Annotated in this window: 52 protein-coding genes and 1 riboswitch (2 of these 53 running past the window's edge); of the genes, 12 read left to right on the top strand and 40 right to left on the bottom strand. The window is 43.9% G+C overall.

Going from position 1 to position 57,671, the window contains the following annotated elements; genetic code table 11:
- From MHH60_RS07605 to MHH60_RS07545, 13 genes are all read right to left on the bottom strand, one after another.
- A protein-coding gene (locus MHH60_RS07605; RefSeq protein ID WP_341161126.1) for a potassium channel protein crosses the window boundary here: on the bottom strand, positions 1 to 296 show its 5' end (the start). It extends 688 nt beyond the left edge of the window; 296 of the gene's 984 nt are visible here — the first part of the coding sequence; it begins with the start codon at positions 294 to 296; its stop codon lies beyond the left edge, outside the window.
- Positions 297 to 413: 117 nt separating this feature from the next.
- On the bottom strand, positions 414 to 806 hold the full coding sequence (locus MHH60_RS07600; RefSeq protein WP_038573772.1) for a DUF350 domain-containing protein: 393 nt from the start codon (positions 804 to 806) through the stop codon (positions 414 to 416).
- Positions 803 to 1,396 (bottom strand): hypothetical protein, encoded by a 594-nt coding sequence (locus tag MHH60_RS07595; RefSeq protein WP_232061559.1) that lies wholly within the window; start codon positions 1,394 to 1,396, stop codon positions 803 to 805. Before MHH60_RS07595 ends, MHH60_RS07600 begins: the two co-directional genes overlap by 4 nt.
- Positions 1,397 to 1,465: 69 nt before the next feature.
- A complete protein-coding gene (locus tag MHH60_RS07590) occupies positions 1,466 to 2,668 on the bottom strand; it encodes a glutathionylspermidine synthase family protein (protein ID WP_076132733.1) in 1,203 nt (400 codons plus the stop codon).
- Positions 2,665 to 3,354 (bottom strand): hypothetical protein, encoded by a 690-nt coding sequence (locus tag MHH60_RS07585; RefSeq protein ID WP_076124098.1) that lies wholly within the window; start codon positions 3,352 to 3,354, stop codon positions 2,665 to 2,667. Before MHH60_RS07585 ends, MHH60_RS07590 begins: the two co-directional genes overlap by 4 nt.
- A 28-nt stretch (positions 3,355 to 3,382) precedes the next feature.
- On the bottom strand, positions 3,383 to 3,589 hold the full coding sequence (locus tag MHH60_RS07580; protein ID WP_232061479.1) for a hypothetical protein: 207 nt from the start codon (positions 3,587 to 3,589) through the stop codon (positions 3,383 to 3,385).
- 79 nt (positions 3,590 to 3,668) lie between these two features.
- Positions 3,669 to 5,024, bottom strand: a complete 1,356-nt coding sequence (locus MHH60_RS07575) for an MFS transporter (protein WP_232061480.1) — start codon at positions 5,022 to 5,024, stop codon at positions 3,669 to 3,671.
- 92 nt (positions 5,025 to 5,116) lie between these two features.
- Positions 5,117 to 6,151 carry a CdaR family transcriptional regulator gene (locus MHH60_RS07570; RefSeq protein ID WP_076132735.1) on the bottom strand — a complete coding sequence of 345 codons (1,035 nt, stop codon included), beginning with the start codon at positions 6,149 to 6,151 and terminating at the stop codon, positions 5,117 to 5,119.
- Between the two features lie 109 nt (positions 6,152 to 6,260).
- The gene (locus MHH60_RS07565) at positions 6,261 to 7,412 is read right to left on the bottom strand and encodes a glycerate kinase family protein (RefSeq protein ID WP_076132736.1); all 1,152 of its coding nucleotides are present in this window, start codon (positions 7,410 to 7,412) and stop codon (positions 6,261 to 6,263) included.
- A 33-nt stretch (positions 7,413 to 7,445) separates the two neighbouring features.
- A complete protein-coding gene (locus MHH60_RS07560) occupies positions 7,446 to 8,744 on the bottom strand; it encodes a GntP family permease (protein WP_038573777.1) in 1,299 nt (432 codons plus the stop codon).
- A 211-nt stretch (positions 8,745 to 8,955) separates the two neighbouring features.
- Positions 8,956 to 10,275, bottom strand: a complete 1,320-nt coding sequence (locus MHH60_RS07555; RefSeq protein WP_036682206.1) for a nucleobase:cation symporter-2 family protein — start codon at positions 10,273 to 10,275, stop codon at positions 8,956 to 8,958.
- Positions 10,269 to 10,883, bottom strand: a complete 615-nt coding sequence (locus tag MHH60_RS07550) for a xanthine phosphoribosyltransferase (RefSeq protein ID WP_036682464.1) — start codon at positions 10,881 to 10,883, stop codon at positions 10,269 to 10,271. Before MHH60_RS07550 ends, MHH60_RS07555 begins: the two co-directional genes overlap by 7 nt.
- Positions 10,884 to 11,051: 168 nt before the next feature.
- Positions 11,052 to 11,155: riboswitch (purine riboswitch) on the bottom strand.
- Between the two features lie 160 nt (positions 11,156 to 11,315).
- Complete coding sequence (locus tag MHH60_RS07545; RefSeq protein WP_076132737.1) at positions 11,316 to 12,263, bottom strand: sugar-binding transcriptional regulator; 948 nt, start codon at positions 12,261 to 12,263, stop codon at positions 11,316 to 11,318.
- A 199-nt stretch (positions 12,264 to 12,462) separates the two neighbouring features.
- Between MHH60_RS07545 and MHH60_RS07540 the strand changes: the two genes are divergently transcribed.
- From MHH60_RS07540 to MHH60_RS07525, 4 genes are all read left to right on the top strand, one after another.
- Positions 12,463 to 13,431, top strand: coding sequence for a Gfo/Idh/MocA family protein (locus MHH60_RS07540; RefSeq protein WP_076132738.1), 969 nt, complete (start codon positions 12,463 to 12,465; stop codon positions 13,429 to 13,431).
- Positions 13,432 to 13,561: 130 nt separating this feature from the next.
- Positions 13,562 to 14,104 (top strand): hypothetical protein, encoded by a 543-nt coding sequence (locus MHH60_RS07535; protein WP_081388811.1) that lies wholly within the window; start codon positions 13,562 to 13,564, stop codon positions 14,102 to 14,104.
- Positions 14,105 to 14,315: 211 nt separating this feature from the next.
- Positions 14,316 to 15,524, top strand: a complete 1,209-nt coding sequence (locus MHH60_RS07530) for an MFS transporter (protein WP_076132741.1) — start codon at positions 14,316 to 14,318, stop codon at positions 15,522 to 15,524.
- Between the two features lie 58 nt (positions 15,525 to 15,582).
- A complete protein-coding gene (locus MHH60_RS07525; RefSeq protein ID WP_076132743.1) occupies positions 15,583 to 16,425 on the top strand; it encodes an aldo/keto reductase in 843 nt (280 codons plus the stop codon).
- 4 nt (positions 16,426 to 16,429) lie between these two features.
- Here the strand turns inward: MHH60_RS07525 and MHH60_RS07520 are convergent, their stop codons facing one another.
- From MHH60_RS07520 to rlmN, 4 genes are all read right to left on the bottom strand, one after another.
- Positions 16,430 to 17,359 carry an AEC family transporter gene (locus tag MHH60_RS07520; protein WP_076132744.1) on the bottom strand — a complete coding sequence of 310 codons (930 nt, stop codon included), beginning with the start codon at positions 17,357 to 17,359 and terminating at the stop codon, positions 16,430 to 16,432.
- A 160-nt stretch (positions 17,360 to 17,519) separates the two neighbouring features.
- Complete coding sequence (gene greA, locus MHH60_RS07515) at positions 17,520 to 17,999, bottom strand: transcription elongation factor GreA (protein WP_036682220.1); 480 nt, start codon at positions 17,997 to 17,999, stop codon at positions 17,520 to 17,522.
- Between the two features lie 222 nt (positions 18,000 to 18,221).
- On the bottom strand, positions 18,222 to 18,509 hold the full coding sequence (locus MHH60_RS07510; protein WP_036682221.1) for a DUF6509 family protein: 288 nt from the start codon (positions 18,507 to 18,509) through the stop codon (positions 18,222 to 18,224).
- A 79-nt stretch (positions 18,510 to 18,588) separates the two neighbouring features.
- The gene (rlmN, locus tag MHH60_RS07505; protein ID WP_076132747.1) at positions 18,589 to 19,659 is read right to left on the bottom strand and encodes a 23S rRNA (adenine(2503)-C(2))-methyltransferase RlmN; all 1,071 of its coding nucleotides are present in this window, start codon (positions 19,657 to 19,659) and stop codon (positions 18,589 to 18,591) included.
- 155 nt (positions 19,660 to 19,814) lie between these two features.
- Between rlmN and MHH60_RS07500 the strand changes: the two genes are divergently transcribed.
- Entirely contained in the window at positions 19,815 to 20,873 is a 1,059-nt protein-coding gene (locus tag MHH60_RS07500) for an endonuclease/exonuclease/phosphatase family protein (protein ID WP_076132748.1), read from the top strand.
- Positions 20,874 to 20,893: 20 nt separating this feature from the next.
- Here MHH60_RS07500 and MHH60_RS07495 read toward each other — a convergent pair whose 3' ends face one another.
- The 4 genes from MHH60_RS07495 to MHH60_RS07480 form a co-directional block, all read right to left on the bottom strand.
- Positions 20,894 to 22,144: a polysaccharide deacetylase family protein gene (locus tag MHH60_RS07495; protein ID WP_076132750.1), complete on the bottom strand. Its 1,251-nt coding sequence runs from the start codon at positions 22,142 to 22,144 to the stop codon at positions 20,894 to 20,896.
- Positions 22,145 to 22,149: 5 nt separating this feature from the next.
- Positions 22,150 to 22,839 carry a hypothetical protein gene (locus MHH60_RS07490; RefSeq protein ID WP_239498760.1) on the bottom strand — a complete coding sequence of 230 codons (690 nt, stop codon included), beginning with the start codon at positions 22,837 to 22,839 and terminating at the stop codon, positions 22,150 to 22,152.
- A 208-nt stretch (positions 22,840 to 23,047) separates the two neighbouring features.
- Positions 23,048 to 23,713: a glycosyltransferase gene (locus MHH60_RS07485; protein ID WP_172628870.1), complete on the bottom strand. Its 666-nt coding sequence runs from the start codon at positions 23,711 to 23,713 to the stop codon at positions 23,048 to 23,050.
- A 134-nt stretch (positions 23,714 to 23,847) separates the two neighbouring features.
- The gene (locus MHH60_RS07480; protein ID WP_036682230.1) at positions 23,848 to 24,204 is read right to left on the bottom strand and encodes a nucleotide excision repair endonuclease; all 357 of its coding nucleotides are present in this window, start codon (positions 24,202 to 24,204) and stop codon (positions 23,848 to 23,850) included.
- Positions 24,205 to 24,459: 255 nt separating this feature from the next.
- Between MHH60_RS07480 and MHH60_RS07475 the strand changes: the two genes are divergently transcribed.
- Positions 24,460 to 25,950 carry a peptide MFS transporter gene (locus tag MHH60_RS07475; protein ID WP_076132752.1) on the top strand — a complete coding sequence of 497 codons (1,491 nt, stop codon included), beginning with the start codon at positions 24,460 to 24,462 and terminating at the stop codon, positions 25,948 to 25,950.
- 67 nt (positions 25,951 to 26,017) lie between these two features.
- Here MHH60_RS07475 and MHH60_RS07470 read toward each other — a convergent pair whose 3' ends face one another.
- Together MHH60_RS07470 and MHH60_RS07465 are read right to left on the bottom strand one after the other, a co-directional pair.
- Positions 26,018 to 27,433, bottom strand: coding sequence for a hypothetical protein (locus MHH60_RS07470; RefSeq protein ID WP_076132753.1), 1,416 nt, complete (start codon positions 27,431 to 27,433; stop codon positions 26,018 to 26,020).
- A 163-nt stretch (positions 27,434 to 27,596) separates the two neighbouring features.
- Complete coding sequence (locus tag MHH60_RS07465; RefSeq protein ID WP_038573803.1) at positions 27,597 to 28,349, bottom strand: SDR family NAD(P)-dependent oxidoreductase; 753 nt, start codon at positions 28,347 to 28,349, stop codon at positions 27,597 to 27,599.
- Positions 28,350 to 28,536: 187 nt separating this feature from the next.
- Here MHH60_RS07465 and MHH60_RS07460 point away from each other — a divergent pair, with 187 nt between their 5' ends.
- Positions 28,537 to 29,178, top strand: a complete 642-nt coding sequence (locus tag MHH60_RS07460) for a TetR/AcrR family transcriptional regulator (RefSeq protein ID WP_076105092.1) — start codon at positions 28,537 to 28,539, stop codon at positions 29,176 to 29,178.
- Between the two features lie 123 nt (positions 29,179 to 29,301).
- Here the strand turns inward: MHH60_RS07460 and MHH60_RS07455 are convergent, their stop codons facing one another.
- The 3 genes from MHH60_RS07455 to MHH60_RS07445 all read right to left on the bottom strand — a co-directional run bounded on the left by MHH60_RS07455 (position 29,302) and on the right by MHH60_RS07445 (position 31,743).
- Entirely contained in the window at positions 29,302 to 30,423 is a 1,122-nt protein-coding gene (locus tag MHH60_RS07455) for a nitric oxide synthase oxygenase (protein ID WP_076132755.1), read from the bottom strand.
- Positions 30,424 to 30,562: 139 nt separating this feature from the next.
- Positions 30,563 to 30,841: a hypothetical protein gene (locus MHH60_RS07450; protein ID WP_038573810.1), complete on the bottom strand. Its 279-nt coding sequence runs from the start codon at positions 30,839 to 30,841 to the stop codon at positions 30,563 to 30,565.
- Between the two features lie 80 nt (positions 30,842 to 30,921).
- On the bottom strand, positions 30,922 to 31,743 hold the full coding sequence (locus MHH60_RS07445) for a methyl-accepting chemotaxis protein (protein ID WP_036682244.1): 822 nt from the start codon (positions 31,741 to 31,743) through the stop codon (positions 30,922 to 30,924).
- 108 nt (positions 31,744 to 31,851) lie between these two features.
- On the opposite strand from MHH60_RS07445, the gene MHH60_RS07440 reads away from it, so the two are divergent.
- Together MHH60_RS07440 and MHH60_RS07435 are read left to right on the top strand one after the other, a co-directional pair.
- Complete coding sequence (locus tag MHH60_RS07440; protein ID WP_076132757.1) at positions 31,852 to 32,700, top strand: metallophosphoesterase; 849 nt, start codon at positions 31,852 to 31,854, stop codon at positions 32,698 to 32,700.
- A gap of 185 nt (positions 32,701 to 32,885) precedes the next feature.
- On the top strand, positions 32,886 to 33,992 hold the full coding sequence (locus tag MHH60_RS07435; RefSeq protein WP_076132759.1) for a PdaC/SigV domain-containing protein: 1,107 nt from the start codon (positions 32,886 to 32,888) through the stop codon (positions 33,990 to 33,992).
- A gap of 63 nt (positions 33,993 to 34,055) precedes the next feature.
- Here the strand turns inward: MHH60_RS07435 and hmpA are convergent, their stop codons facing one another.
- The 9 genes from hmpA to MHH60_RS07390 all read right to left on the bottom strand — a co-directional run bounded on the left by hmpA (position 34,056) and on the right by MHH60_RS07390 (position 42,624).
- Positions 34,056 to 35,261 (bottom strand): NO-inducible flavohemoprotein, encoded by a 1,206-nt coding sequence (hmpA, locus tag MHH60_RS07430; protein ID WP_076132761.1) that lies wholly within the window; start codon positions 35,259 to 35,261, stop codon positions 34,056 to 34,058.
- A gap of 208 nt (positions 35,262 to 35,469) precedes the next feature.
- Positions 35,470 to 36,306 (bottom strand): YitT family protein, encoded by an 837-nt coding sequence (locus tag MHH60_RS07425; protein WP_036682251.1) that lies wholly within the window; start codon positions 36,304 to 36,306, stop codon positions 35,470 to 35,472.
- Positions 36,307 to 36,344: 38 nt separating this feature from the next.
- Positions 36,345 to 36,866, bottom strand: coding sequence for a VanZ family protein (locus MHH60_RS07420; protein ID WP_076124132.1), 522 nt, complete (start codon positions 36,864 to 36,866; stop codon positions 36,345 to 36,347).
- Entirely contained in the window at positions 36,866 to 37,717 is an 852-nt protein-coding gene (locus MHH60_RS07415; RefSeq protein ID WP_076124134.1) for a M15 family metallopeptidase, read from the bottom strand. The genes MHH60_RS07420 and MHH60_RS07415 overlap by 1 nt, the downstream gene beginning before the upstream one ends.
- Positions 37,718 to 37,825: 108 nt before the next feature.
- Entirely contained in the window at positions 37,826 to 38,521 is a 696-nt protein-coding gene (locus MHH60_RS07410) for a response regulator transcription factor (RefSeq protein WP_076132763.1), read from the bottom strand.
- Between the two features lie 112 nt (positions 38,522 to 38,633).
- Entirely contained in the window at positions 38,634 to 39,641 is a 1,008-nt protein-coding gene (locus MHH60_RS07405; RefSeq protein ID WP_076132765.1) for a sigma-70 family RNA polymerase sigma factor, read from the bottom strand.
- A 192-nt stretch (positions 39,642 to 39,833) separates the two neighbouring features.
- Positions 39,834 to 40,868, bottom strand: a complete 1,035-nt coding sequence (locus MHH60_RS07400) for a C40 family peptidase (RefSeq protein ID WP_076132767.1) — start codon at positions 40,866 to 40,868, stop codon at positions 39,834 to 39,836.
- 177 nt (positions 40,869 to 41,045) lie between these two features.
- On the bottom strand, positions 41,046 to 41,510 hold the full coding sequence (locus MHH60_RS07395; RefSeq protein WP_076132951.1) for a RidA family protein: 465 nt from the start codon (positions 41,508 to 41,510) through the stop codon (positions 41,046 to 41,048).
- A gap of 55 nt (positions 41,511 to 41,565) precedes the next feature.
- Positions 41,566 to 42,624 carry an LLM class flavin-dependent oxidoreductase gene (locus tag MHH60_RS07390; protein WP_076132769.1) on the bottom strand — a complete coding sequence of 353 codons (1,059 nt, stop codon included), beginning with the start codon at positions 42,622 to 42,624 and terminating at the stop codon, positions 41,566 to 41,568.
- 284 nt (positions 42,625 to 42,908) lie between these two features.
- On the opposite strand from MHH60_RS07390, the gene MHH60_RS07385 reads away from it, so the two are divergent.
- Positions 42,909 to 44,573 carry a histidine kinase N-terminal 7TM domain-containing diguanylate cyclase gene (locus tag MHH60_RS07385; protein ID WP_076132771.1) on the top strand — a complete coding sequence of 555 codons (1,665 nt, stop codon included), beginning with the start codon at positions 42,909 to 42,911 and terminating at the stop codon, positions 44,571 to 44,573.
- Positions 44,574 to 44,627: 54 nt separating this feature from the next.
- Here MHH60_RS07385 and MHH60_RS07380 read toward each other — a convergent pair whose 3' ends face one another.
- Positions 44,628 to 44,969, bottom strand: coding sequence for a zinc ribbon domain-containing protein YjdM (locus MHH60_RS07380; protein ID WP_036682263.1), 342 nt, complete (start codon positions 44,967 to 44,969; stop codon positions 44,628 to 44,630).
- A 221-nt stretch (positions 44,970 to 45,190) separates the two neighbouring features.
- On the opposite strand from MHH60_RS07380, the gene MHH60_RS07375 reads away from it, so the two are divergent.
- Together MHH60_RS07375 and MHH60_RS07370 are read left to right on the top strand one after the other, a co-directional pair.
- Positions 45,191 to 45,529 (top strand): DUF4234 domain-containing protein, encoded by a 339-nt coding sequence (locus MHH60_RS07375; protein ID WP_051491231.1) that lies wholly within the window; start codon positions 45,191 to 45,193, stop codon positions 45,527 to 45,529.
- Positions 45,492 to 45,920 (top strand): DUF2752 domain-containing protein, encoded by a 429-nt coding sequence (locus MHH60_RS07370; protein WP_341161125.1) that lies wholly within the window; start codon positions 45,492 to 45,494, stop codon positions 45,918 to 45,920. The genes MHH60_RS07375 and MHH60_RS07370 overlap by 38 nt, the downstream gene beginning before the upstream one ends.
- A gap of 12 nt (positions 45,921 to 45,932) precedes the next feature.
- Here MHH60_RS07370 and MHH60_RS07365 read toward each other — a convergent pair whose 3' ends face one another.
- The 4 genes from MHH60_RS07365 to MHH60_RS07350 form a co-directional block, all read right to left on the bottom strand.
- Positions 45,933 to 46,586, bottom strand: coding sequence for a response regulator (locus tag MHH60_RS07365; RefSeq protein ID WP_076132775.1), 654 nt, complete (start codon positions 46,584 to 46,586; stop codon positions 45,933 to 45,935).
- Positions 46,583 to 51,664, bottom strand: coding sequence for an AAA family ATPase (locus MHH60_RS07360; RefSeq protein ID WP_076132777.1), 5,082 nt, complete (start codon positions 51,662 to 51,664; stop codon positions 46,583 to 46,585). Before MHH60_RS07360 ends, MHH60_RS07365 begins: the two co-directional genes overlap by 4 nt.
- 84 nt (positions 51,665 to 51,748) lie before the next feature.
- Complete coding sequence (locus MHH60_RS07355) at positions 51,749 to 52,384, bottom strand: response regulator (protein WP_036682269.1); 636 nt, start codon at positions 52,382 to 52,384, stop codon at positions 51,749 to 51,751.
- 245 nt (positions 52,385 to 52,629) lie between these two features.
- Positions 52,630 to 57,671, bottom strand: the 3' portion of a protein-coding gene (locus MHH60_RS07350) for an NPCBM/NEW2 domain-containing protein (protein ID WP_076132779.1). The gene runs 772 nt beyond the window's last position; 5,042 of the gene's 5,814 nt are visible here — the last part of the coding sequence; the start codon falls outside the window, past its right edge; the stop codon is at positions 52,630 to 52,632.

Here is a 57,671-nt window from a genome sequence, read left to right as displayed (position 1 = left end):
AATGTTCCTGCTCCTCTCCTTCTCTGCACCTCTGCAATAGAATCAATGACCTTGCCAATAACCAAGCTGAGAAGACCAATCCCAAAAACATATAGAAACATGGTGAATAGCTTACCAACTACCGTCTCGGCAAAATAATCCCCATATCCAACGGTGGCCATCGTTGTCATGACCCAATAGAAGGCATTAAACCAGTTGTGGAATGTACTCGGTTCAAGCAGGTAAGCTATCGATGCGCTAAGAATTATAAAAATCAAAATAATCAGACCGATCGACCGTTTGCGTAAACGCATCATCCTGGTGGATATTCTCAGAAAAAAATGCATTTGCCATCCCTTCCTCACATTAATAAAGCTGCCTCTCGAGGTTATTACTGAGGGCAGCCTTATCCATGTCCATCTGCGATTTTTGAACTAAACAATCAAACTGCTGACTGCAAATGCTGTGCCGATAAACACCAAGCAGAGCATAGTGCCTACTGCCACATTGCCTTTTTCCAGATGTTCTGAAATTTTAAAGCTTGGGGTCGCCAATTCAAAAATCCAATAAGCAGCGATTAGACACACATAACCGACAGCAAACCAAATGATCATATGCAGAATAGAGGTATTTGTATACGCCGCTACTCCAATGATAATTGCTGTAGCGAGAAATTTGCCGCCAAGCGCTAGAGCTACAGCCACATTCCCTTTTTTCAGCTCTTCCATATCCTTGAACGGGGTCATCAAGCCAAAGATAACCATACCCAACAATTGCAGAAGAATAATCACAAATATACTGACTATTAAATTAACAACAATCGTCACTTTGCCCACCCCCGAAATTTCGCATATGCCGAGTCATAATCGGCGAAATCATGTACTTCCTCAAGGACTACGGAAGCGGTCTTTTCTTTCTCTAATGCTGCATAACGCTCATCGTCTATCGGCTGCTTGATCCGGTTGCCGGAAGGCAGCTCAAGGACGGCAAAGTTTCTTGTCTTCTCATTATATTTTGTCTTGTATACTCCTACAAGATCAACATCCGTAGTTACCGATACCTTAAGGTTGGTAAGATCCTCGACCGCTGTTTTTTCATCGGGGTACGATTTAATGGTCGTCCAGGAAGATAGGCGGACTTCATTGCGTTGGTCGGCATCTGTGATCAGCTCAGCGTCCATGAACTGCAATGTCCATATTTTATCGCCAGTAGCATAATTCTCATCATTCGGCAGCAGCTCATTATCCGGCAACACCGTCATATCGCTGCCAATTAGATCACCTACAGTACTCTCCACAACCCGGTAATCCCAAGGTACCCGTGCAACACTGTCAGAAGTTTCGGCAGTGCCTGAATCAAACACACTCCCTTGATTACTGGAACATGCACTAAGCAGCAATACCGTTAGAAGCATCATACATAAAGCCCCGATCCGGGCCTTTACTAATCTAGTAGACGACTTGTTTATAGCCTTACTTTTATCCAACTATCTCACTCCCAACGCGATAAAATGACTGGCATTGCCCGTAATCAGTCCGCCAGCCCGGCCGAGCAGCCCACACGGCTTCCCATTAATGACGAACATGCCTGTCAGTAGGTGGAATTCACCTTCGGCGGTGTATATTCGGGCTAGTTCAGCTCTTTTTTGATATACAGAGGGAAAAAGCTGACTGCTATCATAACCCTCTTCGTCCTCAATTTCTAGAGTTCCACTATCGTCAAAGAGACGTACAGAACCGCCTTCGCGGCCAAATACAGATTTGGACACAAAGCTGCCAGAGAACACAGGCTTATTATAAGTCGGCAAAATATAACGTGAGATCGCCTCACGCTCTTCATTGTCAAATAATAAGCCAAGCTCATACATTCCCCACACAGCTGCAATTAATCCCTTAGACTGCAACAGGATACTGTGTGGTCCATTAAAAAGTTGAAGATTCCCCTGCTCAACAGCATAGGCAAGTGCATCTCCACCCTCATCGACGGCCATCCACTCTTTAGGATATAGGGCGAACATCCGCTTTATCACCCGGTCCTCCCCGTCCTTCAGAATGCCCTCATCGACCCACAGGTCGAGACAATCCACACACTGAATAGTAAGCCCGCTATGTCTGGCCAAGGCTTCAATCGTACCCGAATCTTCAAGATGAGACCCATAAGCAACGCAAGCTGCGGTATCTGGACGTTCTATCTGCCATGCTGCGGCAAGTTGTTCCTTCATCGCATGATTTGGACTAGTCACACCCGCCTGTTCACAGATCCAAGGTGTTGCTATGGAAGCCTCCACATAACCTGTAGGTGTATCGGCATTCAGTTCCAGAAGCTTGATGGTTCCATCATTAGCTATCGCAAAATCAAACCTTGCATACCGACTGATTAGACCTTCTTCTGGAATAGGGAACCCATCAAGAATCTCCCAAAGAACAGGAGGAATGCCCAGCAGCTCATACAAATCGCGTTTTAGATGTATATACCGAACCGCTTTATCGAGGATAGCCCACAGCTTTGTGGAGGCTTCCTCAAGCTCTTGGTAAATGTCACTGCGCATCACAGCTATTGCATCCATCCAGTACTCTTCTTCCTCTAGATCTGCCCAAGTGAACCCAAGCTCATGCAGCGCTTGTACCCGTGGGCCCCGCTCCAGATCAGACAAATCTAGAATCTCAAACACGCTCTGCTGATCACTCATCCGCCGAAACCACTCTTACTGGAGCCAGATCTCGATGAAGACTTCGAGCCTGAGCTTGATTTAGAGTTCTTCGAAGAGTTTAAGCCACTGGAAGTGCCACCGATTCCGTTCTTTGAAGAGGAACCTCTTCTCGTGATGGAACCCGTGGATGAGGTTGAGGTTTTAGGTTTCACTACAGAACCGGGCACCTTTTTATTCTGGAACTTTTCACTGCTATAAGTTGGTGGTTTATATGTGGTTCTCGTGCCTCCATAATAGGTAGGACGGTCCTTAGCCCATCCTCTGGAGGAGTAATTGGCACCACTGTTAAATAACATGTGATACAGAAGCAAATCCGTCCAGCCAAAACCTGAATGATAACCGCCATAGTTATTCACTACCGTTGTTCCGTTTGAAGTTACTACGCCTTGGCCTTGCTCCTCTACCTCTTTCGTACCTTCTTCGGGGTAGGGAATATTCCAATCCACATTTTTATCAAAATAAGCTTTAACCTCTTCATTAGACCAAGAGACTAGCTGTGGTTCGCCCGCAGAAGTATTCGCGCTAGCCCCCGCTCCGCCAGGAATAAACATAGCATTCGCTAATAAGGCTATGCCTAGCGATGTTGATAATACACGGATGGGTTTGCCATCAGCGGTAAATAATTTTGATGCAGGCAATTCCTTATCCCTTTCTTCTTTAGCCATCGTAAGGTTCTCCTTCCCTGATGATCTTCTATCCCTCTGTGTGCATCGGAACAAGCAAAAGCTCCAGCTTGCCCTCATCCACATTCAGTCGTCCTTCAACCGCTTCATATTCCTTACTGCCCACCACTATATAATTGACATGTTCAAGTGCAGTTATCATATTCATGCTCCACGTACGCTCTTCAATCACTCGTAGATCACCTTCTGGCATTTTTTCGATTAAAACTACACTCATCCCGTTATCCATTATTACCATTCCTTCCTTATATCTGCTATAGCATCTGATACGTTTTTATCACCTTTTCGTTTCAGTTCTAAGCTTGTATAGATTGCCCAGTATTACTTTTGGAATAAGAACGACTATATAAAAGGAGAACTCCTAACGAACACAAGCTGACAAGGAGCAACAGTCCGTATACATGCTCATATGCTTTTGCCGGCGCAAGATCACGCTGAGTATGCAGCAACAGCCCACAGACCGCAACAGATACAGAACCTCCAAAGAACTGAATCAGTTGTAAAAGCCCCATACCTGAACCAATCCAAGTTCGCGGAAGAACCCGAGAAGCTTCATTATTTAAGGATGCCATTGTCGCCGAGAAGGCCGGAGAGAAGCAAAGATAACCAAGCAGAAGAACTACAGGAGATACAGAAAGGTTCAGCGCAAATGCAGCCATAACAGCGGCAAGAATACAATGCCCTATGATTAAGAAGCGCAAGTTGCCATACCGGTCAATAAAACGTCCAACAAAACGGGTAAGAAATGCGGATAATAACGCACCTGGTGCGATAAACAAACCAATCATCAACGCCGATTTACCAAATAGATTAGCGAGCACAAGCGGCATCAGGAACAAATTCCCCAAGTTCAGCACTAGAATGCAAAAGCCTATGGTAACTAGCTTCAAGTATCCCGGCATTTTTAGCAGCTGCGGGTTAATAAAGGATTCCTTCGCCTTTTTCAAATACCAAGCGTGCACGATAATAGACACTACGCCCACTGCCAACCATACCAGAGATTGGGTGGTTACGGCTACCAGCAGACTTGCCGCATTTATAACGGTCAGCGCCGCCCCAATAATGTCAAAGCTTGCAGGCTGCGGCTGTTCCTTAGGTAATAACCGCAGTAGTACTGGCAATACAACAAGCACAAGGCAAGTAATTCCGAATAACCCGTTCCAGCCAAAATACTGACTGATGACACCACCAAAAATCGGGCCCAAACCAAAGGCCATGGCACTCCCTGCGGAGATCATGGCGATAGCTGCACCACGTCTTTCAATAGGCACATAACGGCTAGCCAGTACGAGACCCAATCCAGCCATCGCACCCGCGCCAGCAGATTGTACTATTCTCGTTATCAATAATGTATTAAAGTCATGCGCAAATAATCCAAACACTGAGGCCAACCCGAGAGTAATTAAGCCAACGGTCAAAAGTCTCCGAATCGGCACCACGTCTGATAAGCGGCTATAAATAACCGTCGATAAAGCATATCCAATCGAATAGCTCGAAATTACCCATGAACCTAGATCAGCAGAAATTTGGAGATCCTGAATAATGGTTGGAAGCGATACATTAAACATCGTTGTGTTCATCACTACGATAAAAAGGCACATGGTCCATAATGGCATGACTACTTTATCATTCATTACTACTTTCTCATTCATTCCTATCCATCCCTGTCCTAATTTATCTATACAAGCTTATCTAAGTTTATGCCTATAAAATCAGGATGGCAATTGGAATAGGGGGATATAGACTACTTCCGCCACATCAATCCGCACAACAATTCAAACAACTCCATGTAGTTGCGTGGATTTTTGCCCGTCAATGTATGAATGCGATTAAGCCGGTAGTTCAGTGTATTTCGGTGAATATTCAGCTTCTGTACAGTACGATTATGGTCCCCATTCTCAGCAATAAATACTTGCAGCGTTTCAATCAGGCCTGTCTTATCGCCCGACTGATCCAGCAGAGCATAAATCGTTCCAGGCCGTTCCGCCCCGTCATAGGAGAGATGAATTAAGAATTTTAGTTCCTCATAAGTGTACAGTTTCTTGAGCGGGTCGACTCTACTGCCAACACTAATCGCCGACTGGGCCTGTTCAAGTGAATATGCAGCTAACTCCTCTGCTTCGCCAGAACCTATTCGCCCCACATTCGCACATGAATTTAGTTTTCCTATAAGCTCTTTATAAAGAAAAACATCCGTTATGAAAAAAACCGCCTTATCATTCTCCAAATTCCAGTAATGTGGATAAGACCTAAATACATTTTTGAATTCTTTTCCGTTCACATCGCCTTCCACAAGGATGGCCCAGCATTTTTTCTTAAGATCAAGCCCATAGCTGCCCGCCCGTTCCAGAAACTCAAGATCATATGCTTCTTTACGATAAGACAATTCATGATAAAATTTCACACGTTTTACTCGCTCATCCTGTTCCAGCTTGTTCCTTGCTTCCTGCTCAATAAGTAATATAGTAGTGACTCTGACCAGCTTACTAAACGGCCTAACCTCATCCGGATGTCCCGTAATACCTACCACACCCAAAACTTTATGATCTATAATAATGGGTTCATTCACCCCCGGCTTCATGCCGCTGCCATCCTCGTACACTTCAAAGACATGACCACTTTGAATGGCTATTCTCGCTCCCTCATGTAAGGTTCCGACCCGTTTCAGATCTCCGCTCCCCACAATAAACCCGCTCTCATCCATAACATTAATGTTATAAGGAACTACGCTCATCATTTCTTGTGCTATTTGTCCTGCGAGTGATTTCGATATCTTCATGTCTGTACCTCCTGTTCCCTTATATTCTACTCAGAAAGCTTCTACCTTAAAAAAGAAAAAAGGGGCTGACTCCGTTCAGTCAGCCCCTCTATCACTTTGTATAATTCATTCAGCTTCCTTGGTTCAGCATGACTAACCTAGCCACATTCTCAGCCGTTCTTTCCAGATTCTCTTGCCCTTTATTCAAGGCATCCTCTAATGAAGCTGCACCTGGCATGATGCCAAAAATAGCATCGATCCCTTTATCATACAGCACTTCCGTCTGATCGCCGATCCGTCCCGCAAAGGCCAGCACAGGTTTATTATATTTCTTAGCGACCTCAGCAACGCCAAGCGGGGTCTTGCCATATTGGGTCTGGAAATCGATGCTTCCTTCCCCGGTCCATACCATGTCTGCCTGCTGCACTTTTTCTTCAAGTCCAGTATAGTCGATCACAAGCTCAATGCCTTTTTTTAATATTCCGTTTAAGAACACTACCAGTCCTGCCCCAAGGCCACCCGCTGCACCAGCACCAGGCATATCTATAATATCGAAACCCAGTTGCTCTTTGATGACACTCGCATAATGATGCAGATTGCTGTCCAGCTGTTTGATCATATCCGACGTAGCCCCTTTTTGCGGACCAAATACATTGGAAGCTCCGGTCGGACCACATAATGGATTCGTAACGTCGCAGGCCACTTCAACCTGTACATCCTTCAGGCGAGGGTCAAATCCACTCAGATCAATACGGGCTAATCTGCCAAGCTCACCACCACCAAACAACAGCTCATTGCCTTCGGCATCCAGCAGCCTGCCGCCTAATGCCTGCACCATCCCGGCGCCTCCGTCATTGGTGGCACTGCCACCGATACCGATCAGCAGCTTGCTGACACCACGATCCAGACATGCTTTGATTAATTGTCCTGTCCCGTAGGTGGTTGTAATCAACGGGTTACGTGTCTCAGGGGATACCAGCTGAATACCACTCGCACTAGCCATTTCCAGCACCCCTGTCAGCCCGTCTCCTGTGATTCCGTAGGATGCGCTAACTTCATTGCCCAGTGGCCCTTTAACTTTTGTTATATATACTGTACCTTCCGTTGCATCGACCAAGGACTGCATCGTTCCTTCGCCGCCATCTGCCATGGGTACATGAATACAAGTAATATTAGAATTTACTTTATGAATGCCTTTTTCCATGGCTTCACAAGCTTCTTTGGCTGTCATGCTTTCCTTGAAAGAATCCGGTGCCAATACGATGACAAAGTCTTTATTCATAGAATATCCGTCCCTTCTAGTTGCAAATATAAATTATAGGATGAAGCCGTATAATATAGTGGCGACGATAGCCATCGTCAGACCCACGAGACTTTCATAAGGAATCAGTGACATCCGGTCCTTAATGTTCATCTTAACGGAATCTGCGGTCACGTGGAAGAAGTTACCGTGTGGCAGATGGTCAATAACTGTAGCCCCGGTGTGTACCATAATTGCTGCATTTAGCGGCGCTGTGCCCATCGAAAGAATAGCGGGACCAAATGATCCGGCAGCCACGATAGAAGCCGTAGAGGTTGATGCTGTAGCAGCCGCCATCAGGATCCCTGCAATTGGAGCAAGGAACGTTCCGGAAATCCCCATAGCTGTTATTGCATCTACAACAGTAGCACTCAAATCCGATTTCGAGATAATACCAGCGATAGCACCAGCACCAATCAGGATAATGGCTGTACCTGTCATTTTATTTAACCCTGAGGTTGTAAAAGAAATGATGTTTTTCGTTTGTTTCATAGCAATCAATCCAATAATGCCGGCAAGAGGCAAGATGATCATAGAATCGACTTTAAATGATTTCAGCAATTCAATATTTAGAATATTTCCGATTGGGTTAATGGCTAGAAGTAAAATAGCGACAACTGGAGCGACGATGGCACGGCCAAAGCTAGGTTTAACTTTAGTACTGTCTTCCTCTTTAGTTACAACGTCGCCCTCTGCAATTTTCACACCTTTGTTGACCAGCAGATTAGCAATAATAACAGTGACAATCAGACCCGCAACGGCTGGGATGAATCCATGAATCATGACCTGAGCCAAATCTACATCAAAGCCTTTAGCTACGGCAATGGTGTTCGGGTTCGGTGAAATAATGTTACCGGCTTTACCGCCACCGACCAGTGCGAGCAGCAAAGCGGTTTTGGAAATGCCGATCTTCTTACCTACGGACAAAGCGATTGGAGCGACAATAATGATAGCAACTGTGATGAATACGCCCACTGCTGTAATTATCATAGTAGCCAGCGCTATAGATAATAACGCTTTCTTTTCGCCAAGCTTATCTACTATGGTCTCGGCCATTCGTTCGGCTGCCCCTGATTCAATCAATACCCCGGCCAGCACACCAGCTGCGAGAACACGTACAACTGCACCCATAACACTATTCGTTCCGTCGATGATATATTGTACTGTCTCTGCAATGGATGCCCCGCCTAATATCCCTCCGGCAATCGCGCCTAAAAAGAGTGCGTAGACCGGGTTAACCTTTTTGAAAATCAATACGACGGCCAGAATCAATCCCGCAATCGCGCCCATCCAGTTAATTACTGTGCCTTCCATCTCTAGTTGCCCCCTAGTATAAGAATTTGACACTATACAGTGTGTAATTTGATAACGCTTTCTAAACTGAGTATACTGCGCTTACAAACCCAATAATATTGACGGGACAACCTATTTTTTTGTGCATATGCACAAGCTATGAGCATGAGAAAAAGACCAAGCTTAGGTATCAGCACACCAGAGCTTGGTCTTTTAACATGAATTAGACGTACTAAGAAACTTGGGTTTCTTTCGTTAGAACAGGGGCAGCAGGATCTTCTGCCAGAACATTATCCTTTGTCTTCGAGAGGAAGATATTCAGTACAATCGCTGTAAGGGAACCGGATACGATACCGTTTTGCAGCAGCATCCGAGCGAATTCAGGCAATTGATCGAACATCGCAGGTACAGTTGCTGAACCCAATCCAACAGCGATACTACAAGCGGCAATCAGCAGATTACCATCCTTACGCAAATCTACCTCTGACAGAATCGACATCCCGGAAACAGCAACCGATCCGAACATCACGATCATCGCTCCACCCAGTACGGCATTGGGAATAACCGTTGTCAGAGCCGCCAATTTAGGCAGTAATCCAAGCACAACCATAATCCCGCCGGCTGCAAAAATAACATTCCGGGTTTTGACCCGGGTCAGCGAGACCAGACCTACATTTTGCGAAAATGCTGTGTACGGAAATGCATTAAAGATCCCGCCCAGCATAATCGCCAAACCTTCCGAACGCAGCCCGTTTACGATCTGCTTTTGTTCCACTTTCTGATCCGTTACTTTACCAATCGCAAAGTAAACACCTGTGGACTCAACCATACTAACAATATTAACAATGATCATAGTGAAAATAGCCGTAAGATTGAACTGAGGCCATCCGAAGTAGAAAGGCTGAGCAACACTTACCCAAGAGGCTTCACCTACTGTAGAGAAACTGACAATGCCCATTCCATAAGCAATAATTGTACCCACTAAAAGACCTATCAAGACAGAGACCGAGCGAAGAAATCCTGTAGTAAAACGGTTAACCGCTAAAATGACCAGCAGTGTGATCAGTGCAAGCAACAAATTGCGGGGATTCCCAAAATCAGCGCTGCCTTCTCCGCCAGCTACGCTATTCATAGCTACAGGAATAAGAGATAACCCAATAATGGTCACGACTGAGCCCGTTACTATCGTTGGGAAAAACCTCAGCAGCTTCCCGTAAAGGGGGGCCGCCAGTACCACGAATAAACCAGATAAAATAATTGCTCCGTACACCGTCGCCAAATTGTTGGCACTGCCGATAGCGATAATCGGCCCTACTGCCGTAAAGGTACATCCAAGAATAACCGGCAGCCTGCTGCCAAAATACTTAGTGCCCATAATCTGCAGCAAAGTAGCTAACCCGCAAGTAAACAAATCAGCTGCGATAAGATAGGCCATTTGGGTGGCATTCAGGTTCAGCGCGTTCCCTACGATCAGCGGAACAACAACTGCTCCGGCATACATCGCCAGTACATGCTGAAATCCTAACGCAAATACTTTTTTCTTGCTTAACATCTCGCACTCTCCTTGATTGGCTCTTTTGAACTTTCATTATCAATGAAGTGAATTTCCCCTGGTGACATAGATGTGATCCGGGCTAAAGCATGGACTTCTATCCCTCTATCCTCGAGTAGACTCCGGCCTTCTTGGAAGCATTTTTCAATCACACAACCAACGCCAAGGAGCTCAGCGCCAGCCTCTTGCACGATATCAACCAGTCCAACAAGAGCAGCACCAGTAGCCAAAAAGTCATCTACAATAAGCACCTTATCGCTTGGTCCGATATATTTTTGCGAGACACTAACCATATAATCCTCTTTGCGTGTAAAAGAATGTACCGGCGCGGAATAGACCGCTTCTGATAAGGTCACTGCTTTCTTTTTCTTCGCATATACAAACGGTACGCCTAAGGCGATGGCCGTAGCCATGGCGAATTGAATGCCACTCGCTTCAATAGTGATGATCTTAGTGATAGGCAAATGTCCAAACAACCGCTTGAACTCCTGTCCAATTTGTAAGGCAAGCTCCGTATCCACCTGATGATTCAGAAATGAATCTACCTTTAGTACCGTATCTGATAAAATAAGACCCTCTTGTCTGATGCGCTCTTGAAGTACCTTCATAGTAAACTTGATCTCTCCTTCTGAATTAAAAACAAAAAAAGGACAAATCCCTTGAGCCGTTTCTCTCAAGTGAATTTGTCCTTCTGGGTTTTTGTCCCTTAGTGGTGTAACACTGCATAGTGTCCGCATCGCTCGGTCCAGTCCTTCCATAGTCAGGAAGCGGAACCCTAGATGCGCTATTTCACTCATAGTCGGATAATTACAGTGGTTATCCGGTAGAAACTTATGGGCCATATTCCCAAGATTATATGAGTTGATAAGCAAATATAAAGATAATGTATAATGTGAAACTTATATTTTTATAAATGTTCGATATGAATACCTTGTATATCTTACACGCTCTGTCTGGTGCTTACAAGCAAAATTTTAAGCAATTTGCATGCCATTTTCAGGTTATTTTCACGAAATTCAATTGTTTACATTTAGTAGTTGCTACTCCAATATCTTCTGCGCTGTTTCTTGGGTCGTTACAAGCACATTCATATAACCCCCATTTAGCGCACCAAGGATCCCTGTAGCCTTCTCAAGTGATTCCGCTACACCAATGGAAAACCGTGCTTGCTTGATCTGCTCCAGGTCAATAGTCAGCGTTCGATCCGATATTCCGGTATGCACAGGAATCCCGTTGCCATCGTAGAATCGTGAACAGATATCACCAGCGACCTTTCCATTCTCCAGCTCAGCAATCACTGCATCACCATAAAATCCGCGCCACGCCTCTTCCCCCTTCATTTCCGGCGATCCGATACCGAACACAGCGATATCCAGATGGTCCCACGCCTTGGCAATGGACTGATAATACTGCGAATTCATCAGTTGATCTCTAGTTTCCTTTTGCTCCGTGATCGCTGGAACATCAATCATTAACGAGCGCGCACCCCATTTTAGAGCAGCTTGATAACAGATGTTATTTACATGGTACCCGCTCTCCATCTTTCCTGATGGGCCGCCAACCGTAGGTACACAGGTTACAAAAGGTCTCTGGGCTTGTGTTAGGCTTTCTACGACGGCAGCTAAGCTGCTTCCCCAAGAAAATCCAATCGTATCTTTCGGCTGAAGCACTTGCTCGAGCCATCTCGCACAGGCTTGTCCTATAGCTTTGCGTTTTATCGTGCTGGACTGTGCAGAATCTACCTCCACAACAATGGCTTCCTGTAGCCCGAACCGTTCCTTCAGCTCCTGCTCCAATGTAAAATGATCGCCAATATCGTAATTAATAGTTATTGTAACGATCCCTTCTTCACGTACCCTCTTTAGCATCCTGCTGATGGTGGTACGATATATGCCAAGTTCGCCGGAGATTTCACTCTGCGTTAAATTCTGTTCATAATACATTTGTGCTATTTTAATAAGCAGCTTCTTATCTTCTTTTCGATCCATGTTACAACGCCCCCGCTGTATTCGACAGTTTGACGGATTTAGAACCCCCCGCTATACTGTAGACGATTGTTTTGCACATTTATTATTATATTGCACAAATGTGCTTAATATCAAAACTTTTATGAAGATGAATGGTTCAGATGGAATTAAGGTTAACACTAAATAAAAACAAACAATTCAAACAAATGAGGTGCTGGAAATGACCCCTTTAAAGTGGGCAATTGTTGGTCCAGGAAGTATAGCTGCTGAATTTGCGGCTGCGCTGAATGAAACGGAAGGAACGTTGTATGCGGTTGGGTCGCGGAGCTTGGAGAAAGCACAACACTTCGCTACTCAATATGGAGCCACGAAAGCTTATGGCAGTTACAGTGAAATGCTGCAAGATCCCGCAATTGATGTAGTATACATCTCTACGCCACATAGCAATCATTATGAATACATCATTGAAAGCTTACAGAATAACAAACATGTTCTCTGCGAAAAAGCAATCACGGTGAACAGCAAACAACTTCAAGAGGTCACCCGACTTGCCGCTGAAAAGGACCTGGTTGTGGCCGAAGCTATGACCATTTACCATATGCCACTGTATAAAAAACTGCGGCAGCTCATTGATGATGGCATCATCGGGCGCCTCAAAATGGTGCAGGTCTCCTTTGGCAGCCATAAAGAATATGATGTGAACAACCGTTTCTTCAGCAAAGATCTGGCGGGCGGAGCCCTGCTGGATATTGGGACGTATGCGTTGTCCTTCACAAGATTCTTCCTGTCCAAACAGCCCCATGAGATTCTTACTACGGTAAAACGATTCGAGACAGGAGTGGATGAGCAATCCGGCATTATTCTTAACAATGCTGCAGATGAAATGGCGGTGGTCTCCCTTACAATGCGCTCCAAAATGCCTAAACGGGGTGTGGTTGCAGGAGAACTCGGATTTATTACCGTAGACAATTTCCCGCGGGCCAGCAAAGCCACCATTCAGTATTTGGATGGCACAGTAGAGACGATTGAAGCTGGAGATACAGCTAGGGCTTTGCAATACGAGATTGAAGATATGCAGCGGTATATTGCAGATAAAAACCATAAAGAGACCCTCAACCTCTCCTTGGATGTCATGGACATTATGAGCAATGTCCGGGAGCAATGGGGGATCAAATATAGCTTTGAATAAATAAACCCGTTTAGTAGGCAGCTAACTTAGGCAAATGATTGTTTTTCGAGATAGACCGCCCGTATTCATCACTTATTCCCCCCATCTGCATTAATGTTAATGAAGTCAAAGTATGGGAGAGTGAATATGGGTGGCCTATAAAAGAGACCGGATCGTGGTCATTATTCAAAAAGGAAAACGGCGCATAATTACAAGGACCCCACTCCACGGAGTGGACAGATTAGTCTTTGTCATCAACAATCAATATACGAACGCCCCCAACACTACACAAATTGCAAGTGGAGCAGGACGCAGCAGCGCAAGCGGCAATAATGCCGCCATTGCTTCTCCCTATACACGCCAACAACAAAGTGTCGGCGCAGGCGGTGATGCGACTAACCTAGGCAGTGGGGGCAACAAACGCGGCAAAGCTAAGCCCCTCTTATTATATCCGTATCGCAAAGAAGTTGTGGTCGTTATCAATACCCAGACGGTTAAACTGCCTAAACGGAGTCAGAATGCCTCCGCAACTCAGGTAGCAAGCGGAGGCGGAACGTTCAGCACCGGTGGAACAAACTCCGCTATTGAAAGCCCAGGAACAAGACAGCAGCAGGCAGTTGGTGGAGGATCAGGTGGGCACGCCACTAACAAAGGCACAACTAAACGGTGCCACCTCAAACAACGGTCCCGTTAACCCTATTGGGACTATATAACAAGCATAGCAAAAAGCATGGGCAATCCTGACGAGATCAGGGTGCCCATGCTTTTTTGTGGTTTGGCGAGTTGCTCTATAGGTACTTTTTAGTACCTATAGCACTTTAAAGTACGTACTATACTTAATGGACAGATCTCTTCATAATAGCACTTACCGGCCCGGTGATTAACACAGCGTAGGAGTGAAAAAAATGTCCTTAGATAAAAAAAGAAGCACCTTGGCGCTCTTAGCTCTAGCCATTAGTGCCTTTGCGATTGGTACCACTGAGTTTATCAGTGTGGGGCTGCTGCCTCTAATCGCCACGGATCTGCATATACCGGTAACCACAGCCGGGTTGACCGTTACTTTATACGCTTTAGGAGTAACTTTTGGCGCACCCATCTTAACGTCGCTAACCACGTCGATATCGCGCAAAACCTTACTGCTAAGCATTATGATCGTCTTTATTATCGGCAATAGTCTTGCGGCGGCTGCGGACGGGATTACATTGCTGTTAATCGCGAGAGTAATTTCCGCACTGGCCCATGGCTTGTTCATGTCGATTGCTTCGACCATTGCCGCCGACCTCGTGCCTGAGGATCGTAAGGCCAGTGCCATTGCCATCATGTTCACAGGACTTACAGTAGCTACTGTTACTGGCGTTCCGCTAGGTACATTCCTTGGCCAACAACTCGGCTGGCGTACTGCATTTATTGCTATTATTGCCATCGGGCTTATAGCACTCATCGGCAATCTGATCCTTGTTCCTTCATCCGGGCTGCGCAAAGGTACCCACACACCCCTTCGTGAGCAAGTTAAGCTGGTCACCAATGGGCGTTTACTGCTTGCCTTCGCGATTACAGCTTTGGGCTATGGGGGCACATTTGTAGTCTTTACTTATTTATCGCCCCTTCTGCATGAGATCAGCGGCTTCAAAGAGAATACAGTCGCCGTCATCTTGCTTGTCTACGGCATTGCGATTGCCATCGGGAACGTGATTGGAGGTAAAGCCGCCAACCGCAAACCAATGAATGCTCTATTCTATATGTTTGCAGTCCAAGCTGTCGTCTTATTTGTCTTAGCTTTTACCGCACCTTACAAGGTTGCCGCACTGATTACGATCTTCTTTATGGGACTGTTAGCTTTCATGAACGTGCCCGGCTTGCAAGTACATGTTGTTACGCTTGCAGATCGATATGCGCCAAGTGCACGAGATGTAGCTTCTGCATTAAATATTGCTGCTTTTAACGCTGGTATTGCCATTGGAGCGTACCTTGGCGGCATCGTCACAGATCATATGGGACTGATTCATACCACTTGGGTAGGTGCAATCATGGTTCTGTCCGCAGTATTACTGACGGCATGGAGCCGTGCTCTGGAGAAGAAAGATGAGGCTCCTCTCCAGACTAAAGCTGCTTAAACAGCAGTCCATTAACAACCCAAACAAACTTTTAAATATCTTAGGAGGTTACTTTATTATGGCTCAACATCTACAGGATACAACTACATTACACAACGGTGTAAATATGCCTTGGCTAGGGCTTGGCGTATTTAAAGTAGAAGAAGGCGCAGAACTGATACAAGCGATCAAGTCCGCTATTAAACACGGTTACCGCAGCATTGACACTGCCGCAATTTATGAGAATGAAACAGGCGTGGGACAAGCCATCCAAGAGGCTCTACAAGAGAACAACTTGTCCAGAGAAGAGCTTTTCGTAACCTCAAAGGTCTGGACCGCAGATATGGGCTACGAAGAGACCATCGCCGCCTACGAGACTAGCTTAGCTAAACTCGGACTTGAATACCTGGATTTGTACCTTATCCACTGGCCTGTAAAAGGAAAATATAAAGAGTCTTGGAGAGCGCTTGAAACGTTGTATAAAGAGGGCCGGGTAAAAGCCATTGGGGTCAGCAACTTCCAGATTCACCATCTTGAAGATGTACTGAAGGATACTGAGATTAAGCCTATGGTCAATCAAGTTGAATTACATCCTTATTTGAATCAGCAAGAGCTGCTAGACTTCTGCAAAGAGCAAGGAATCCAATTAGAAGCTTGGTCTCCATTAATGCAAGGTCAATTGTTCGATCAGCCTGTACTGAAAAAAATTGCCGCCAAACATGGCAAATCCGTCGCTCAAGTTATTGTCCGTTGGGACCTGCAACGTGGGATTATCACTATTCCTAAGTCTACTAAAGAACACCGGATCATCGAAAATGTAGACGTGTTTGATTTCAATTTATCTGACGAGGATATGACTCTAATTAACTCTCTCAACCAAGATCAACGGGTAGGTCCAGACCCAGATCATTTTGATTTCTAAGGGCTTACGCACCTTGCACTAACACTATAAGCACCGGCAACACGAGAAACGAAGCAAGCGTCGTCCACAAAATACATTTGGATACCAGCTCCGGTGAGGCATTAAAGCGCTCGGCTAACACTACGGCGTTGACGGCAACTGGCATAGAAGCCAAAATTAGCAGCACAGAGAACAAGGTCCCGGTAATTTGCAGGATCGATAATCCGAGGTAAGCCACTAGCGGCGCTAAGATTAATCGAATCGACATCCCTGTCCAAAAAGTAGACTGGCCCTTGCGTGCGGATGGCATGGTTCTCACTTTAACCATCTGTGCGCCAAGGATCGCCAGTACCACCGGCGAATATCCTCCAGCTACCAAGGCAACCCCTGTAGCCACCTCTGTAGGCAAATGCAGGCCAAAGATGCGGAGAAGAAGGGCCAACAGCGCTGCGTAAATGGCAGGAAGCGAAAAGACCGATTTCACTGCATTTTTTACCGAGAACTGAGATCTTGCTGCAAAATAAACGCCTATCGTATTCACGATAATCATCTGTCCGATCACATATACAGAGGCCTTATCGAGACCAAGCTGTCCGAAAGCTAGCAACACCAGCGGAAGTCCATAATTCACACTATTTGTAAACGTTGAAATCAAGGTCAGACCGGATACTTCGGATGGATCTAGCTTCAATAATTTGCCGACTATATTCGCAATCGCCCATAAAAAGATTAGATTCAGAAGCGAAAAGGCGAGCGTCTTATAAACATCATCCATGGATATCTCGGCAGTAGCCAATGTATTTAAAATAATTGCCGGCGTTAAAAAGTATAGATAAAGCGTCAATAACGGCTTCGTATCCAGATTCTTAAACCGCCCAAGTAGCGCACCCACGATCACAGGAATGGACAAAGGCACAATGACTTGGTATAACGTCGATAACACACTTTGGATCATGAATAGAACTACTCCTCTGCTGTAGGTTACTTCAAACTATAAGCGTAACAGCGCAGAACGTCTAAGATATGAAATCAATATACCTCATAGCCAAAACCTATCATGCCAACAAAAAAAGCTCCCAGCCCTTACAAAGGGTTGAGAGCTTTTCAATATATTGTTACATCATTTTGATCTCAAGCAACTCATATTTAATGATGCCCATCGGTGCATTTACACTAACAATATCGCCGACCTTTTTACCGAGCAATTCCTTGCCTAGCGGGCTTTCATAGGAAATCTTGTTATTAAGAACATCTGCTTCAGCAGCTCCAACAATTCTATATTCGATCTTCTCCGAATATTCGATGTCATTCAGAATAACAATACAACCCATACTAACCTTTGACAGATCCATTTGGCTCTCATCCACGATCTTGGCTTTGGTCAACATTTTCTCCAGAATCATAATACGAGTCTCCATGAACGATTGATCGTCCTTGGCCGAATGGTACTCACTATTTTCCTTCAAGTCTCCATAGCTGATCGCCAATTTAAGCCGTGCGGCCAATTCCTTACGCCCTGCGCCTTTCAATTCCTTCAGCTCTTCCTCTAATTGAGCCAACCCTTCTTTGGTCAAGAACACTTCTTCATTAGACATGTATACAACTCCTATTTTGGATGCTTTATAATATTTTAACCGATATATCCCAAACTTGCTAAAGATCTTACAAGAAGAAACAACATTGTCGTCCTTAAAGGACGACAACCGTTTCTCATAGAAATATAAAGATACTTTAAAGTACAAAACATATAAATGCTTATATTTTAAAAAAATCCCTGCCACAATTGAACATTGGGCAAGGAGGTCAATGCTGCTTAATTATTCTGGCAAATGCTCTTTACAAAAAAGGAGTAACGCTTCTTCCTCGTCCTCTTCCATATCGAAATCGAGCAGTTGACCTGAAGTTGTCTCCTGTAGATCATAACTTACGATGCTGACTTGATCTTCATCCACCTTAATAATCGCTCTAGCGGATACTCCGTTCTCTACATACAGCTCATCATCCTCTGGAACGTCCAGTTGAACGACAAATTCATACCGTTTACCGGTTAGTATACCAAAAGGATCTTTTACATTCTCCACATTGTAGCCCGTAAATGTCAACATAACTCAATCAACCTCTTTTCCTAATACCTGCCACGTCATTGTATCACAAAAAGTAACATATTGTTGTCGAGGTAGTCCGTCAAGCCATGGCTTTGGATTTCTTGATTTGTTTGCTTCGCAGCTGTCCGCAGGCAGCATCAATATCCACACCATGCTCCAGACGAGTGCTTACGCTGACACCCTGCTTCTTCAAGGTATCAAAAAAGGCCCGCACCGTCTCCCGCTCGCTTCTTTGATATTGGCTGTGTTCATCCACCGGGTTATAAGGAATCAAATTCACATTGACGAGCGGGCGTCGATCGCCAATCAGCTCGGCCAGTTCAAGCGCATGCTCTCTGCCGTCGTTTACATCCTTCATCAGAATGTATTCCAGCGTAATTCTCCGCTTGGTTTTCTCCAAATAATAATCTATAGACTCCATTAGCTTCTCTATTGGAATGGCCTTGTTAATCTTCATGATCTGCGTCCGCAGTTCATTATTAGGGGCATGTAAAGAAACCGCCAGGTTCACCTGCGTATTCGCATCCGCAAATTCAACGATTTTGTTAGCCAATCCGCTCGTTGATACGGTAATGCCTCTACCTGCAATTGCTAGTCCCTTGTGATCTTTGACAATCGCCAGGAAATCGAGCAAATTCTTGAAGTTATCAAATGGCTCGCCAATGCCCATCACTACGACGTGACTGACCTTTTGATCCAGGTTCGCCGCATCCAGATGCTGCTGGACCTTCATAATCTGCTCCACAATCTCTCCGCTGGAGAGATCCCTGCTCTTCGCCAACAGTCCACTCGCACAGAAGCTGCAGCCGATATTGCAGCCCACTTGCGTGGTTACACATACGGACAGACCGTATTTCTGTCTCATAAGCACTGTCTCGATCAGGTTGCCATCCTTTAGGCGGAACAGGAACTTAATCGTTCCATCCGCAGATTCCTGCTTCACATGTTCTTCCAAGGTATGAATGACAAAATTCTGCTCTAATATTTCTACACAATCTTTATTTACATCGAGCATTTCCGAAAAGTCTGTAATCCGCTTCCGATAAAGCCAATCCCAGACCTGCGTAGCCCGAAACTTTTTATGTCCACGTTCTAACAGCCATGCCGCCAGTTGATCAAAAGTTAATCCATAAATGGATTCTATATTCATTCGTTATCCTCTTTTCAAAACGTTAAAGTTCAGACCATCACTACTCATTGTCTCAAATTTTTTTTATTAAAACAAGGGGAGTTATTGGGTTGTGTCGAAGTTTACACCATTAAAGTCTGTTCTATGAACATGTATCTAAGGAGCGATGGAATCATATGGGTTCAACAAGAATAAAAGCAATCAGCCTCACCCTTCTAGCTGCCGTTCTAATCCTTGGCGGTTTTTTAGTGTATATTACCCTCACTGACTATAAACCACAGGAGATTACTACACTTACTGTAAACAATAATCCGCAGCAAGTAATGAAGCAAGGAGAGTCCTTTTCTGTAACCACCTTTAATATTGGCTACGCCGGGTTGGATAAAGGCCAAGATTTCTTTATGGATGGCGGAACAAAGTCACGCTCAAGCAGTAGAGAACAAACGAAGATAAACCTTGAGGCCGTAGCATCCCTTATGACAGCTACAGACTCGGACCTGTTCATGCTGCAGGAGGTCGACATCGATTCTTCCCGTAGCAACGGTATAGATGAAGTCTCTTACTTGTCGTATAAGTTCGCTGATTACAGCAATGTATTCGCGACCAACTACAAGGTACCTTGGGTACCGCTTCCTGTTCTTGATCCGATGGGCTCGGTGAACAGCGGTTTATTAACTTTATCCCGTTTTAACAGCACAAGTAATATTAGATATGATCTCCCGGGCAAAGAAACCTGGCCTCGCCAACAGTTTGATCTCGACCGTGCTTTTGTGGAGAGCCGATTCCCCGTTGATAACGGAAAAGAACTGATTCTAGTCAATCTTCATTTATCAGCCTTTGACCAAGGCGGAACGATTCGCAAACAGCAATTGGAGTATTTATCGGCTTATATCAAGAAGGAGAATGACAAAGGGAATTACCTCATCTTAGGGGGAGATTGGAACCATTCCCTTCCGGGTACAGCTCCTGATGCTTTCGAGACAACGCAGGATTGGCCGCAATGGCTGCAAGAATTCCCTGAACATTTTCAACAGGGCTTTCAGTGGGCTGTAGATGCCAAGGTACCCTCCGTCCGGACGCTCGATGTTGCCTATACAGAAGGTGTGAATTTCCGCGCAGTGATTGATGGTTTTCTAGTCTCACCAAACGTCAGCATAAGCGGCGTACAGGGTCATGAGTTATCCTTTGAACACAGTGATCACAACCCTGTAACAGCCACTTTTATTCTGCAATAACATGGATTCTCTGATTCTATTTAAAAAACAACAAATTTCAAGTTTTTCTCTTGGAAATACTTAATGATAGCAGGCAAAGCTTCTACAGTAATCTTCTTTTCGTGAAATAGATAGACTCCGCCGGACGGATCGGCATGATGAACATATTGAAGAATATCCTCTGGATTCTTGACGTTCCAATCCTCGGGATCACGATTCCACAATAATACCTTCATCTGCTGTTCCGTCACCTTGGCGGTTAACTTGTCATTGATCGCCCCATATGGCGGCCGAAAAATAGTAATCGGTGATTGTGTAATTTCCTCCAGCGCCTGATTAGTCTTCGCCAAGTTAATCCGGTTCTCCTCAACGCCATTAGCAGTCATTTTGCTATGATCCCACGAATGACTCCCAACCGACATCTTATGCTCATTAGCATACCTAACGGCTTCCGCATTATGAGCTACCTTATTCCCAATGAATAAAAAGGTGGCAGCCACCTTATGTTCTACTAGAATATCTACAATCTCTTTCGTATACTTTGACGGTCCATCATCAAATGACAAGGCAACGTAACCCTTCGGCAAACTATACAAAAATTCATTCTCGGGTAATTCATACTTTTCGTACGGTAATGTCTGTTCTTGAGGAGGGACTGAAGGTTCTGGTGTAGGCTCGGCTTGCTGGTTATGAACCGATATCGTCTGCGCAAGGGTAACGAACGGTACCGAAAGTAATGGCTCAGAGTCGGTCCCTAATACGGGTTCCTCCAGTGCTTCAGCGCTATCTACGAGTTGTCCATCCATTCGCAGAGGTAACACAAATATCAAACAAGCGAACATGAGACACAGCAGTGCAACCAGTCCAATTCGTTTGGTCTTCTTTCTGCTTATCCTATGCCCTGGTTCTGTAGAGGGAAGCATGGTCTGAACTACCCTCTCCTCTTCTACTTGAGGATAGTCCTGCTGCTTTAATTGAAGAAGTTGGGTTACATAATATTCCGAACAGGCAAAATACAATGTTTCGCTGTAAGCTCTGTTCATTATAATCAACGTGCTGTAGTAACTATTCCGAAACGGATCCCACTTCGGATACAGCGACAATCTCATTCTCCCTCCGGAAAAGGGACCTAGCGCCTTCAATTGTTCGTATGTAAATTCATCTATGGTGAGCTTGCTTCTTGCGTACCCAACATTACGGGTTAGACCTACCTCAATCTGATAACCGGCCTGTTCATGCTCAAGCGACAGTAACTCAATCATTAGAATGGTGTCCGGTTCCTTAGATGCCATGAATCCTATGTATCTCCGTTTCCATCATTTCGATCCGTCAGACTACTGCCACTCCCAAAAGGAACCGTCATCCGATTGGTGAAATCGCTGATCATACCCGAGAGATACGCCTTTTCTTGGCGAATCGTATCGTACTTTTGTTTTAGATGTGCATTCTCAATCTCAACCCGTCCGATTTTCTCTTCCAGATCATTCATCTTTTTGAGTTTCTCTGCATGGGCTTCGTTATGTTTTTGAATCAGATTTACATACTTTTGCTGCTCCAGCTCAATGGTACTCTTCAATTCCTCAATCTCAGCTGTGAGCGTAGTTTGAAGCTCCCGGTAATCCTCCAGCACTTGATCTACCTTCAAATTTCTCTCAATCAACTTATGCTCAAGCTCGCGGACATTCTTTTCTCTTTCCTCAATAACCTTATTGAGGTTCTTCATATCCCGGTTTAAGCGCTCCACATGACTGCTGGAATGGGTTAACCGATCCTGAAGTTCATTAATATTGGTCTCCGCATGTTGTCTGGCCTGAATAATCTGCTCTACGGAGAAGATCAAATCGAGTGATTTTTTATCAAGCTGAGCTTTGCCTGTAGTAACCAATCCAGCTAAAGTCTCGTCCGAGGTCTTTTCTTCTATTTCTTCGACCTGTTCATCTAATAATTGTACCTTTTGAACCATATCCGACTTGGATTGCTTATCCACTGAATCTTTCTTTTTAAAAAAGGGGGAAATCATCGATTTTATCACCTCAATTATAAAAAAATGTCAAAAAATGTCGAGTGCCCACGAGTCTATTATAGTTTACTTATCTTGTATGTAAGTGAGCCTTTATATCTAACTTTCTGAAATGCACCTAAAGACCTATTCTCTTCTGCAAAATAAAAAAAGCACCCCTTCGGGTGCTTTGATTTCAATTGAATTTATCGGGAAATTGTTTGATCAATCCCTCGGTTAAGATATCTGCGAACATGATCATATGCTCCAGCCCTTTATCAAATGCGACAATTTCGGCATCCCAATCCTTTTTAACTCTAGCTGTCACGTCATCAGTAATCAATTCCAGATGTTCATGAAGCATTTCCTTTAATTGTTCATAAGAATATTTGGGATTCTGGCTACTTAGGAACTTGGCAATGTCATCAGCGTTGGCATACCACTCTTTATTGTATTTTTCCACATCGGCCTGATTTCCAGCCTTTACAGCACCTAGAACTTTTCCGGCAATAAGAATATGCTCCCGCAATAATTGAGCCAGCTTATCTCCAACTGCCTCACCGTAATACGGTTTAAAGACATCCCCTATGTCCTGCTGATTCTGTAACAGCCTTGCCAGAACCTTATCCTTGTCCTCAGAATCTGCAAAGGCGCTAACAATGTAGTTCTTTGTCCAAACCACATGATCGATCCATAACTTCCTAAGATTATCCTTAAGCTCAATTACGGAGGGGGTTAAGCATTGCTTGTGGGAGCTCTTTTTCTCTTTAGCTGCTGCAGCATCGGCAATTGTAGGTGTAACACTTACAACCAGAAACATACACAATAAGGTTAGCTTCAACATCAAATACTTATTTTTCAATATGACCTATCTCCTTGTGAACAGTGATGGATTTGAATATCTTGTATATTGTGCACCATTACTTCCATTTCATTCGCAACTATTCTCAGAACACAAAAAAGCACCATCACATGGATGGTGCCTGGGTCTTACTTTTATCTAAACATCACTTTATCTACGTTGTATTTAGATTTCAGTTCATTAATGATATAGGTTTCGTAGATCTCTCTATGAACTGGACTTTCGATTAAACACACATCAATTCTGGTGACCTCGTCCCGATGTTGCTTGATGTCAGATACGGTGTCTTCAAAATGTTTTTTAATTCTTGGTCTTAGCTTTCTCGCTTTACCTACAAACAACAACTCATCCTGATCATTGTAGAACATAAAGATACCGCCGTAATCTCTCGGAATCAGGTGAAAGTCCGTAAATCCGTAAATATTGCTTAACTGCGGGTTAATTTGTTTAGTAATACTAACATCCGCTTTTGGAATCGTTATGTTGATCATTAGCTCACGTCCTCTTTCTATATAGGAGTAAATAGTATCATAAATCGCTAAGTAAGACCATTCAATCTGGCGCAGTCAAATAAATACAATAAAAGCAAGTTCGATTGATCTAATGGAAATATTACTAAAAAATATGGCATTATTCAAAACCTTCCTGCCCAAGGGTTGCGGTCTTAGACAGGAGAGGATTATAAATAAAATAGAGGCGTTTGCATCATGATATATAGATATTTGTCATCTAGGAGGATTTGATTCATGGCAGTAACAGACCGGCAAAAAATAGTAGATAGCGTCCCGCAAAAGGGTTTCTTCGGACATCCTAAGGGACTTTTCACCCTTTTCTTCACAGAATTTTGGGAGCGTTTCTCTTATTATGGCATGCGAGCTATCCTTGTCTACTACATGTATTATGAAGTGAGCCAAGGCGGTCTCGGATTACCTGAAGATATGGCACTTTCTATTATGTCTATCTATGGATCGCTTGTTTATATGTCAGGGATCATTGGAGGCTGGCTTGCGGATCGGCTCCTTGGGACTTCGAGGGCTGTTTTCTACGGCGGCGTTTTCATCATGTTCGGGCATATACTACTGGCTATTCCAGGCAATACCACATTGTTTTTTGCTTCGATGGTTTTAATCGTACTCGGAACGGGTCTACTGAAACCCAATGTTTCAAGTATTGTCGGCGAAATTTATAGCGAGCAGGATAACCGCCGTGACGCTGCCTTCAGCATTTTTTATATGGGCATCAACCTTGGAGGATTTCTCTCCCCACTAATTGTTGGCGCAGTAGGCATGAATAATTTCCATCTAGGTTTCTCGATTGCCGCAGTCGGAATGTTTATTGGACTAGTCGTTTATATTATGACTCGCACAAAAAACCTGGGTCTGGCCGGTACGATTGTACACAACCCTATTCCTGCAGATCAGAAGAAAAAAATCTTTACTTGGATTGGTGTAGGATTAGTTGTACTTGCGATTTTGATTACAATCGGTATTCTTACCGGAGTGCTTACCTTTGAAACATTAATAAAAATAGTAGGGGTGTTAGGCTTACTTATTCCTACGATGTATTTCATTATGATGTACCGCAGTCCCAAAACAACAGCCGTTGAACGGTCAAGAATTCTTGCATACATTCCTTTATTTATCGCATCGATTATGTTCTGGGCGATTCAAGAGCAGACTTCCACAGTTCTAGCTAGTTTTGCTGATAAACGGACCCAATTGGATTTTGCAGGCTTACACATTTCTCCTGCTTGGTTCCAATCGCTTAACCCGCTGTTTATTATCACTCTTGCACCTATATTTGCCTGGTTGTGGTTAAAGCTCGGTAACCGTCAACCCTCGATTCCGCAAAAGTTCTCGCTTGGTTTATTGTTTGCCGGTTTATCCTTCCTGGTGATTCTAGTACCTGCTTATTTCGGTGGAGCTAATTCACTTGTGAATCCATTATGGCTGGTACTCAGCTATTTTATCATTGTAATCGGGGAGTTATGCTTGTCCCCTGTGGGCTTATCAGCTACGACCAAACTGGCACCGGCGGCTTTTACCGCTCAAATGATGAGTATGTGGTTCCTATCGAATGCCGCTGCCCAAGCAATTAATGCTCAGATTGTGAAGTTCTATACCCCGGATACCGAAATGATGTACTTTGGAGTAATTGGTGGAGTGGCCCTTATCCTTGCGCTTATCCTCTTCCTATTCTCTTCCAAAATTCAGAATTTCATGAAAGGGATACATTAAAGACATCCAAAGGCTGCCAGAGATCTTCTCGGCAGCCTTTTTTTGGTTTCCTATAGTTATCCAACCTCTACACCAGAAACATGGCGACAATCGTCGTGACTACCAGCCCAATGAGTACAGGCTTAACATTCCGTCTCGCCAGCTCAAAGGGGCTTACTCCGCAAATAGCAGCCGCCGGAATCAATGCCCACGGAATCAGTGTGCCTCCACCCACCCAAATGGCAGCTACCTGCCCCAGCGCAGTTAAAGTCGCCGCATCGGAATGTGTGGCCACCGCAAACAATTTGCCAATAGACCCGGCAAGTGAAATGCCCGAGAACCCTGAACCATCTAGGCCTGTAATGGCTCCGGTTATAGTTGCGGTCACAGCACCCACTGCGCCGTTCAGAGGAACGTTATGTGCTAGAGCGACCCCTAGATCATTTACAATCCCCTGAGATGCGGCGGGCAGCACTTTGCCGAATAATTCAGCAAACGCTGAATCCCCCAGATAGAAAAAAGCGGCAATCGGTATCACAGGACCAAATACTTTGAAGCCAAACGTAAGTCCATCGATCAGATAAGAAGTTACTTGCTCCAACCCTTTATTACGATGTGCCAACAAGGTTACTACAACCAGAATGAACACCGCTGTTCCACCAACTAAGGCAGTTGCATCTCCCCCCTGCAAATCGAGCAGGAACATGCCTGCTACATCAGCTAAAAACAGAATGGGAATGGCGATAGCCAGCCATTGTTTCAATGCTGGATGAATCACCGCTGGATCTTCTGCCGTATCATTCTCTGCAGATAACGCACTCACGGCACTTTTCCCGGCAATAAGCCCGTCTCGCCAAGTTCCCTTCTTCTGATCTCTGCGCATCATCCAATACGCCGTTATCGTAGTCACCACGCCCATAACAATTACAAGCGGAACACTCGCCTCCATGACACTGGTCACTGGAAGTCCGGCCGCATCTGCTGTTAGTTTAGGTGCACCTTGAATAATGTAATCACCTGAGAGCGCAATCCCGTGGCCAAATAAATTCATTGCCATCGCCGCTCCAAGAGCCGGCAGTCCCACTCGAATGGCAACCGGCAGCAGCACAACCCCGATCAAGGCCACTGCAGGTGAAGGCCAAAAGAACCATGAGGTGACCATCATAATCAGACCGATCCCCCAAAAGGCTATGAACGGTGTGCGCAAAAAGCGGGTAAGTGGAGCAACCATGATCTCGTTAATCCCCGTGCGTGTTAATACCCGGCTCATGGCTACTATGATCGAAATAATCATGATCGTACCCATTAGCTCCTTGGTTGCATATACAAAAGAGTTGAATACACCTGTGACTGAACCACTGACGGTCTCCGTGGCTAACCACCCAAGTACAAAGATGCCCGCAATACAGATCATCGTTGTGTCCCGTCTCTTGATCAGAAGTGCCATTATAAATACGATAAATGCCAGATATACATAATGGAGCGCTGTTAACTGGATGCCCATCTCTGCACCACACCCTTCTCCTACTATCCGAGTGCTATATGGTATGCAGGGGTGTAGGCTAAAGTTCGGTAGAAATGGGCTTAAAACAGCAAAAGAAGCCATCCCGTGCGTAGAGAAAATCTACGTATGGGACGGCTTCTTAATGTTTCTTAATTAGAGACTATTATTTAGCTACAACTCCGCCATCAACCGGCAGCTCAACACCTGTAATGTAAGAAGCTTCATCAGAAGCCAAGAACAATACAGCTTCAGCTACTTCAGAAGCACGACCAACACGTGGCAGCGCAGTCTGAGACATAAAGAAGCTATGCATTTTTTCGTTATTTACAAATTCAGCACTCATTGGGGTTTCGATAAATCCTGGGTGAACAGAGTTCACACGAATGTTATCTTTACCAAAGTCTACAGCTGCTGCTTTACTTAGCATACGAACTGCACCTTTAGAAGCTGTATAAGCACCAGCACCGCTGCTGCCAGTCAAACCTGCGATGGATGAAATATTAACGATGGAACCACCTTTATTGTTCTTCATTTGAGGAACAACATGCTTCATGCCAAGGAATACGCTGCTCACGTTGATGTTCATTACTTTGTTCCATTGATCAACAGTGGATTCGAGCAATTGAACCGGGAATGAGATCCCTGCATTGTTTACCAAAATATCGATTTTCCCGAACTTGCTAATCACATCTTCTACAACCTTGATCCAGTCTTCTTCGGAAGCCACATTATGTGCATAAGCTGCTGCTTGTCCACCATTTGCTTCAATTTCCTTCACAACTGCTTGTACGGCAGCCTCGTTAATATCAGTTGCTACAACTGTAGCACCCTCTTTGGACAATAAAAGGGCTTCTTCACGGCCCATACCGCTGCCTGCACCTGTAATAATTGCTACTTTATTAGTTAGACGATTCATAATTAGGTCTCCTCTATAATCGTATTGTGATATAATATTTGAGTGATGATAGTCACACTATCACTGTGATATACATCATATCATTTTTACAAAAGAACTACAACCACTCCTTGCTTAATCCAATAAACGGTGGATATAATACTAATAATTGAAAATCCCAATCAAAAAATGGAAGGGTCTAGCCCTCATGAATCCTAAAACACGATACGAAAAAGAAAGATCCGATGGTAAACAGCAACGATTAATTACGATCCTCGAATCCGCAGAACGAGTATTATCACAAAAAGGAATCGAAAAGTCGACGATGCAAGATGTCGCAAGCGAAGCCAATATCGGGATTGCGACGTTATTTCGCTATTTTCCCAGAAAAGAAAAACTCGTAGTGGCTGTAGCCACCCGAATGCTGGAGCCTATGCTCGATCATTTTAAATACGTAGCGGACTTGCCCCTTACTTGTCTTGAACAAATCGAGAAATTATTTGATTTCTTTATTCAGGATCAGAATCATCTAAGTATTATTTTTATGGTCAATTTCGAAAGCTACGCCTCACACTCAAGTGAGCCTGTTGAGGATGTTCTAAGTTTCAATGCACTCAACCGCAAAATTTGGCATGAATACTCCAGGATCATTCAAAATGGGGTAGAAGACGGTTCTATTCGTGCGGGTCTCCCCGTAAAAGAGACCTTAATTACGCTCATGAATAGCTTTGCCCTCTTTTCCAGAAAACTAACGATGAAAAAAAACATTCTCCTGCTGGAATCGGATCTAGACTCCGACGATCAGCTTGAGCTGCTTAAACAAATTTTTCTGGATCATTTAAAAGCCTAAAAAGCGCCAGTTTCCTTAGGAGGGGAACTTGGCGCTTTTTCTATAGTCAAACAAAAAGAGACATTTCCGAGGAAAATGCCTCTATCCAGACTCAAGTTGCGACCTATATACTGCCTTCGTCAGCTAGTGAAATGGGCAGGTTGCGACGGGTGATTGTTGATAAAGAAAACGAGGGCTGAAATCATATTCTTTTAACGTACGATCATGCCAAATCGGTGTAGACGAAGGTGACATAGGCGGAATCAGCCAGGACCAGCGTCCTGAGACTTTACGCCCCTGCTCGTTCTCCTGTTGCTGGAATCGAACAAATTGATCTGCTGCTGTATGGTGATCCACGATGCTGACCCCTGCTTGCTTGAAGGAGTGCAGCACTGCGCGATTCAGCTCAAGAAGCGCCCGATCCTTCCAAAGCGTTGTGTTGCTGGAGCGATCCAGTCCCATCACATCAGCTATAGCTGGCAAAGTGTTGTATCGTCCAGTATCCCCCAAGTTACGCGAGCCGATTTCAGTCTCCATGTACCAACCGTTAAAAGGAGCAGCCGTGTACAGAATACCGCCAATTTCCAACTGCATGTCCGTGATAATGGGTACAGAATACCAACGGAGCTGAAGCTCAGCAAAACGTTCAATTTCAGGATGTGTTAACGGTACCTCCTGAATGAAGTGATCAGGAATAGGGAAAACGCAGGGATGACCGTTGCCAATACTGATCACTAACGGCAATACATCATAATCGCCACCCGTTCCTTGCCAACCTAGTTGCTGGCATATTTTTGTGAATTCATCCGATGCCGGATCGCCAGCGCGTCCGTGTTCTTCATCGCCAGGATACCCGGCATAACGAATCAATTGGTGGTTCCAGATCCTAATCCGCTGATTCGGATCTTCTCCGCTGCGGAAGACCGTGATGAGTGAACGAATACGTCCTCCGTTGTTCGCCTTTTCCAGATGTCGCAGCAACGCTTCAGCAACTTGTTCCTCAGTCTCTGCTTGGCGTTCATCGATTAACTCAATGGATTGCCAAAAAAGACGCCCAATGCAGCGGCTATTGTGGCGCCAGGCCATTCTTGCACCATGCGCTAATTCTTCCGTTGTATGTGTGTAACTGCCTGATTGGTTAATTTCCTCATGTACGGCTAGGATGCGATGATCCGTCTCGGCTTCAGACTTGTCTAGTTCAGCGTAACATTGTCGAATGAAAGCTTCCGCCTGCCGGGTTAATTCTTCGATGTGCTTGCCATCCATATCCCTTATCCCCCATCTAAACCCTTGCTTAAACTCTCAATCCAGTATAACATCCCTCTTCCTATGCCACATCTTTCAGGGAACAGCGCATAAGAACAACCCGTGAAGCTTGGAGCTTCACAGGTTGCGGCAGGACCATTTAGCGCTCTGAACGTTTCCCTTGCTTATTCAATGAGGCAAGTCTGCTCTTATCCTCGGTCAACAGTTCTTCAGCCAACTCCACACCTTGAGGACCTAGCCAGTCCTGAGCTTGCTGAATCGCTTGCTCAGTATGTGCCAGGCGGTTCTCAGCCTGTGCCAAAGTCTGTTCTGTTGGATGACTAAGTGCCTGAGAGACAGAGAAATGAAGCTTACCCAAAGAATTTTTGGCTTGAGTTACATTGTCATTCGCTTGCAGACTGGAATCGGGTTGTTTCATAAATGAAATACGCTCCCTTCTGAAATGCGCCTGTTCTCTTCTAGCATGGTTTGGGTGAAGTAATCTTATGCATTCACTATCTACTGGATAATGGATTGCATAAAGGACGTCATTTCATTACTCGCTTTATTCAGGCGCTCAATGACACCGCTGAATTCAGTGACCAATTCTGCTTGTGAGTGTGAAGAAGCAGAGATCGCTTCAATTTCTTGCTCCATTTGCTTAATGGACTTTTGAACATCACTCAGTGATTTTTCAATATTATGGGTTGCTTCTTTAGTGTTAACAGACAGTTTGCGTACTTCCGTAGCAACCACCCCAAAACCTGCCCCTTGCTCTCCTACACGCGCGGCTTCGATTGCCGCATTCAGCCCAAGCAGGTTCGTCTGCTCAGAAATCTCACGAATGAAGCCGGCAACCTTATTCACTTCTTGTGATTCCGTTACGGCTCTACGCGTATTATCTAATATTTGCTGCGAAGTAGCTGATAATTCCTGAGATTGGGCAGCTACGCTCTGCACCATCTCCATTAGATGACTGCTTATCTCATTAATCTCATCTGTGAATCCTTCAAGCTTATTCTCGTTCTCTAGTGTATAGGCAATGGCAAAAACCCCGATTACATCATCATCCGTTCCGTAGATAGGTACACATGTTGAGATTACAGGAGCTCCATAAATTTCTGCTGGGATTCGGTTAGAGCTTGCTATACCTTTCAGTCCATTTGAAAGCGACAGATCTTCAGGAGGGATAGGGTTACCCTTAACCAATCCGAGATCAATAACTTTACTTGGTGCGTAATAATGGAAGATCTCCCTGTCCGTGATTCCAATCATAATATCCTGCGAGTGAATCTTTTTGAAATAAGGTGCTGCGAGGACTAAGGCATCGATAATACTCATCTCTTCATCTCCCATATAAAAAAAATGTATATGTAGTTTTATCGTCACAATGGGTTATTAAATGAATATTGTCATAGTAGAGTAACAATCCCCACGTATGATTTGTTTATGAATACTATTAGCAGACGACAATTTCTACAGAAAAGCGCTCAAGTAACTCTAGGCCTCCTTGGAACAGCTGGTGCATCCGGTATCTATTCACATTGGATCGAACCCTACTGGCTGGAAATCAAATACGTAGATATTACACTCCCTAGACTCTCTCCAGCCTTCGATAAATTTCGTATCGTTCATTTTAGTGATTTACATCAGGGGGTATATTCCAAGCCGCAAGCTTTAACGGAGTTAGCGCAGCAAATTCAACAGGTAAATCCAGATCTGATCTGCTTCACCGGCGATTTATTAGATCGTTCAGCCGATTATATTTCAGAAGCCGTAGCCTTGTGCTCTCAGTTGCGTGCTCCTTTTGGACAATTTGCAGTATTAGGCAATCATGATGCTTTTGGGACCAGAAAGGTTGTAACGAAAGGGCTAACACAATCGGGCTTCCACGTGCTCCATAATGAACATATCGTCTTAAACCAAGGTACGGACAAGCTCTATATTGCCGGAATAGATGATCCTTGGGTCGGAAAAGCAGACATTGCCCAAGCGCTGCTTCATATCCCGGAAGAGGCTTGCACAATTCTCCTTGCCCATGAACCTGATTTCGCCGATGACTTTTGTAAGCTGCCTATAGATCTGCAATTGTCTGGCCATAGCCACGGAGGCCAAGTGCGGTTTCCCTTTGTCGGAGCTTTATATACCCCGCCTCACGGAAGTAAATATTCAAGTGGATTATATCAACTGCCCAACAGCCAACTACAGGTCTACACTACTCGCGGGATAGGAGTAACTCGTATGCCTGTTCGTTTTAATTGTCGCCCCGAGCTCACCGTAATTACCTTACATTCTTAATGCTAGTGTCTTAATCGTACAAAATGGTTAAAAAGTATATACCTTTTGCATATCTATGCAACAACACTGTAACCGCCTTTGTAATCAAATCTATTTGGGACCTAGGTATAATTGTAGGAGTGATAGAGGAAAAAATATCATATTGCAACTACATAAGCCCATCCTTGGGAAGGAGAGATTAAGTTATGAATAAAAGTATGAAATGGACCTCAGCCATCTTGGCTGCTGGAGTATTGCTTGGAGGGTCGGGACTAGTAGGAGGAACTTCAGTTCAAGCCGCAACTACCGGAGGAAATACGGTAAAACAAGCCGCACAGCAACCCTCTGTAGTGCTTAAATATAAAGGCCAGACCTTATCGCAGCAGGCGAAAATAGTAAACGGCAATACCATGATCCCTTTAACTGTACTACGGGATGCTTTTGGCCTTTCCATTAACTATAATGCAAGCACCAAAACTTATAGTGTGGGCAGCGATTCCATGAAGCTGGACATGGAGGTCTCAGATTACGGTGTTAGTACAACCCTGAATGGCTATTACATTTACAGCATGACCGGCAGTCATGATGTGAAGGTCATCAACGACCGGATTTATGTTCCATTCAAACTCTTGTCTGACTATTTAGGAGTGCAAGGCGTTTATAATCCTTCATTGAAATCACTTGATCTAAGTAAAAAAGTAATGAATGACATCAAAATTACCTCTGAAACCTTAGATAAGAGTAATAAAAATGCTAGTATCAAAGTGCAATATCCAAAAATCAGCGGCTTAACAGATGAAGTACAAACTAAGATTAATGCAATCTTCAAAAAGCAAGCTGAACAATTCGTCGCAGAGAGCGAAGAACAGGCTAGTCATAGAGATGGCACTATAGAGAATAAATATGACTTCTCTCAAACTTTTGTTGTCTCCTTTAACCGTGAAGGTGTACTAAGCTTAGTGACGGATCAGTATGGTTATACAGGTGGAGCTCATGGTGGAGCCCTTCGTGAAGGATTTACCTTCTCGCTGAAAGACGGCAAACCAATAGAACTTAAGGACCTGCTGAAGGCAGAGCCAAACTACAAACAAAAATTAGATAAAATGTTGAAGGAAAGCACCAAGGAGCTAGCTTTTCCAGATACACCTGGCGGACTAACAGAAAAACCAAACTTCTACGTTTCCGAGAGTGGCCTTGCAATCTTCTACCAACAGTATGAAATTGCCCCTTATGCGGCTGGAATTCCTACGTATACCTTTAATTTCAGTTCAATATTACCAAAGGGAACTAACCCATTCGCTGCCTTCAAATAAACTTCTATTGTAAAAAAGAGCGTCACAGTCATTAGGACTGGGACGCTCTTTTGGTTTTACAGCTTATGCTTCCAAACTTCCCGCCGGGCCGAAGAATTCATAATGAATTCTGTCTTCAGCCACCTTCCATTCCTTAAGAGCCTTATATATCGCCTTCATAAAAGGTGTGGGTCCGCAGAAATAGAATTCAGAGTTTACGTCTGTTACTTCTTGCAACCAAGCTAGATCAATATAACCTGTTTTATGGAACGTATCTCCTTCACTTGGGGTTTCATAACATACATAGGATCGTAGGGTAGGATGGGACTGCTCTAAATCCGCGACCATTTCTTTCATAGCATGCAAGCTTCCATTGATGGCTGCATGAATGTACGTTACCTCTCGTTCTGGCTGCGTAGCAATTAACGTCTCCAGCATACTTACCATAGGAGTTAGTCCAACCCCGCCACTGATAAGAACCACTGGACGATCACTATCTTTGTTTAGTACGAAATCACCTGCTGGCGAGCTTACTTCCAATATAGCTCCCACTTGTACGACATCATGAAGGAAAGTAGATACGACTCCAGCCGGTTTATCCGGCCCTTCACCTTCCCGTTTAACTGTGATGCGGTAATACGACTGCCCCGGCGCACTGGACAAACTATAGTGGCGAACATGGGTGTATTCCTCGCCCTCAGGCTGAACACGAACCGTGATGTATTGACCCGGCAAGTAAGAAGCTATAGCCCCTCCATCCTCAGGAGAAAGGTAGAAGGAAGTAATAAGTTCACTTTCTTTAACCTTCTTAGTAACCACAAAGTTTCTAAATCCACTCCAACCCCCGGGAATTTCGGCAGCTTCACGATACTTCTCTGCTTCGACACCAATAAAGGCATCTGCGATCACGCCATACGCCTTTGCCCAAGCATCAATAATTTCCGGCGTCGCCGCATCGCCAAGTACTTGCCCAATAGCAGCTAACAAAGTCTCACCTACGATGGGATAATGTTCAGGCAATACTCCCAATGCCCGATGTTTCTCCGCAATCTGTTTTACCACAGGCAAAATATTTCCCAGCTGATCAATATTCATTGCCGCCGCGAGTACGGCGTTAGCAAGTGCAGTCTGCTGTTTACCTTCCCGTTGGTTGGCGTGATTAAATATATTCAATAACTCCGGATGATTTTCAAATAACATGCGATAGAAAGTAGTTGTGATGGTCTTCCCATGAACCTGCAAGACAGGCACCGTTGACTTTATGATTTCAATGGTTTGTTGATCTAACATCTAAATACCCTCTTTCCTGCAATAAATTAATTCCTCTATAAAAAGCATATAGAAGCTGCACATCCCATAGTGTGCGTTCAATCACACGGGAAATTGAAAAAATGTGAACGATCCAATAATTGCAATGATATCCATCACAATAACGTGCCCAAAATCAAAAAAACTATCCAAGCAGCCATTATAGCTTCCGGGATAGCTTTTTATCTTATTATTTTGACAGCTCCACAAAACCTTCTCCGAATACATCTCTTACATCGTGTATGGTAATAAATGCCTCTTTATCAATGGATTTGACGATTTTCTTAAGCATAGTCACTTCCTGCTTGCTAATCACAATATACAGCAGCTCTTTAGGTGTCTTGGTATAGTACCCACGGCCATATATTACTGTGACGCCTCTATCCATAATTCCATTAACCTGTTCAGCAATTTTGTCCTGCTCTTGGGATACAATCGTAACAGCCTTCTTAGGGTTCACTCCCTCAATAATGAAGTCCATTATCTTAGTGGCTACATAGAGCATCACGATCGTAAACATCAGACTTTGTACTCCAATGATGAAATACGAAGCGAACACCACAATTAAATCGACGAGCAGTAGCGCGTAACTAACGTTCCAGTCCAAATATTTATGTAGGATTCTGGCGATGATGGTTGACCCTGCAGTCGTTCCACCCACTCGTATAATCAGCCCGATACCCACACCTGAGAAGATACCCCCGAATATTGCATTAATTATCAACTCATCACTGCCAATATTCCAATTTTTCGTAAGAATCAGGAATAACGAATTGAAAAACACCGCAATAATCGTGTATACCGTCGTAGTTTTGTCTAGAAATTTGTACCCCACAATTAATAATAAAGCGTTAAGAATCAAACTAACAATACCGGGTGACCACTGATACAAATAGTAAGTAATCATAGTCAGTCCCGTGACCCCGCCTTCACCGAACTCGTTCGGAATCACAAACAAATTAACAGCCAAGGAGAATAACAAAGCTCCTACAATGATGGAAACAATATCCGAAATACGCTTTTTCATACCATGCCCCTTCTACCCTAGATCTATATCCACAAATACTAACACCGCTTTGATATAGATGCAATCCATCCGAAAGAAGTCAACAGTCTATAGATACAGTAACCAGCCACCCCGCCGCCAGTGTTCAAAATAAGATCATCCACATCAAAAGTGCCGATATACAATACTAATTGTGTGAATTCAAAACAGAAGCTCAGCGCCAGCGAGAGGAAGAAAACTCTTCGAAACAGCCTTACTTTTTGCGATAACAGCATGGGCACCAAGATCCCAAACGGAATAAAGGCCAACAAATTCCCTACTAAATTAATAGATGAAAAAGGATCTGAAAGCGACAGATCGTCCATCCCCCGGGAGATCTCCTTAAAAGGGATATAGTTGCCTCGCCGATTAAAAATCCGGTCTGGATGTTCAAACATACGTCCCGCTTGCTCCCAAAGCGATAATAAGTTCACCGGTGCACCTTTAAATAAAATAATTCGGATTAAAAAATACATATAGACGATAAATATCGCTGCCAGCAAAAGGTTTATAGCAGACTTTTTTTTCGGCTCTTTAGTCATTAATATGTAGTAACAATTATGCCATCCATGTTATCGCCTGACGTCATATATTGCCCTTCCTGTGGAATTTTGATCGTAGTGTATTTGGATACCGGAAAATAACTTACTGTATAAGCTTTGCCGTCTACTGTTGTGGAAATCTCTTTGTTCTCTTTCAAGAAATCCAAATATTGTTCTAGCACAAGCCCCTTCTCATGAATAATGGCGCTATGCGGCAATCCTACATAACGGAAATGCCAGGGTTCATATTTTATCCCCGTAATCTCGGTTTTGTCTTTCGGATAGCGGAGAATAAAGCCGTATTTCCAGGCATTTTTTTGCAGCCATTTTCCTTCAGGCGCTTTACTCATTTCTGATTGAGACGACCCGATATCTAGAGATAATCCTAAATTATGTTCACTATATTGCGCCGGTAAAGCATAGTCCGAGCCTTTTTCCTGATATAATTTCTCTTGCTCTTCAAAGTCCCTGTACCCGCTGCTAATTAAAAAGTGATTCACACCCTCTTTTTCGGCAGCTTTGACCATCTTATTGAATTTATGCGCTACACTTTCAGACAAACGAATCGAGGTATCCAGCAGCCCATAACCCTGCACCAGATCCGCCTGCTCATATAAGGTCACGATATCAGACTTCACACTATCTTCATGTACCGGGTATTGTTTGTTCACCAGCAACAAATCCCCTTGATACACTTGATCTTGTGTTACTACCTCTAAACTATTGTTATTTCTAATAGATTCTTTGCGAATCTTATCATCGTATCCTAAATTACCCGTATTCGGTAAATAACGAGCCGCTGCATACCCAAGCAACAACACAACCAACGCCAAAAAGCCCCACTTCTTCATCAGCAATGTCCTCCCATTTCCTTGATAGGAATAGAATAACGAAGACACTTTAAAGAAAAAGCAGGACAAATATAAAGTTTTTCTTAAAATAAATAAATTTCACGGGCCTTACCCATTAAAAGTATATCCGACGCCCCAGATCGTCTTAATGAATTTATTCTTATTGATGTCTTCACCGAGCTTTTTGCGCAAGGTACGGATATGCACCATGACCGTGTTCCCACTCTCATAATAAGCATCGCCCCACACCTGTTGAAAAATGTTCTCCGCACTAAACACCTGCTTGGGATGACTGACCAATAAATGCAAAATATCAAACTCTTTTGGAGTTAGCTCAATAACCTCACCATAAAGAGTAACCGTATGCTCATCCGGTGAAATCACCAATCCCCGAACCTCTAGCACCGATTTAGGTATGGCTGCGGGCTGACTGAATTGTATGGAGCGCCGCAACTGGGAATTGACCCGGGCGACCAGCTCCATTGGATTAAACGGTTTGGTCATATAATCATCTGCGCCCATAACCAGTCCGGTGATTTTATCAAGATCGGAAGTTTTAGCACTCAGAAAAATAATCGGCAGATGATGATGCTCCCGAATATGGCGGGTTACCTCGTAACCATCCAGCCCCGGCATCATAATATCCAGAATCGCCAAATCTATCGTTTGCGACTCAATGGCTTGTACCGCTGCCCTTCCATCGGACACTTTGAGGATATGATACCCCTCTTTTTGCAAATGCAAGGCCACCAAGTCGGCAATTTCCGCCTCATCATCCGCAATTAAAATGGTGATGCGCTTCATCTATTTTTCACTCCTATAGGTTGTGCTGTACACTCTTCATCCATTATACCCTAAACTCAAAAACCACTCCTAGAAAGAAGTGGTTTCCGATTAAATCTATGATTTATATCGTTTATTTACTTTTATTATAGCGGTCTAACAATAGCTCTAATGAAATCCCATTTACTGTGACGCCTGAAAGATTGCAGTCTCTTATATGCACATTCGAAAGATCACAATCTACAAAGGATGTCCCGTTCAGCTGGCATCGCTCAAACTTATTGCCTTTACCGTACAAATGAATATCGTGGAAATAAGCCTCCCCTAGTTCACTATTACTAACCTCTATTTCCCACAGCCCCACTTCATTAAACTTAACAGAATGCATATTGATGTCATTAAAGGTAGTACTGCTCATATTAATATTATCGAATCCGGTCCCCTCCATATTTACATTGGAGAAGTTTGTTTTATGCATATCAATATCATCAAATTCACTCTGGCCCATAGCCACACGACGAAAATTCGTTTCAGTCATTCTTTCATCCTGAAAGACTCTCTTCTTAAATTCGTCCTGTAATTTGTTTTCATTAAGATTATTATTCACTGTACTCAACATCTCCCTTTTTAAGATCGTTCTTGATCTGCGGAGTCTACTCTCAACAGCTTCGCTGGATAAATCAAGGAAATCGGCGATTTCCCTAACCTTGTAATTGTCGATATAGTAGAGAATTGTGACTATACGATTAGCTTCTGATAGGGTGTTTAAGGCTTTCCACACATCTTGCTGGAGTTCTTTTCTGAGCAGCTGATCTTCGGTAGATTCTAGCTGCGGAACCTCCATTTTTTGCATGAATTCGTAAGCAGTTTTCTTTTTATTTGATCTAAACCAATCCATGCATTCCCGTGCAGTAACCGCATATAACCAACTGGCGAGTTTCTCAGGCTCCTTTAGGTTGGGTAATTTGCGATAGGTTTTAACAAAAACCTCTTGGGCAATATCTTGTGCGGTATGAAAATCACCCAATTTACCATAAGCAACCCCGTATACTGCATTGGAATATTTGCCGATAAGTACACTGAATGCATCCATGTCACCTTTACACACCTTATCTACCAGTTCTGCGTCCGTACAAGTCACTATTTTCCTCCTTAACATCAAGCTCATAACATAGACGGAAAAGAGACTCAAAAACCGTCTTTATGCCTGCAAATAAATTTTAATGGAGAGGGGATTTCACTTTTCTACTATGGTCTTAGCCAATCTGCTTCATCCCCCAAATGTATTCGGATGCTTCTTCACCGTGATAATTATATCCTAATTAACACCTGGCTAAAACAATCTGCGAGCCGTCACCAAACGTTTCTTCCACTTGTCGCTTAAGGCTTCATAATGAACGCCAAGCTCCTTGGAGTACGTATGTAGGATCTGATTATTTCCCGCGTAAATCGCCACATGCCCAATATCGAGTCCTCGTGCACTGAAGAATAACAGGTCCCCCTTGCGCAGCTCGTTAATTCCAACCTCTTTGCCCTCTTTGGCCTGATTGTAAGAGACACGTGGCAGGTCAATTGCCAACACATCCTTAAATACATGTCCTACAAAAGAAGAACAGTCAAAGGTAGATGTCTGGTTAGTAGCTGCACCAAATTCATAAGGTGTTCCCAGATATTTTTCTCCGTAAGCAAGCAGCTCGCTTCCCTGCCGCTCTACAAGAGCCGTACTAGTATAATTGCTATATTTAGGTTTAGCAGATATATAGCCTCTCTTGTTATCCTGTGTTTGTACTTCTAACCATAGAGCATCTACTTCTCTAACCACATGTACCTTATCTCCTGCTGACAACATTTGCTGCACCGTTGATTGGGCTGACGAGTCTGGCAAACTTCGCAGGTTAACCCCATACAGAATTGTCGTATCGTAATCCACTGCCGAGTAGATACGAACGGCACGAGTAGCGGTATCCCACTTCACAGTGCTGCCCAAAGCTTCGCTAACAAAACGCAGTGGCATCATCGTATAACCGCCAGCAATCTGGCCGGGAACGGCTACGCTTAAGGACTGGCCATTTTTATTCGCTGCCTGATCGCCAATATGATAGGTCAGCACCAGGTCTCCCTTGGTTGCCTTAACGGTCTTGGTATCATTATTCCAAGTAATCTTTGCCCCCTGAGCTTCAAATAACTTACGCATAGGAACTAGTACTGTATCGTTTACTAACAAGGGCTGAGCCCCCAATTGTAGCTGTTGATCATCCAGATAAACGGCTGTAACCGGAGTCTGAGGCGTTGTTGCCGCATAGGCCGGAGCAGTATAGAGCATAGATGTAAGCAGTAAAAGTAACATAGCTTTCTTTTGAAATTTCATGATGTCATCACCTCGTTGATTGATATGTACACCTATTGTTACTAAAAAAAGGGTGATTAGTTTTGTTACAAATTTTGGGGTAAGCATCTGCCTACGGCATAAGCACCTAAAAAAAAGAGGAATACGATCACCTTTCGGTATCATAGTCCTCTTTTTAAATATGCCTCATAGAGCCGGCTAGACAGGTTCCTCAACTTCAAAAATGGAATCAATAATGATGGGAAGATTATCCCTTACAGAAACAGCACCCAATACAGAACGAGCATGAACACCTTTGTCTCCGAACACCTCAAGCATTAAATCTGAACAACCGTTAAGCACTTTATGATGTTCTTCAAAGAGGGGGTCTGCATTAACGAAGCCTTGAATTTTAACTACTCTTTTCACTTTGTCCAAAGAACCTAAAGCTGTCTTCAAGACGGCAAGGATCTCTATACCCGTTAAACGTGCAAAATGGTAGCCTTCTTCGGTAGTGTAATCTTGTCCCAGCTTTCCTTTGGGATGGCCCGCTGGTCCTTTTCCCGACACAAAACATAAACCATTAACAATTACGTAGTTAGCGTATTTTGCCGCCGGTTCACTAGCCTCGGGCAGGACAACCCCTAATGCTTCGAGTCTGCTCGCTATAGTGTGCTCTGTCATATCCATCTCCCCCTCCATTATCAACAGCTTCAATAATTTAGTAAGATCATAGTTACTACTTAGCTTCAACCTCTGCTTCCCATCTCGATATTTCAGCACGAACAATGGGTGCTACTTGGGTACCCAATAGCTCAATGGCTCTCATTACATCCTTATGAGGCATTGTGCCAAGCGGCACATGCAGCATAAAACGTGTGATGCCTACTTGCTTGCGCAAGTGAATGATTTTCTCAGCAACGGTCTCTGGGTCACCTACATACAAGGCACCTTCAAATCTACGCGCCGCATCATAGCTTGCACGGGTGTATTGACCCCATCCGCGTTCCCGGCCAATAACATTCATACTAGCTTGTGTAGAAGGGAAGAACATATCGGCAGCCTGCTGATTGTCCTCTGCAATGAAGCCGTGTGAGTGCGAAGCAACGGGCAGCTTCGATACATCATGTCCCGCTTGCGCTGCAGCCTTCTTATACAGCTTCACGAGCGGAGCAAACTGTAGCGGACTGCCGCCAATGATAGCCAGCACAAGTGGTAACCCTAGTAGACCTGCACGAATTACGGATTCTGTATTTCCTCCGCTGCCAATCCATACTGGCAATGGATTCTGCACGGGACGCGGATAAATCCCCAGATTATTAATGGCAGGACGGTGCACGCCGCTCCAGGTTATTTTTTCGGATTCCCGTATTTTGAGCAGCAAGTCCAGCTTCTCATCGAACAGCTCATCATAATGATTCAAATCATACCCAAACAACGGGAACGATTCAATAAAAGATCCCCGGCCTGCCATGATCTCTGCGCGTCCATTCGAGATTCCATCCAGGGTAGCGAAATCCTGAAACACACGTACGGGGTCATCAGAGGAAAGTACTGTAACCGCACTGGTTAGCCGAATTCGTGTCGTCTGTGAGGCCGCCGCAGCCAGTAAAACTGCTGGAGAAGACGCCGCATAATCTTTGCGATGATGTTCGCCCACGCCAAATATATCTAAACCCACCTGATCTGCAAGCACAATCTCCTCTACAACCTCGCGCAATCGCTGCGCATGACTTATCACTTCACCCGTATGAACATCCGGTGTTGTTTCTACGAAAGTGCTTATTCCTATTTCCACTTACAAATCCCCCTTAACTATAATTTCCTCTTTAAATTGTTTGTTTGATTATAACACAAGTTAAGGTTAAAAAAGCTAGTCATTCTGTCCAACCCCAGTTTCCCGGGAAACTCATCCTTAAAATTTGCAAAACCACGCTTACAAATAGAGGATTTTGAAGGAATATGTTGAAAGACTCTTAAACAAATAGCCGTTGTCGTAGAACAAATAATCATATGGCAAACGAATAAAATTCAAGGTAACATGAAAGAACTGTTAACCGGGTGGGAGAAGGTGTCACTAAAATGAATATCATGACATGGATTGATTTGTTATTATTTTTTGTTTTGTTCGCTTTGTTCATCTACATATTTGCGTCTGTAACCATCACTAACCTACATAAAGCTTACTTAGTTTTTCATTTTACTATGATGTTATGGCCCTTCTGCCAATTCGCTATCAAAACAACCGATGATCCCAAGTTTCAATTGTTTTATGTGAAGCTCGCATTTATCGACTCAGTTCTGTTAACGATCGGCTGGCTTCTGTTCACGGTACTACTCACCGGGAAATCACATCTCCTTCGAAAGAAGAACACATTGATCCTATACATTCTCGCAGCTTTGATCTTAGTAGGCGTGGTCGCCAATCCAAACGGAAGTTTTGTTCTCCCTATGAACGGCGGATATATCGAAAGATATTATGGTCCGATTTTTTGGCTGCTTATTATCTTCTTAACCACCAGCGTAATGATTTCTCTGTATATCATCTATTCAGCGCTAGTCTCAAACACTACACAGCGGATCAAAAAACAGGTAGCTCATGTGCTCAAAGGGGTGCTGGTGCTAACGGTATTTATATTATTGGACGTTTTTCTTAATGTGGTATTGCTTAAATCTGATCCAGTTATTCCAGGGCTGACCTCTCTGGGGATCCTAATCTCGGCAATCTTTTTCGTAATTGCTATCCATCGGGATAAAATATTTGATCTCGTAACCATCGCCCATCAGGATATCATTGACACCATTACAGAAGGAATTCTTGTACTGGATGATAGTGAGACTGTAGTAGAAATCAATCGCTCGCTTTTTCCAAGAATTCATCTGCAAATCGGTGCTCACTTTGACGTGTCCACTATCGCACCCATAGAGCAAACTTCCGGAGCTTTCAATTTATTCCTTCATACATACTTGAACCAGCCCATGGAGAGAACTGAGGTTGAACTATTCTACACCTCACTCGATGCATACATTAACATTACTGCGGCGCCGATTGTGGTAGGTGGAATCAGGGTTGGACGCATTCTCACTTTTCAAGACAGAAGCGAGCTGCATCGCCTCATAGCCGAGACCAATCACCAGAACGAGACCCTGCAAGAGCGTAATGCTGCATTAACTGAAATCCAGGATGAACTATCGCAGACTAACCAAAAACTTAAGCAGATGGCCATAACGGACAGCCTAACCGGTTGTTATAATCGTCATTACTTAACGTTGCACTTAGAGCATGAGATCATAGAAAATATGAAACTCAAGCAGCCTTTTGCTATCATCCTTCTGGATATCGACTTTTTCAAAACAGTGAATGATAATTACGGCCATTTAATCGGTGATGTCGTCATTTGCAGCACGGTAGAGGTAATTAAGAAAACGTTGAGGGAGACGGATGTTCTGGCGCGTTATGGCGGAGAAGAATTTATCATATACTTACCAAATACAGATCAAACACAAGCAAACCACTTGGCAAAACATATCAAATCTATAATAGAAGCTAATAAAGTACATGTAGAGGATGTTGCTCATTCCCTCTCGATTACTGTTAGTATGGGACTGCTGTCCATTAGTAATTTTGCAGCACAATATACAGAAAGCCTGACCAATCAACTAAATGATTTATTCGAATCAGTGGACAAAGCCTTATATCAAGCAAAAAATGCCGGACGAAATCAGATTGTTGAGATTAATAGATAACGTTTAAAATAAAGAATCAGCCTACTTCTGTTGAAGTTAGCTGATTCTTATTTTTTAGATCTTTTTAACAAACTCGGACTTTAATTTCATAGCTCCAAAACCATCGATTTTGCAATCAATATCATGATCTCCGTCCACTAAACGGATGTTTTTCACCTTTGTTCCTATCTTCAGAACGGATGAGCTTCCTTTTACTTTAAGGTCTTTAATAATAGTTATAGCATCTCCATCATTTAAAATATTTCCGTTGGCATCTCTGACAACCTTGTTCTCTTCACTACTTTCAGCCTCTGTGTCGAGGCTCCACTCATGCGCACATTCCGGGCAGACGAGCAAACTACCATCTTCATAAGTGTATTCTGAATTACATTTCGGGCAATTTGGCAAAGTAGACATCAAAGTGTCCTCCATTCGTTAATGTAAATCTAGTTGTGGTTCCAGTGCATAGCCTCAAAAGTATATTTCATATTTGGTAAGGTTTCCACTAGATATCCGCAGTAAGTTTGTCTAGATTTCGACAGCGGACAGTAATTCTCAAATATTGTCTTGTATATTTTTTCCTAATTCAATAAGATGGAAATGTCGAATTTTTATGTAAATACATAGGAGAGTGAGTAATGATTAGTCGCAGAAGTGTTGCATTCGCCATTATTTTGTCATTAATTACATGTGGGCTCTATACAATATATTGGTTTATTGTTCTAACCAATGAGGTAGGCGAACTGAGTGGGGACTATACATTTACAGGAGGAAAACATTTTCTTTTAACGTTGGTTACGTGTGGGATCTGGAGCTTCATTTGGGCCTATCAGGTAGGTAAACATATTGCTGAAGCTCAAAGACAGCGCGGCCAATACCCGTCAGATAATTCAGTGCTTTATGTGATCCTGACACTCTTTGGTCTGGGTATTGTCACGTATGCCTTGGTACAATCCGATGTTAATAAACTGGTATAAGTTTACGATTTATAAAAGGACACATCCTAAACTATTTTGGGGTGTGTCCTTAAGTCTCGTCGGCGTAGTATATCTCAAAGCATGGATACCCTTAACCCATATCAGTATCCCTTGTCCATTTCATGAATGGACTGGATTGTATTGTCCCGGATGTGGAGTCACAAGAGTTATTCTTTCCTTGCTGAAGCTCGACGTTATTCAAGCGTTTAGATTTAACCCGTTGCTGTTTATTTTAGCACCTCTGTATATGTTGTATTGGATTACTAATAAGAAGCAAATCCGGCCTCTTAGCCAGGCAATTATGGCTATAATGTTGATTCTGACCGTTACATTTGGAATACTGAGGAATCTCCCGCTGTTTGAATATTGGGCCCCGGCAGTAATTCGTTAACAGCAACAACTATTACAAAATAGCTTGCAGCCGCACAATCGCTTGGGCCCGATCAACTACTTCTAATTTGCTGTAAAGATTGCTAATATAATTACGCGCCGTACCTTCCGCAATATGTAATGTATCGGCGATTTCACGGTTGTTCAGTCCCCGGATAATGAGCTGTGCCAGCTCCTCTTCCCGTTCTGTCAGACTGATGCGATCCAGACCCGATCTCTGCCAATGTTCATAGTCCCCTGTTAACCTGTTCATCCTCGACGCCAGTTTGGCTGCTACCGGAGCTGGCAGAATAAATTGCCCGGATAACGTATCATGAATCGAAGCGATCATTTTATCTGCATCCATGTCCTTCAGCATATAGCCGCTTGCTCCGTAGGCCATTCCCTCTACAATATAATCAGTCTCTATAAAAGTAGTCAGAATCAGAATGAAGATGTTCGGCCGAACCTGCTTTATTCGCTTCAAGGCGCTAAGGCCATCCATAACAGGCATTTGAATATCGAGCAGCACCAGATCAGGCTGGAGTGCTTCAACCATCTCGCAAGCTTCTTCTCCATTCTTGGCAGCACCAACCACTTCCATATCATCTTCCAGATCCAAAATGGTGCGAAGTCCTTCCCGCGTCAACAATTGATCATCGGCAATTACAATTTTTATTTTGCTCAATTTCTATCCACAACCCTTCGCATGGGCAGATCAATCTCCAGTAAACAGCCTTCATCCATTTCTGAATCGATGGATAAGCTGCCTCCCAGTTGCTCAACCCGTTCCTTCATCGTCCTAAGTCCAAATCCCATGACGATTGGACTCATCCCTAGCCCACAATCCTTGAGTCTAAACTGCAAGTTCGCTCCAACAGACTCCAGACTAAAATGGAACTCCGCACTCTTTCCGTGTCTGATCCCATTAGTTAAGCCCTCCTGCAAAGCATGATAGATTGCCTTTTTATAGGCTGTTGACATGGCTTCCGGCAGATCATAAATAACTGCATGAACAACAACGCCTGCATTGCGTTCTGTATCCCGAATCAACTGCTTCAGCATCACGGTTAGATCAGAATACCTGTCCTCTTTCAGCATATGGACAGAGCCGCGGATTTCATTCAAGCTATGCCGCACAAGATCCTGGGCCTCAGCCAGACGCTGAAAGCCGCTGTCTATCTCCTTCTTCTGAAGCAGCCGCTTGCCAGCTTCAATCTGCAGAATCGTCGATGTAAGGGTATGCCCGACAATATCATGAATCTCTTGGGCAATACGATTCCGTTCCTCAAAAACAGTAGCTTCGGCCAAAGCCGCAGATGTTTCCCGCATCGAACGCTCCAGGCTGCGAGTTCTTTCTACCACTTGATCCTCCAGATTTTTTTTGAGATATTGGATTCCCGAATATAGCTTGGCATTAGCGATTGAGATTGCGCATTGTGAACCAAGCAGCTTGAGCACATCGAGTCTGCTTGGAGTAAATACACCCGGCGATAGATTATTCTCCAAATAGAGCAGGCAAACCAATTTATTCTGATTCATGATAGGGAGACATAGAACGGATTTCAGTCTATTATTCCTAACGTAAGTATTACGTGTAAATATCCCTTCACAGAGCGCATCATGTAATACAACCTGTTCTTGTGTTCTTGCCGTGTAAGCTATAATCGCTGCCGGGACCAACCCCGATTCTTCCCCAAGTGGAACAGATTCGATATGCTGGGCTTCTGAGGTCCCATAAGCCTCCACCATCCATTTGCCGTCCTGATCAAAAATAACAGCCCCATATTCTGCCCCAGCATTGTGGAGCATGATTCGCATCAGCGTGGCCAATAATCGGCTCATCTCCATCTCGCCCGATAATGCTTGGGCAGACATTACCACAGAAAGGGAATCCACACGATCGAGCCCGGGCTCTCGTTTAATATGCAGCAAATGGCGGTGCTGCTGCTCCAGGTCAGCCGCTTTAGCCTTTGCGCCCCATTGCAGATAAGCCTCATAGGCCTCAGTCATATAGATTCTTGCCAGATGCATTTTGCCATGACGAAGCCCATATTTGCCGTAACATTCCGCTGCCATCGCTAAATCGTGAATATGACCGTGGATCCGAGCGTTCTCAATGGATTGCTCATACAATGCTTCAGCTTGGCGGGGATCTCGCGATAGACGAGTTAGCTCAGCCTTCATCAACAGATATTTATGCTGATAATTCCCCGGACAACGCCTGGCAAGCTTTTTCATTTTCTTCAAGCATTTACGCATTTTTGCCCGATAGGTACGTTGCTCTTCAGCGTTATATTCCTCATACAACTGAGCCCAGACTAAACATTCATACATGATCTGCATTGGACTGTCTAAGCCATCTTCGCGTGATTTTATAATGGCCGCTGATTTGGCTAATGCCTCACTGGCTTCTCGGTATTCTCCAAATATATAGCCCGTCAAATACTGATAGATCCAAACCATTTCTTGTATAAAATCAAAGGTGTCCCCATGAACCAACTGCGCAAAATCAGGCTCGCTAATCTCCGCGATGGGAAAGGGATCATCTATAGAGCGATAACCTGTCAGTCGAACAAGAATGGCCGCTGCTACAATAGCCTGCTTACAATGAAGACTGTTGTTATGGCGCAGCAAATCTCCGGAATGAGTAATTAATCGCTCATAGATATCGCCGAGAGGATGACCAAATTGCAAAAGGGAGGCACAGTTGATCAGCACATTCTGGTTGCCCTTCCATAAGTCACCTGATTCCAGTCCCACCTTACCAGCCTTCTCGGTAAATGTATGGAGCATAGCGGGATCATAATACCGCCAGCTGTCGTAGCACATGGCGAACGCAGCTAAGGTTGTCATATGCTGTTTCGGATAGGGTTCGGATAAGCTGAACGCCAGCATGGCCCATTTGAATGTTTCTTCATCATTACGGAAGTAATAGTATTGAAACATTGCATAACCTATGAATCCAATGGAAGCCTCCGGAGTCATCCCATAATCAAGCGTTAATTCAATCATGGTGAAGGAAGAAGCAAGCCACCCTTCTCGATTGACGTAAAAGCAAGCATTGCTGGAATGATCTAAAGTAGACATTGCGATTCTACGTGCTTCATCAGTCATTGAAGGTAAAAGAGTAAGCGATTCGAGGGAGACCTTCTTGAGTCTACGCCGCAATCGTAACCATTGAAGCGTCAATTGAGCATAACCAGGATCAAATTGATGCTTCACTTTCAGTAACGATAAGGTATGCTGGCCTAAGGAGATCACCTCTTCGTGGTTATCATTACTTGCTTCCAATTGCACCTTCATTGCGTAGACGTAAGCCTTATCCATATTTGTCGTAGCTTTATCAATTAACAGATGGAATAATTCATTAGCCGTATCAAAATGGGAACATAAATATTCGAGCTCCGCCCTCTCACGAAATACCCGGAAGGTTAGCCCATAATACGCCTCCCAGCTCTGCTCCTCTAATAATGACGTTGCCTGAAGCATATATTGCAAGGCTGTCTCATGTGCGGTTGTTTGCTTTGCTTTTATCCCTGCCTGTAAGTTCAGCTCTACCAGTTGAAGCCTCTGTTCAGGGCGGTCTAACCATGCAAGTGCCTGATTCAAATGATGGACAGCTTCAAATAGGGTTGTTCCTTCACTAAGCGGGCCTCGGCCTAGCAATAACAGACCAATTCTCCAATGCAGCTCGGAACGCTCCTCTTCGGAAATAAAAGCATATGCCGCCTGATGAATGCGGTTATGCTGGAACTTATAATGCGGATATTCCTCCCCGTCAACGGGCTGCAACAAGCGCCCATGTACAGCAACCGCCAACGCTTCGCTCAATGTCTCTATCGGGGTCTCCGTAATATCAGCAAGTGTACGTAAATCAAATAGGCTGCCTATGAATGCGGCTCTGCTAAGTGCATATACCGTCTGTTCAGGAAATTGTTGCAATTTACTTGAAAGGTATGAAGCTACGTTATCGGGAACATTTAATTCAGTAATACGCTGGAGCTCCCATTTCCAGCTTCGAATATTCTCATCAAATTCCACTCGCTGATCATCTATCAAATCTTGAAGGAATTGCTTAATAAATAACGGATTTCCATCCGTCTTATGAAGCAGCACGCGCGCCAGCTCGTCCAAGTCAGCAGCCTCGTAACGCATAACATCAAGTAGCAGTTGTTTTAAATCGGTGAGTTCAAGCGCTTGTAAAGAAATTCTGCTCATCGCTACATTGCGATCAATCAGATGTTTTTCCAGCCTACTGAGCGGGTGTAGCCTTGTGATCTCCCGATTGCGATAGGAAAGCACGATTAGCAGATGAGTCGTTGCCGTATCCTCTATAAGCAAAGTGAGATATTGCAGCGACGTATCATCAGCCCATTGCAAATTATCCAATACCAAGATCAAAGGATGATCCTCATGAGGAAAGAGTTGAATAAATCGGCTCATGATTAATTGAAAGCGATGCTGAGCTTCCAGCGGTGGCAGTGGAGGTACGGAGGGTTGTGGGCCAATCAAGAGTTCAAGCTTAGGAACAAAATCGATCAGCAACTGACCGTAATTGTCCACCGCTTGTAGAATACGCAGCTTCCAAACCTCCACCTGCAGCTTTGTTTCCATCAGCAGCTGACTAACCAACTCTTCTATGACTTGATGCCAGATGCCATAAGGGAGTGAGGTATGCCGGGATTCGAATTTGCCTCTGGCGAAGAAACCATCCAATGAGACTGTATTTCGAAGGGTCTCCTTCAGAAAGGTTGTTTTGCCGATACCACTCTCCCCGCTAATCCAGACCGTCTCTACGGCACCTTGTGATGCTCGTTGCAGCGCTTCCCTTAAGCTTTGTTGCTCAAGATGTCTTCCATAGAAGCGACCTGATACCATCCAGCGCTCTGGGATATCCCAGCTTCCTAGTGGAAAAGGCTCAATATGCCCGGTTTCTTCTAGACGGGATACACATTCCTCAAGATCCGATTTAATGCCAAACGCGCTGGCATACCTCGCTTCAGGCATCTTCTCCATGCATTTACCAACAATATCAGAGACCGATAGAGGGATTGTGGGAAACCTGCGGTATAAAGGCTCAGGTGTATCTGCAAGATGACGATATACAATATCAACAACATCATGCAGCTCAAAGGGACGGCTGCCCGAGAGACATTCATACAGGATGATCCCCAGAGAATAAAAGTCAGAACGGTAATCCGGTTTGACTCCGGTTCGTCCCGTTTGTTCTGGAGCTATATAAGGAAGCAGAACATCGGGCCGACCGCTTAACGGTGACAAAGGACTCGTGATGTTTTCGGTAGAGCACATTCTTATATCAATAAATTTCACTTCAAAAGTAATGGGATTGACGATTAGATGAGCGGGGGTTAGTTCATTTAGTGTTATTTTTTCACGATGAATTTGCATAAGACAATCAGCAATAGCTGTAGCGATTCGAAGCAGCGCTGGAAGATCCAGTGAATTAACAGGCATACGCAGGATCTGCCCAAGGGTACTCCCCTCTATATCTTTTAAGAGAAGGACTGGTCGGTCCGCCATAATTTCCAAACTGTACGCCTCTATTGCACCACGACCGCAAAGTCGCTTAAGCATGTCATACTCATGACGAAAAGCATCCACCATGGCAGCTCCCGGGTATTCTCCTATTGTTGTCTTAGCGATAACCCTTAGGCCGTCCTCTTGACGTAGGAGTCTGTATAACCTGATATCTGCGGTATTATCTATCAGATCTAAGGTTTGGTATCCTGGCAATTCAAACATCAACAGCACTCCCTAATTACAATTAGACAGAATACTCAATCTCGCAAAGTAGTTAAAGCCATTATAACATCTGATCTTGCCGTTCTACTCATAAGACATTTCATATTTCGTTAATCCTATCGCGTTGGCGCACAGTGCCGCCTGTGTCCGGTCAGTAACCTGCAGCTTCGCTAAAATCTGACTGACATGCTTCTTTACCGTAAATTCACTGATAAAAAGACGTGTGGCAATCACTCTATTGCAAGCACCTTGTCCAAGCTGAATCAGGACTTCCTTCTCTTTTGGTGTCAATTCATCTGTTGGACTGCTAGCGCTCATTCGCATCTTTTCTTCCATTAGACCAGGATCGTAATATTTTCTCCCTTTGTACACCAACTGGATAGCAAAGAGTAATTCCTCCGGCAGTGCCTCTTTCAGTACATATCCATCTACCAGTACTTCTTCAGCCCTCAAAAAATCCTCTCTGCTCGCAGAGGAAGTCAACAGTATGAATTTACTAACAATGCCGCGGGTACGTGCTATCTTAATGACATCCAGTCCTGATTCATCAGCAAGTTTAAGATCAATGAGGACAATGTCTGGCTTTGTCTCTTCAATCACATCAAGTGCTTCCGGACCAGTCGTAGCTTCACCTGCAAATTGCATATCCGATTGCATTGCAATGACAGATGCCAGCCCTCTTCTAACTAAAGGATGATCATCTACAATGATGATTTTCACAGAAACACCTCTCTCTAAACCGCATACATTATTTACTTCTTTGTATAAAAAGCTTCAATTAGAGTATTCATTTAAATTTGGCGCATTTCTGATTAAGTATAGTTAAAAGACTACACCGCTTATAGTGAGCGTTGTCATTTCTTTTGTCACATGACAAAATGGATATTTTTACATAAAAACTTCCTCATTTAAAAACTGGCGAACCATGGTTATAGAGACCACAATCCGCCTGTTTTCTTGGGAATTTAATTATTATCAATAAAAGAAATGATTTGCACGAGATTACCTGCGACTTGGTAAGTTAACCCCAGCATGTAAGTTCCTTTCTCCTCGTTTGATAGGTCAATAGTGAACACATCCGGATTAGCAGCCCATTCCTTCATATCAAACACAATTTCTTTAGATGTTCTAGTGTTTCTTACCCCAGCGGAATTAGGGATCACTTTGCTGCCATCGAGCCCTCTCACCAGATTAGCTACTTCAACCACAGGTCCCTTAAATTCTCCTACCTCTACCACTTGTGGGTCGGCCAATAAGCTCGTTAGTTTAGTTAACCCTTGTAATGGGGAGAAATCTGTAATTTCATTTCCAGTAATATCAAGTGTCTCTAAGTTCTTTGCGTACTGCAAACCTTCCAAGGATCTGGCTCTTCTGGTTTCGCTGGTTAACGTTGTAAGGTTATACATATCCCCTAGCGTTAGTTCTCCAGTTACGCCCAATGTAGTCTTGATCGAAGCACTTAAATACGGGTCCGCCACAGTAATCTCTTTCGTAAGATCTATTTGGACCAAACCTTCGGTTGCTTGTTGCAACGCTGCTACAGCTTCGTCTACTTCACTTTGCGTAACAGAAGAGTTAGCCAACACTGTCTCTGCTGTCGAGAGGTTGGACGTAAATGCCGCGATGCTCTCAGGTGTGAAGCCTTCTAGAGAAATTGCTTTAGCCGCTGCAATCGCCTGTTCCAGATCTCCAGTGAATAAGTGATCTCCATTCGCGAAATGTAGTTTGGCTCCACCCCATGTAGCATGGTCAGATCCGTTGCCATTTCCCCCGTCTGTGACAACTAATTTCAGTTCTTTTGCTCCATTAATATCCAATTCAATGAATTTCTGCGGATCTCTTGAACTCATGACTCCACTATCGAATTTCTTCTCTCCATCGACAAACACCTCAAAGCTCACCGAACCAACAGAACCGTACATTTGTCTATCTACTCCTACATAGGAAGTGAAGTAATCCGCGTTTTTGTCGCTTAGATCGTATACAATCGTCGAGTTAGAGTGCGCTCCAATTCCTCTTTCATAGGACACTGCCTGATTGTTCTCATCTGTTAATCTCAGCGTATTCGCACTAATAGATTTATCCTTCAAAGGTGCAGTATAGCTGTTCTGAGTAGAGTTCCAGTCGTAATCCGTCAGATACGTAAAGTCCGTCATGTCTACTACGGCTATAGTTCTAATCTTCGTGGTCGTATTTCCATCACTATCTGTTACTGTGTAAGTGATTGGATACTTTCCAGCCCGGTTGAATTTAACTTGCTCTTGACCTGTGACCTTCACTTGAGCCGTCAAGTCACCGTCTTCCGAATCCATTGCCGAATAGCTTTCACTGATATCAATCACTTGGCCCACTTTGGTTGAGACAGATTTAGGTATGGTAAGCTCTGGTGTATTGTTCAAGATCATAAACTTCGCATCAGCAAAATCACCGTGATCTGAAGCATTTCCGTTACCTGCATTATCTAACACCAGCTTCAATTCACTTACCCCCTTAACAGGTATCCGCGCAAGCTTGGCTTCTGCACCAAATTTCATCAGTCCGCTGTTATAAACCTCTGCCCCATCGGCAAAGATTTTGAAAATCACACTGGAGTTGCTTTGCTCAGGGATATTTCTATCAACCCCTACATATGTTTCAAAATATTCATAGTTTGTACCCGCCAGATTATACACGATTTCAGAGCTGGCATGGGTTCCTAAGCCCTTAGCGAACTCTTTGACCTCGCCATTTACCAGCAGCTTAATCGGATTGTTAGAGCTAGCCTTATCTTTTCGAACCACATTATAATCCGTTTTTGCCGATTGCCAATCTACATCACTCAGGTATTTACTAGCGCTGTATACAACAATCTTTCTGGCCTGCACAGCGGAGTTTCCATCTGAGTCTGTAACTGAAAACTCGACGTTGTAAGTCCCTGTTTTGCTTGATGTGAATCCATTGGATTGTACTTCAACGGCTCCAATTAAATTACCATCTTCCGTATCAAAAGCTGTTACATCGCTCAACACATCAAATTCGCTGTTCAGCTTAACGAAGGTTGTCTCTTCCGGCACTGTAATGATAGGTTTGCTTGAATTATTTGAGAACTTCGCATCGGCCCATACCGTATGGTCTGAAGCATTGCCATCCTTAGCATCTGTTGTAACCAGCTTCACCTCTCTTGCGCCAGTCACAGGGATTTTCACAAATTGATGTTCTGTTCCTGCCCGGAAAACATCACTCTCAAATTTCTGTTCTCCATCCACATACACTGCAAAAGTAGCCGAGGAAGGTTTCCCTTTCATGGCTTGATCGATCCCAATGTAGCTTTCAAAGAAGTCGTAACCCTTACCTTCAATATCGTAAACTACCTCAGAGTTGGCATGAACACCAATCCCTTTCGCGTACGTCGCAGCCAATCCTTGGCGAACAAGGGTTATGATTCCCCCGGAAACGGCTTTATTTTTCTTTAGTTCACCCCAGCCTACAACGACTGACTTGGCATTGAGATCGGAAATATAGGCGTAGTCGCTCGTTACCGTAACCTGTGTGGTTTTCGTTTCCGTAACCCCTTCGCTTTTCACTTCATATACAATTTCGTAGTTGCCTTTTTGCGTTACATCAACGTTATTGGCTTTCAGAGAGACATCTGCAGTAATATCGTTTCCTAGATAGTTAGCCGCTTTTATATAGCTCATCGGATCAAAGGTTTGATTAAGCTTTAAAGTGAGCTGATCTTCAACAGACAAGGCTGGCTTAAAGGCTTTAACCTGTACGGGCTTCAGTGGGTTCAGCTTTTTATCATAACCGACGATCTTGTACGTATAGTTGATACTCGCATCTACATTCTGATCCACAAATTGGTCAGTTCCTGTAAAACCAACTAACACATCATTTCTATACACTTCATATCCTAATAAGTCTTGCTTAAGCTCTTTATCTATACTGAAACTTAACGTGTTCGTTCTAGCCGTGGTGTTAGGTGTGATATTAACCTTAATAGCCAGATTTTTATCCGCTATTCCAGTTCCCTCATAATTAATCACCGAGTTATTTAAATACCATAACTTTTGCGGTGCCGGATACTTGGCTACTTTCGCTTTTGTCTCAGGATTCACAGTGAAGCCATGTCTGGCAAAATAGCTGCTTAAATCTAATCCCAGTACTTCGGAGGAGAACTCCACCAAATACTGCTGCTTGGAATTGTCACCGTTGGTAAGGGTGACCTTCCGCTCCCGATATAGCTTGGTCAGCTCTGTCCAGTATCCCGGATGTGCCAGCTCCAGCTGCCAATAGGCTCCGAGTTGTGCAAATAAGCCCTGCTGATTCATAACCACTTTGTTTTCTTCGAGGACATATTTATAGATATCTGATTCATACGGTATACGATTATCTATCGAATTCGCCGCGACAGACATAAACATAGACACCATATTATTAGTTACTTCGCCATATTCCCGTTCACCCATAGCCAAGCGATGCCCGATTTCGTGATTCAGTCCCCAGCCCGGATAAGCTTTGTTAAAATCACCTAACATGGTACCTACTGTTCCAAGTTGGATACCTGTATGATCTCCCGCTGCATACATCGCACCATAAGGCTGCATTAATCGAATATTCTCACGAATTAGCTTGGCATCATGAATCTCACTACTACCATCCAAGCCATAGAAGGCAAAAATGCTCTTCATCCAGGTGTCATACCCAGTTACGGTGTCCAGCGGGTTATTTCCTTGCGTAATATATTTGTTGTACGCCTCCGTCGCCGTTCCTGTGAAAATAACATGATCGCTGGCCATTTCTACCACATCTATGAGTTTACGATCTTGAACATTTGGATGCGCCGCTTTATCTTCGTCTAGTCTTTGTTTGTATGTGATTAAGAAGGTTTTGAATTGTTCTGGATCCGTGGTCTTGGTCATAAAAGGAATCTTCTCTAAACCTTCGAAGCGGAGCAGTGGGGCTTTCCCTTGTTCCTCTGCTGTATATGGATTGACGATATACACTGTACCGCCCTTAGTCACTTCATGTGCATAATAACTATTCGTAGCAAATTCAGGAACGGTTATAATGTTCTTACCTGGACGCAATTGCACACCTCTAGCCCAAACATTCCAAGCGGCCTCTTGTTGAGAAAAGACTAAAGAAGGTAGCTTATCGTTAGAAGCTGCGTCCACATAAACGTTGATCGTATCTCCAGGCATTGCAACGAGACCTGTAGGCTGGTTGTTCGTACCAAAACCAATTCTCAGGTTTTCCTGCGCATGCTTTTTCATATCTCCACGTTGTTCCGCCTCAATGATGGTACCTTCGATTTGAACCTCGCCATTAACCAGCTTCTTAGCTAGTTCCAATGAATCTTTAAGGATTGGATAGAGCGGATGTACTTTTGCCGCTTCCTCCAATTCATTGATTTTTGCAACGTTATTATAAGCAGACACAACCGCACTCATCGTTCCATCTGTGAAAATACCATTTACAGCTTCGCTTACTTTATCTTCTGTATAAAATCTAAATTCAGCCGCAAAAGGTCTGTTAATATTAGCTTTTGTGAACTTAAATTTTAATCTTTTAAACTTCGTCGGTTCGAATTTAAATTCCAGAAAATCATTGGTACTAATCGCGGTTCCGCTAGATACCAGTTGGAAGGTCTCTCCTTTACTCGTCTCTGATGCATAGATTTCAAAAGCCTCTGGGAATCCTTTGCGATTATCTCTAGCTAAAAAAGCTACTCTGTCCAGCACTTCCGCTTGCGCTAGTTCAAACACAACTTCATTCGTGAAGCTTGCATCATTGTTTTTGTTCGTTTCCCAATGCGTAGTGGGCTGGTCATCCAGCATATATTCAGGCTTCGTACCTGGGTAGCTTCCACCGTTCACCGTTACTTTTGATACGTTTGCATTTGGCATTCTATACGCTTGGCTATAGGCATTTTCATAGGCTGTACCATACCCTTTTAGCTTCGAAACCTTGGCTGCCGTTGCCTCTACCTGATGGTTCTCCAAAAGGATCTTTGCATTCTCTATCT

It is taken from the genome of Paenibacillus sp. FSL H7-0716 (assembly GCF_038002705.1).
Taxonomy (GTDB): Bacteria; Bacillota; Bacilli; order Paenibacillales; family Paenibacillaceae; genus Paenibacillus_AQ; species Paenibacillus_AQ odorifer.
The sequence above is the reverse complement of the archived record's forward strand: the minus strand, read 5'-3'. Positions and strand labels throughout refer to the sequence as shown.

Coding starts and splice junctions, on each gene's coding strand:
- MHH60_RS07595 (WP_232061559.1), bottom strand. CDS start 1,396: ATGATGCTTCTAACGGTATTGCTGCTTAGTGCATGTTCCAGTAATCAA.
- MHH60_RS07590 (WP_076132733.1), bottom strand. CDS start 2,668: ATGAGTGATCAGCAGAGCGTGTTTGAGATTCTAGATTTGTCTGATCTG.
- MHH60_RS07585 (WP_076124098.1), bottom strand. CDS start 3,354: ATGGCTAAAGAAGAAAGGGATAAGGAATTGCCTGCATCAAAATTATTT.
- MHH60_RS07580 (WP_232061479.1), bottom strand. CDS start 3,589: ATGAGTGTAGTTTTAATCGAAAAAATGCCAGAAGGTGATCTACGAGTG.
- MHH60_RS07575 (WP_232061480.1), bottom strand. CDS start 5,024: ATGAATGAGAAAGTAGTAATGAATGATAAAGTAGTCATGCCATTATGG.
- MHH60_RS07570 (WP_076132735.1), bottom strand. CDS start 6,151: ATGAAGATATCGAAATCACTCGCAGGACAAATAGCACAAGAAATGATG.
- MHH60_RS07565 (WP_076132736.1), bottom strand. CDS start 7,412: ATGAATAAAGACTTTGTCATCGTATTGGCACCGGATTCTTTCAAGGAA.
- MHH60_RS07560 (WP_038573777.1), bottom strand. CDS start 8,744: ATGGAAGGCACAGTAATTAACTGGATGGGCGCGATTGCGGGATTGATT.
- MHH60_RS07555 (WP_036682206.1), bottom strand. CDS start 10,275: ATGTTAAGCAAGAAAAAAGTATTTGCGTTAGGATTTCAGCATGTACTG.
- MHH60_RS07550 (WP_036682464.1), bottom strand. CDS start 10,883: ATGAAGGTACTTCAAGAGCGCATCAGACAAGAGGGTCTTATTTTATCA.
- MHH60_RS07545 (WP_076132737.1), bottom strand. CDS start 12,263: ATGGATCGAAAAGAAGATAAGAAGCTGCTTATTAAAATAGCACAAATG.
- MHH60_RS07540 (WP_076132738.1), top strand. CDS start 12,463: ATGACCCCTTTAAAGTGGGCAATTGTTGGTCCAGGAAGTATAGCTGCT.
- MHH60_RS07530 (WP_076132741.1), top strand. CDS start 14,316: ATGTCCTTAGATAAAAAAAGAAGCACCTTGGCGCTCTTAGCTCTAGCC.
- MHH60_RS07525 (WP_076132743.1), top strand. CDS start 15,583: ATGGCTCAACATCTACAGGATACAACTACATTACACAACGGTGTAAAT.
- MHH60_RS07520 (WP_076132744.1), bottom strand. CDS start 17,359: ATGATCCAAAGTGTGTTATCGACGTTATACCAAGTCATTGTGCCTTTG.
- greA (WP_036682220.1), bottom strand. CDS start 17,999: ATGTCTAATGAAGAAGTGTTCTTGACCAAAGAAGGGTTGGCTCAATTA.
- MHH60_RS07510 (WP_036682221.1), bottom strand. CDS start 18,509: ATGTTGACATTTACGGGCTACAATGTGGAGAATGTAAAAGATCCTTTT.
- rlmN (WP_076132747.1), bottom strand. CDS start 19,659: ATGAATATAGAATCCATTTATGGATTAACTTTTGATCAACTGGCGGCA.
- MHH60_RS07500 (WP_076132748.1), top strand. CDS start 19,815: ATGGGTTCAACAAGAATAAAAGCAATCAGCCTCACCCTTCTAGCTGCC.
- MHH60_RS07495 (WP_076132750.1), bottom strand. CDS start 22,144: ATGGCATCTAAGGAACCGGACACCATTCTAATGATTGAGTTACTGTCG.
- MHH60_RS07480 (WP_036682230.1), bottom strand. CDS start 24,204: ATGATCAACATAACGATTCCAAAAGCGGATGTTAGTATTACTAAACAA.
- MHH60_RS07475 (WP_076132752.1), top strand. CDS start 24,460: ATGGCAGTAACAGACCGGCAAAAAATAGTAGATAGCGTCCCGCAAAAG.
- MHH60_RS07470 (WP_076132753.1), bottom strand. CDS start 27,433: ATGGGCATCCAGTTAACAGCGCTCCATTATGTATATCTGGCATTTATC.
- MHH60_RS07465 (WP_038573803.1), bottom strand. CDS start 28,349: ATGAATCGTCTAACTAATAAAGTAGCAATTATTACAGGTGCAGGCAGC.
- MHH60_RS07460 (WP_076105092.1), top strand. CDS start 28,537: ATGAATCCTAAAACACGATACGAAAAAGAAAGATCCGATGGTAAACAG.
- MHH60_RS07455 (WP_076132755.1), bottom strand. CDS start 30,423: ATGGATGGCAAGCACATCGAAGAATTAACCCGGCAGGCGGAAGCTTTC.
- MHH60_RS07450 (WP_038573810.1), bottom strand. CDS start 30,841: ATGAAACAACCCGATTCCAGTCTGCAAGCGAATGACAATGTAACTCAA.
- MHH60_RS07445 (WP_036682244.1), bottom strand. CDS start 31,743: ATGAGTATTATCGATGCCTTAGTCCTCGCAGCACCTTATTTCAAAAAG.
- MHH60_RS07440 (WP_076132757.1), top strand. CDS start 31,852: ATGAATACTATTAGCAGACGACAATTTCTACAGAAAAGCGCTCAAGTA.
- MHH60_RS07435 (WP_076132759.1), top strand. CDS start 32,886: ATGAATAAAAGTATGAAATGGACCTCAGCCATCTTGGCTGCTGGAGTA.
- hmpA (WP_076132761.1), bottom strand. CDS start 35,261: ATGTTAGATCAACAAACCATTGAAATCATAAAGTCAACGGTGCCTGTC.
- MHH60_RS07425 (WP_036682251.1), bottom strand. CDS start 36,306: ATGAAAAAGCGTATTTCGGATATTGTTTCCATCATTGTAGGAGCTTTG.
- MHH60_RS07420 (WP_076124132.1), bottom strand. CDS start 36,866: ATGACTAAAGAGCCGAAAAAAAAGTCTGCTATAAACCTTTTGCTGGCA.
- MHH60_RS07415 (WP_076124134.1), bottom strand. CDS start 37,717: ATGAAGAAGTGGGGCTTTTTGGCGTTGGTTGTGTTGTTGCTTGGGTAT.
- MHH60_RS07410 (WP_076132763.1), bottom strand. CDS start 38,521: ATGAAGCGCATCACCATTTTAATTGCGGATGATGAGGCGGAAATTGCC.
- MHH60_RS07400 (WP_076132767.1), bottom strand. CDS start 40,868: ATGAAATTTCAAAAGAAAGCTATGTTACTTTTACTGCTTACATCTATG.
- MHH60_RS07395 (WP_076132951.1), bottom strand. CDS start 41,510: ATGACAGAGCACACTATAGCGAGCAGACTCGAAGCATTAGGGGTTGTC.
- MHH60_RS07385 (WP_076132771.1), top strand. CDS start 42,909: ATGAATATCATGACATGGATTGATTTGTTATTATTTTTTGTTTTGTTC.
- MHH60_RS07380 (WP_036682263.1), bottom strand. CDS start 44,969: ATGTCTACTTTGCCAAATTGCCCGAAATGTAATTCAGAATACACTTAT.
- MHH60_RS07375 (WP_051491231.1), top strand. CDS start 45,191: ATGATTAGTCGCAGAAGTGTTGCATTCGCCATTATTTTGTCATTAATT.
- MHH60_RS07370 (WP_341161125.1), top strand. CDS start 45,492: ATGCCTTGGTACAATCCGATGTTAATAAACTGGTATAAGTTTACGATT.
- MHH60_RS07360 (WP_076132777.1), bottom strand. CDS start 51,664: ATGTTTGAATTGCCAGGATACCAAACCTTAGATCTGATAGATAATACC.